Origin of the sequence: Paenarthrobacter sp. NPDC090522, from assembly GCF_044769225.1 — a bacterium.
Lineage (GTDB): Bacteria > Actinomycetota > Actinomycetes > Actinomycetales > Micrococcaceae > Arthrobacter.
The window spans coordinates 343,883-399,961 of record NZ_JBIVXL010000001.1; the positions used below are offsets into that span (position 1 = coordinate 343,883).

55 protein-coding genes, 2 tRNA genes and 1 riboswitch (2 of these 58 only partly in view) are annotated in these 56,079 nt (G+C 63.7%); of the genes, 15 read left to right on the forward strand and 42 right to left on the reverse strand.

Translation table 11 applies throughout. The features are described 5' to 3' along the window. On the reverse strand, positions 1 to 569 hold the 5' portion of the coding sequence (locus ACIQT2_RS01555) for an SOS response-associated peptidase (RefSeq protein ID WP_402943125.1). 178 nt of this gene lie to the left of the window's left edge; the window shows 569 of its 747 coding nt (coding positions 1-569); it begins with the start codon at positions 567 to 569; its stop codon lies beyond the left edge, outside the window. Positions 570 to 739: 170 nt separating this feature from the next. Here ACIQT2_RS01555 and ACIQT2_RS01560 point away from each other — a divergent pair, with 170 nt between their 5' ends. The 3 genes from ACIQT2_RS01560 (at position 740) to ACIQT2_RS01570 (ending at position 2,894) form a co-directional block, all read left to right on the forward strand. Beyond that, positions 740 to 997, forward strand: a complete 258-nt coding sequence (locus ACIQT2_RS01560) for a mycoredoxin (protein ID WP_397321604.1) — start codon at positions 740 to 742, stop codon at positions 995 to 997. 143 nt (positions 998 to 1,140) lie between these two features. After that, complete coding sequence (locus tag ACIQT2_RS01565) at positions 1,141 to 2,226, forward strand: S-(hydroxymethyl)mycothiol dehydrogenase (RefSeq protein WP_400331879.1); 1,086 nt, start codon at positions 1,141 to 1,143, stop codon at positions 2,224 to 2,226. Continuing rightward, positions 2,223 to 2,894: an MBL fold metallo-hydrolase gene (locus tag ACIQT2_RS01570; RefSeq protein WP_402942944.1), complete on the forward strand. Its 672-nt coding sequence runs from the start codon at positions 2,223 to 2,225 to the stop codon at positions 2,892 to 2,894. Before ACIQT2_RS01565 ends, ACIQT2_RS01570 begins: the two co-directional genes overlap by 4 nt. Before the next feature lie 99 nt (positions 2,895 to 2,993). On the opposite strand, the gene ACIQT2_RS01575 is transcribed toward ACIQT2_RS01570, so the two are convergent. The 3 genes from ACIQT2_RS01575 to ACIQT2_RS01585 are packed head-to-tail and all read right to left on the reverse strand — an operon-like array spanning position 2,994 to position 5,045. Beyond that, entirely contained in the window at positions 2,994 to 3,722 is a 729-nt protein-coding gene (locus ACIQT2_RS01575; RefSeq protein WP_402942947.1) for a biotin/lipoate A/B protein ligase family protein, read from the reverse strand. Further along, positions 3,722 to 4,525 (reverse strand): thioesterase family protein, encoded by an 804-nt coding sequence (locus ACIQT2_RS01580; protein ID WP_402942950.1) that lies wholly within the window; start codon positions 4,523 to 4,525, stop codon positions 3,722 to 3,724. The genes ACIQT2_RS01575 and ACIQT2_RS01580 overlap by 1 nt, the downstream gene beginning before the upstream one ends. Before the next feature lie 31 nt (positions 4,526 to 4,556). Next, positions 4,557 to 5,045 (reverse strand): DedA family protein, encoded by a 489-nt coding sequence (locus ACIQT2_RS01585; RefSeq protein ID WP_400331867.1) that lies wholly within the window; start codon positions 5,043 to 5,045, stop codon positions 4,557 to 4,559. Between the two features lie 98 nt (positions 5,046 to 5,143). Between ACIQT2_RS01585 and ACIQT2_RS01590 the strand changes: the two genes are divergently transcribed. Beyond that, positions 5,144 to 6,094 carry a hypothetical protein gene (locus tag ACIQT2_RS01590; protein ID WP_402942952.1) on the forward strand — a complete coding sequence of 317 codons (951 nt, stop codon included), beginning with the start codon at positions 5,144 to 5,146 and terminating at the stop codon, positions 6,092 to 6,094. Here the strand turns inward: ACIQT2_RS01590 and ACIQT2_RS01595 are convergent. Both ACIQT2_RS01595 and ACIQT2_RS01600 read right to left on the reverse strand, forming a co-directional pair. Next, positions 6,091 to 7,599 carry an FAD-dependent oxidoreductase gene (locus ACIQT2_RS01595; protein ID WP_402942955.1) on the reverse strand — a complete coding sequence of 503 codons (1,509 nt, stop codon included), beginning with the start codon at positions 7,597 to 7,599 and terminating at the stop codon, positions 6,091 to 6,093. The two genes, ACIQT2_RS01590 and ACIQT2_RS01595, sit on opposite strands and share 4 nt — an antisense overlap. 76 nt (positions 7,600 to 7,675) lie before the next feature. Further along, positions 7,676 to 8,173, reverse strand: a complete 498-nt coding sequence (locus tag ACIQT2_RS01600) for a DNA alkylation repair protein (protein ID WP_402942958.1) — start codon at positions 8,171 to 8,173, stop codon at positions 7,676 to 7,678. A gap of 63 nt (positions 8,174 to 8,236) precedes the next feature. Between ACIQT2_RS01600 and ACIQT2_RS01605 the strand changes: the two genes are divergently transcribed. Continuing rightward, complete coding sequence (locus ACIQT2_RS01605) at positions 8,237 to 9,328, forward strand: YhcG family protein (RefSeq protein WP_402942961.1); 1,092 nt, start codon at positions 8,237 to 8,239, stop codon at positions 9,326 to 9,328. Between the two features lie 2 nt (positions 9,329 to 9,330). Here the strand turns inward: ACIQT2_RS01605 and ACIQT2_RS01610 are convergent, their stop codons facing one another. Beyond that, positions 9,331 to 10,296 (reverse strand): dienelactone hydrolase family protein, encoded by a 966-nt coding sequence (locus tag ACIQT2_RS01610; RefSeq protein WP_402942964.1) that lies wholly within the window; start codon positions 10,294 to 10,296, stop codon positions 9,331 to 9,333. Positions 10,297 to 10,577: 281 nt separating this feature from the next. Between ACIQT2_RS01610 and ACIQT2_RS01615 the strand changes: the two genes are divergently transcribed. Then, positions 10,578 to 11,897, forward strand: a complete 1,320-nt coding sequence (locus tag ACIQT2_RS01615) for an HNH endonuclease (protein ID WP_402943128.1) — start codon at positions 10,578 to 10,580, stop codon at positions 11,895 to 11,897. A gap of 30 nt (positions 11,898 to 11,927) precedes the next feature. On the opposite strand, the gene ACIQT2_RS01620 is transcribed toward ACIQT2_RS01615, so the two are convergent. The 5 genes from ACIQT2_RS01620 to nrdH all read right to left on the reverse strand — a co-directional run bounded on the left by ACIQT2_RS01620 (position 11,928) and on the right by nrdH (position 16,347). Next, complete coding sequence (locus ACIQT2_RS01620; protein ID WP_402942966.1) at positions 11,928 to 12,269, reverse strand: YciI family protein; 342 nt, start codon at positions 12,267 to 12,269, stop codon at positions 11,928 to 11,930. 79 nt (positions 12,270 to 12,348) lie between these two features. Then, positions 12,349 to 13,323 (reverse strand): class 1b ribonucleoside-diphosphate reductase subunit beta, encoded by a 975-nt coding sequence (gene nrdF, locus ACIQT2_RS01625; protein ID WP_397321585.1) that lies wholly within the window; start codon positions 13,321 to 13,323, stop codon positions 12,349 to 12,351. 94 nt (positions 13,324 to 13,417) lie between these two features. Continuing rightward, positions 13,418 to 15,559, reverse strand: a complete 2,142-nt coding sequence (gene nrdE / locus ACIQT2_RS01630; protein WP_400269509.1) for a class 1b ribonucleoside-diphosphate reductase subunit alpha — start codon at positions 15,557 to 15,559, stop codon at positions 13,418 to 13,420. Positions 15,560 to 15,570: 11 nt separating this feature from the next. Next, complete coding sequence (nrdI, locus tag ACIQT2_RS01635) at positions 15,571 to 16,041, reverse strand: class Ib ribonucleoside-diphosphate reductase assembly flavoprotein NrdI (RefSeq protein WP_402942971.1); 471 nt, start codon at positions 16,039 to 16,041, stop codon at positions 15,571 to 15,573. Positions 16,042 to 16,101: 60 nt separating this feature from the next. After that, positions 16,102 to 16,347 carry a glutaredoxin-like protein NrdH gene (gene nrdH / locus ACIQT2_RS01640; protein WP_387437143.1) on the reverse strand — a complete coding sequence of 82 codons (246 nt, stop codon included), beginning with the start codon at positions 16,345 to 16,347 and terminating at the stop codon, positions 16,102 to 16,104. A 396-nt stretch (positions 16,348 to 16,743) separates the two neighbouring features. On the opposite strand from nrdH, the gene ACIQT2_RS01645 reads away from it, so the two are divergent. Both ACIQT2_RS01645 and ACIQT2_RS01650 read left to right on the forward strand, forming a co-directional pair. Beyond that, positions 16,744 to 17,709 carry a LysR family transcriptional regulator gene (locus ACIQT2_RS01645; RefSeq protein ID WP_400331842.1) on the forward strand — a complete coding sequence of 322 codons (966 nt, stop codon included), beginning with the start codon at positions 16,744 to 16,746 and terminating at the stop codon, positions 17,707 to 17,709. 50 nt (positions 17,710 to 17,759) lie between these two features. Beyond that, complete coding sequence (locus ACIQT2_RS01650; RefSeq protein WP_400331840.1) at positions 17,760 to 18,263, forward strand: DUF2004 domain-containing protein; 504 nt, start codon at positions 17,760 to 17,762, stop codon at positions 18,261 to 18,263. Between the two features lie 56 nt (positions 18,264 to 18,319). Here ACIQT2_RS01650 and ACIQT2_RS01655 read toward each other — a convergent pair whose 3' ends face one another. The 6 genes from ACIQT2_RS01655 to ACIQT2_RS01680 are packed head-to-tail and all read right to left on the reverse strand — an operon-like array spanning position 18,320 to position 23,371. Then, a complete protein-coding gene (locus ACIQT2_RS01655) occupies positions 18,320 to 19,042 on the reverse strand; it encodes a hypothetical protein (RefSeq protein ID WP_402942975.1) in 723 nt (240 codons plus the stop codon). Next, positions 19,039 to 20,037 carry a VWA domain-containing protein gene (locus ACIQT2_RS01660; protein WP_400331834.1) on the reverse strand — a complete coding sequence of 333 codons (999 nt, stop codon included), beginning with the start codon at positions 20,035 to 20,037 and terminating at the stop codon, positions 19,039 to 19,041. Before ACIQT2_RS01660 ends, ACIQT2_RS01655 begins: the two co-directional genes overlap by 4 nt. Continuing rightward, entirely contained in the window at positions 20,034 to 21,017 is a 984-nt protein-coding gene (locus ACIQT2_RS01665; RefSeq protein WP_402942978.1) for a VWA domain-containing protein, read from the reverse strand. The genes ACIQT2_RS01660 and ACIQT2_RS01665 overlap by 4 nt, the downstream gene beginning before the upstream one ends. Next, the gene (locus tag ACIQT2_RS01670) at positions 21,008 to 21,469 is read right to left on the reverse strand and encodes a hypothetical protein (RefSeq protein WP_402942981.1); all 462 of its coding nucleotides are present in this window, start codon (positions 21,467 to 21,469) and stop codon (positions 21,008 to 21,010) included. The genes ACIQT2_RS01665 and ACIQT2_RS01670 overlap by 10 nt, the downstream gene beginning before the upstream one ends. After that, positions 21,459 to 22,355, reverse strand: coding sequence for a DUF58 domain-containing protein (locus tag ACIQT2_RS01675; RefSeq protein WP_402942984.1), 897 nt, complete (start codon positions 22,353 to 22,355; stop codon positions 21,459 to 21,461). The genes ACIQT2_RS01670 and ACIQT2_RS01675 overlap by 11 nt, the downstream gene beginning before the upstream one ends. A gap of 8 nt (positions 22,356 to 22,363) precedes the next feature. Further along, positions 22,364 to 23,371 (reverse strand): AAA family ATPase, encoded by a 1,008-nt coding sequence (locus ACIQT2_RS01680; RefSeq protein ID WP_402942987.1) that lies wholly within the window; start codon positions 23,369 to 23,371, stop codon positions 22,364 to 22,366. 121 nt (positions 23,372 to 23,492) lie between these two features. On the opposite strand from ACIQT2_RS01680, the gene ACIQT2_RS01685 reads away from it, so the two are divergent. Next, positions 23,493 to 23,726: a hypothetical protein gene (locus ACIQT2_RS01685; protein ID WP_400331820.1), complete on the forward strand. Its 234-nt coding sequence runs from the start codon at positions 23,493 to 23,495 to the stop codon at positions 23,724 to 23,726. Positions 23,727 to 23,742: 16 nt separating this feature from the next. Here the strand turns inward: ACIQT2_RS01685 and ACIQT2_RS01690 are convergent, their stop codons facing one another. Continuing rightward, positions 23,743 to 24,939 carry an ROK family transcriptional regulator gene (locus ACIQT2_RS01690; protein ID WP_400331817.1) on the reverse strand — a complete coding sequence of 399 codons (1,197 nt, stop codon included), beginning with the start codon at positions 24,937 to 24,939 and terminating at the stop codon, positions 23,743 to 23,745. 234 nt (positions 24,940 to 25,173) lie between these two features. Then, a complete protein-coding gene (locus tag ACIQT2_RS01695) occupies positions 25,174 to 26,301 on the reverse strand; it encodes a class I SAM-dependent methyltransferase (protein WP_402943131.1) in 1,128 nt (375 codons plus the stop codon). Between the two features lie 191 nt (positions 26,302 to 26,492). Between ACIQT2_RS01695 and ACIQT2_RS01700 the strand changes: the two genes are divergently transcribed. Continuing rightward, positions 26,493 to 26,870 carry a cupin domain-containing protein gene (locus ACIQT2_RS01700; RefSeq protein ID WP_402942991.1) on the forward strand — a complete coding sequence of 126 codons (378 nt, stop codon included), beginning with the start codon at positions 26,493 to 26,495 and terminating at the stop codon, positions 26,868 to 26,870. A 53-nt stretch (positions 26,871 to 26,923) separates the two neighbouring features. Here ACIQT2_RS01700 and ACIQT2_RS01705 read toward each other — a convergent pair. From ACIQT2_RS01705 to ACIQT2_RS01765, 13 genes are all read right to left on the reverse strand, one after another. After that, a tRNA-Ala gene (locus ACIQT2_RS01705) sits at positions 26,924 to 26,996 on the reverse strand. Positions 26,997 to 27,170: 174 nt separating this feature from the next. Further along, positions 27,171 to 27,243, reverse strand: a tRNA-Ala gene (locus ACIQT2_RS01710). A gap of 114 nt (positions 27,244 to 27,357) precedes the next feature. Beyond that, positions 27,358 to 27,765, reverse strand: coding sequence for a ribosome silencing factor (gene rsfS, locus ACIQT2_RS01715; protein ID WP_400331814.1), 408 nt, complete (start codon positions 27,763 to 27,765; stop codon positions 27,358 to 27,360). A gap of 60 nt (positions 27,766 to 27,825) precedes the next feature. Continuing rightward, entirely contained in the window at positions 27,826 to 29,028 is a 1,203-nt protein-coding gene (locus ACIQT2_RS01720) for a hypothetical protein (RefSeq protein WP_402942998.1), read from the reverse strand. Between the two features lie 7 nt (positions 29,029 to 29,035). After that, positions 29,036 to 29,665 carry a nicotinate-nucleotide adenylyltransferase gene (nadD, locus tag ACIQT2_RS01725; RefSeq protein ID WP_400332596.1) on the reverse strand — a complete coding sequence of 210 codons (630 nt, stop codon included), beginning with the start codon at positions 29,663 to 29,665 and terminating at the stop codon, positions 29,036 to 29,038. A 46-nt stretch (positions 29,666 to 29,711) separates the two neighbouring features. After that, on the reverse strand, positions 29,712 to 29,951 hold the full coding sequence (locus tag ACIQT2_RS01730) for a hypothetical protein (protein ID WP_397321568.1): 240 nt from the start codon (positions 29,949 to 29,951) through the stop codon (positions 29,712 to 29,714). Positions 29,952 to 30,033: 82 nt separating this feature from the next. After that, entirely contained in the window at positions 30,034 to 31,398 is a 1,365-nt protein-coding gene (locus ACIQT2_RS01735; protein WP_402943001.1) for a glutamate-5-semialdehyde dehydrogenase, read from the reverse strand. Next, entirely contained in the window at positions 31,395 to 32,573 is a 1,179-nt protein-coding gene (proB, locus tag ACIQT2_RS01740; protein ID WP_400331804.1) for a glutamate 5-kinase, read from the reverse strand. The genes ACIQT2_RS01735 and proB overlap by 4 nt, the downstream gene beginning before the upstream one ends. Then, positions 32,563 to 34,149, reverse strand: coding sequence for a GTPase ObgE (gene obgE, locus ACIQT2_RS01745; protein ID WP_400331801.1), 1,587 nt, complete (start codon positions 34,147 to 34,149; stop codon positions 32,563 to 32,565). Before obgE ends, proB begins: the two co-directional genes overlap by 11 nt. 136 nt (positions 34,150 to 34,285) lie before the next feature. Beyond that, positions 34,286 to 34,549, reverse strand: coding sequence for a 50S ribosomal protein L27 (rpmA, locus tag ACIQT2_RS01750; RefSeq protein ID WP_070347479.1), 264 nt, complete (start codon positions 34,547 to 34,549; stop codon positions 34,286 to 34,288). A 59-nt stretch (positions 34,550 to 34,608) separates the two neighbouring features. After that, positions 34,609 to 34,917: a 50S ribosomal protein L21 gene (gene rplU / locus ACIQT2_RS01755; protein ID WP_021470684.1), complete on the reverse strand. Its 309-nt coding sequence runs from the start codon at positions 34,915 to 34,917 to the stop codon at positions 34,609 to 34,611. Positions 34,918 to 35,259: 342 nt separating this feature from the next. After that, positions 35,260 to 36,780, reverse strand: a complete 1,521-nt coding sequence (gene thiD / locus ACIQT2_RS01760; RefSeq protein ID WP_402943005.1) for a bifunctional hydroxymethylpyrimidine kinase/phosphomethylpyrimidine kinase — start codon at positions 36,778 to 36,780, stop codon at positions 35,260 to 35,262. Continuing rightward, a riboswitch (TPP riboswitch) is annotated at positions 36,772 to 36,870 on the reverse strand. (Overlaps the previous gene by 9 nt.) A 73-nt stretch (positions 36,871 to 36,943) precedes the next feature. Next, entirely contained in the window at positions 36,944 to 40,312 is a 3,369-nt protein-coding gene (locus ACIQT2_RS01765; RefSeq protein WP_402943008.1) for an Rne/Rng family ribonuclease, read from the reverse strand. Between the two features lie 479 nt (positions 40,313 to 40,791). Between ACIQT2_RS01765 and ACIQT2_RS01770 the strand changes: the two genes are divergently transcribed. Next, a complete protein-coding gene (locus tag ACIQT2_RS01770; protein ID WP_402943010.1) occupies positions 40,792 to 41,463 on the forward strand; it encodes a vitamin K epoxide reductase family protein in 672 nt (223 codons plus the stop codon). Between the two features lie 73 nt (positions 41,464 to 41,536). On the opposite strand, the gene ndk is transcribed toward ACIQT2_RS01770, so the two are convergent. The 4 genes from ndk to ileS are packed head-to-tail and all read right to left on the reverse strand — an operon-like array spanning position 41,537 to position 47,115. Next, positions 41,537 to 41,953 carry a nucleoside-diphosphate kinase gene (gene ndk / locus ACIQT2_RS01775; RefSeq protein WP_400269163.1) on the reverse strand — a complete coding sequence of 139 codons (417 nt, stop codon included), beginning with the start codon at positions 41,951 to 41,953 and terminating at the stop codon, positions 41,537 to 41,539. 41 nt (positions 41,954 to 41,994) lie between these two features. Next, complete coding sequence (locus ACIQT2_RS01780) at positions 41,995 to 42,447, reverse strand: DUF4233 domain-containing protein (protein ID WP_400269162.1); 453 nt, start codon at positions 42,445 to 42,447, stop codon at positions 41,995 to 41,997. 2 nt (positions 42,448 to 42,449) lie between these two features. Next, positions 42,450 to 43,811, reverse strand: a complete 1,362-nt coding sequence (locus ACIQT2_RS01785; protein WP_402943012.1) for a bifunctional folylpolyglutamate synthase/dihydrofolate synthase — start codon at positions 43,809 to 43,811, stop codon at positions 42,450 to 42,452. 4 nt (positions 43,812 to 43,815) lie between these two features. Beyond that, positions 43,816 to 47,115, reverse strand: coding sequence for an isoleucine--tRNA ligase (gene ileS / locus ACIQT2_RS01790; RefSeq protein WP_402943014.1), 3,300 nt, complete (start codon positions 47,113 to 47,115; stop codon positions 43,816 to 43,818). A gap of 327 nt (positions 47,116 to 47,442) precedes the next feature. Between ileS and ACIQT2_RS01795 the strand changes: the two genes are divergently transcribed. Continuing rightward, entirely contained in the window at positions 47,443 to 47,817 is a 375-nt protein-coding gene (locus tag ACIQT2_RS01795) for a hypothetical protein (protein WP_402943016.1), read from the forward strand. Between the two features lie 51 nt (positions 47,818 to 47,868). After that, the gene (locus ACIQT2_RS01800) at positions 47,869 to 48,471 is read left to right on the forward strand and encodes an endonuclease/exonuclease/phosphatase family protein (RefSeq protein ID WP_402943018.1); all 603 of its coding nucleotides are present in this window, start codon (positions 47,869 to 47,871) and stop codon (positions 48,469 to 48,471) included. A 4-nt stretch (positions 48,472 to 48,475) separates the two neighbouring features. Here ACIQT2_RS01800 and ACIQT2_RS01805 read toward each other — a convergent pair whose 3' ends face one another. Continuing rightward, positions 48,476 to 49,243, reverse strand: a complete 768-nt coding sequence (locus ACIQT2_RS01805) for an SDR family oxidoreductase (RefSeq protein ID WP_402943020.1) — start codon at positions 49,241 to 49,243, stop codon at positions 48,476 to 48,478. Positions 49,244 to 49,316: 73 nt separating this feature from the next. Between ACIQT2_RS01805 and valS the strand changes: the two genes are divergently transcribed. After that, the gene (valS, locus tag ACIQT2_RS01810) at positions 49,317 to 51,938 is read left to right on the forward strand and encodes a valine--tRNA ligase (RefSeq protein WP_402943022.1); all 2,622 of its coding nucleotides are present in this window, start codon (positions 49,317 to 49,319) and stop codon (positions 51,936 to 51,938) included. A 338-nt stretch (positions 51,939 to 52,276) separates the two neighbouring features. Beyond that, positions 52,277 to 53,152: a DNA-formamidopyrimidine glycosylase family protein gene (locus ACIQT2_RS01815; RefSeq protein WP_402943024.1), complete on the forward strand. Its 876-nt coding sequence runs from the start codon at positions 52,277 to 52,279 to the stop codon at positions 53,150 to 53,152. A 17-nt stretch (positions 53,153 to 53,169) separates the two neighbouring features. Here the strand turns inward: ACIQT2_RS01815 and ACIQT2_RS01820 are convergent, their stop codons facing one another. From ACIQT2_RS01820 to ACIQT2_RS01835, 4 genes are all read right to left on the reverse strand, one after another. Further along, the gene (locus tag ACIQT2_RS01820) at positions 53,170 to 53,793 is read right to left on the reverse strand and encodes a DsbA family protein (protein ID WP_400331772.1); all 624 of its coding nucleotides are present in this window, start codon (positions 53,791 to 53,793) and stop codon (positions 53,170 to 53,172) included. 80 nt (positions 53,794 to 53,873) lie between these two features. Next, positions 53,874 to 55,163 (reverse strand): ATP-dependent Clp protease ATP-binding subunit ClpX, encoded by a 1,290-nt coding sequence (gene clpX, locus ACIQT2_RS01825; protein WP_397321551.1) that lies wholly within the window; start codon positions 55,161 to 55,163, stop codon positions 53,874 to 53,876. 182 nt (positions 55,164 to 55,345) lie between these two features. Next, complete coding sequence (locus tag ACIQT2_RS01830) at positions 55,346 to 56,005, reverse strand: ATP-dependent Clp protease proteolytic subunit (protein ID WP_387437112.1); 660 nt, start codon at positions 56,003 to 56,005, stop codon at positions 55,346 to 55,348. 37 nt (positions 56,006 to 56,042) lie between these two features. Beyond that, positions 56,043 to 56,079: the end of an ATP-dependent Clp protease proteolytic subunit gene (locus ACIQT2_RS01835; protein WP_397321550.1), read on the reverse strand. It continues 587 nt past the right edge of the window; the window shows 37 of its 624 coding nt (coding positions 588-624); its start codon lies off the right edge, out of view; its stop codon occupies positions 56,043 to 56,045.

Consider the following 56,079-nt stretch of genomic DNA (forward strand, 5'->3'; position numbering starts at 1 on the left):
TCGGGGTCCATTGGCAGCGGAACACGGTCATGCAGCGCCGTCAGTTCATCGAACACGGACGCACTGCGCCTGGTCCGGGCAGATTCGGCCGTCGGTGTGTCGGCGGTGATGATGGACATCGACAACAGCCACCGCGCGGGATCGTCATCCGGCAGGCTCTGGTCCTTCCACCACTCATACAGTCCCGCGAACACCAAGCCGTGACCGCCACCCGGGTGGACGTAATAGGGCTGCTTGTTCTTTCCTTCGCCCTTCTTCCACTCGTAGTAGCCATCCGCGGGGACAGCACAACGCCTGGCAACCGCGGCTTTCCTGAAGGACGGCTTCTCAAGCAGGGTCTCGCTGCGGGCATTGATCAGCCGGGCACCACCCTTGGAGTCTTTGGCCCACGACGGGACCAAACCCCATTTTGCGATATGGAGCTGCCGCCTTGGAGCCTCGTCAACGAGCCGCTCCAGGACGATCGGCACGGCGTCGGTCGGGGCTACGTTCCACGACTTCTCCAGCGCAATCTCCTCCTCAAGTTCGGCGTCGAACTGCGCCAGGAGGTCTCCCACCGCACGGGCCATCACATAACGTCCACACATGCGAACAGTCTGCCCTGTCCTCGGCCAACCCACCAGCAAGGGGTATGTGACGTAATCCTGCTTCGCTGCCGGACGGGAATTTTTGGTCCCCGCGTTACCGTTGATAGCAACGAAAGCAACCCGTCGAAAGACCCCATACTCAGGAGAGCTCTGTGGATTTCACCCCCGACTCCGGCACCATCACCATGTTCTCGACCACCTGGTGCGGCTACTGCAACCGCTTGAAGAAGCAGCTCGACGCCAAGGGCATCGGATACCAGGAGATCAACATCGAGGAAGTCGAAGGCACAGCCGAGCTCGTCGAGAAGCTCAACGGCGGCAACCGCACGGTGCCCACCGTCCTGTTCCCGGACGGCACCGCGGCCACCAACCCCTCGGCCTCCGAGGTGGAGAGCCGGCTGGCGGCCTAGGCAAGCCCAACAGCTCCGCCCGGAGGTACTCCCTTCATCCCCGGCGGACCGTCTGCCTCGTGTGATAGACAGAGTGGGAATCCGTTGCAGGCCTGGTGCCTGCAACGGAACCCGCTGTCAGCGAGCCCGAAGGGAACACCTCCATGGTCCATGCAGTCAAGGGCGTCGTCGTACGCTCCAAAGGCGCCCCCGCAACACTCGAAACCGTCCTGGTCCCCGAACCAGGCCCCGGCGAAGCCCTGGTGGACATCCTCACCAGCGGCGTCTGCCACACAGACCTCCACTACAAACTCGGCGGAATCAGCGACGATTTCCCGTTCCTCCTTGGCCACGAGGCCACCGGTGTGGTTAACGCCGTGGGACCCGACGTCACGGACATCGCTCCGGGCGACCGCGTGGTCCTGAACTGGCGTGCAGTATGCGGGAACTGCCGCGCATGCAACCGCGGCCAGGCGCAGTACTGCTTCAACACCCATAACGCCACCCAGAAAATGACCCTCGAAGACGGCACGGAACTCTCCCCCGCCTTGGGCATCGGCGCGTTCATCGAGAAGACGCTCGTGGCCGCCGGACAGTGCACCAAGGTGGATCCCGAAGCCGATCCCGCCGCCGTAGGCCTGCTGGGCTGCGGCGTCATGGCAGGTTTGGGTGCCGCACTGAACACGGGCGGCGTCAAGCGTGGCGACTCGGTGGCCGTCATTGGCTGCGGCGGAGTGGGCGTGGCCGCCATCGCCGGTGCCGCTTTGGCCGGAGCCACCACCATCATTGCCGTCGACATTGACGCCAAGAAGCTCGAACGGGCCAAGGAACTGGGTGCAACGCACACGGTGGACTCCTCCGCCGGCGATCCTGTCGAAGAGATCCGTGCCCTGACCGGCGGCTTCGGCGCTGACGTGGTGATTGACGCCGTCGGACGCCCGGAAACCTACAAGCAAGCCTTCTACGCGCGCGACCTTGCCGGAACGGTTGTCCTGGTTGGCGTCCCCACCCCTGAGATGACGCTCGATCTTCCGCTGCTGGACGTCTTCGGGCGCGGCGGATCCCTCAAGTCCTCGTGGTACGGCGACTGCTTGCCCTCCAGGGACTTCCCCATGCTCGTGGACCTCTACAAGCAGGGCAAGCTGGACCTCGATGCCTTCGTCACTGAACGCATCACCATCAACCAGGTGGAAGAAGCCTTCGACAAAATGCACCAAGGTGCCGTCCTCCGATCGGTGGTGGAACTGTGAGCCAGTCCAACAACGCACGCATTGACCGCGTCGTCACCTCAGGGACTTTCTCCCTGGACGGCGGAACCTGGGACGTGGACAACAACGTCTGGATCATCGGCGATGACACAGAGTGCATCGTCATCGACCCTGCCCATGACCCCCAGGCGATCGCCGACGCCGTCAGTGGCCGGACCGTCACGGCGATCCTTCTGACCCACGGGCACGACGATCACATCCGGTACGCGGGCGAGTTCCGCGACCTCGTCAAGGCCCCCGTCCACCTGCACAAGGAAGACTGGATGCTGTGGCACGCAGTGTTCCCGGACGCGGACCCGGACCAGGGAATCGAGGATGGCGACGAGTTCACCGTGGGTGGTGCCACGCTGAAGGCGCTCCACACCCCCGGCCACTCCCCCGGATCGGTGTCCTTCCTGCTGCCTGCCGGATCCACCGAAGCGGCGGGCGAAGGCAGTGTGGACACTGTGTTCAGCGGAGACACCCTGTTCCAAGGCGGCCCGGGGGCAACGGGCCGGTCCTACAGCGATTTCCCCACCATCATCGAATCCATCCGGACACGCCTTTTGACGCTCCCGGAAGACACTGTGGTCCTGACCGGCCACGGTGAGTCCACCAGCATCGGCGCGGAATCACCGCACCTGGACGAGTGGATCGCGCGCGGGCACTGACCCGTCATTAGCCCTGGGGATCACCCTCCGGGACCGGCCGCCTGCCCGAATGCCGGGCGGCGGCCGGTTCCAGGCGGCATATCGTGCCCGGAGCCCGTTTCAGGCGATAAGTGCCCCGAAGTCCCCTTCGACGACGTCAGCATAGGTGCCGTACGCCTGCACCACCGCATCCTCCACGGTGGCTACATCGAGGTGCGGAAGGAGGTCATTGGCGGCCCCGGCCGTGGCCGGATCCCATTCCAGGCCCAGGGCCTCGTAGCTTGCCGTGAGGACTTCACGGATGGGGACGGAATTTTCCACCACAATGACCGAACTGAACAACCATCCCCCGGAGACGACACGCTGCGCCGTGCCAATCAGCTTGATGCGGTGCGCCGGGAATACCGGATCTTCGCCGTGCACGCTGAACTCGCCCGGGCAGTACTCGCCGGGGATTTCGCCGACGGCGGCATGGACGCCCACGCTGCGCAGCGCACCGGCCAGCAACTCGCCGAATTCCGAGAAGCGGGCTTTGGCTTTGACGATCGCATCAGGGTGCGGCTCAACATGGTCCACCACGAGTGTTCCTTGGTGGTAGGCGGCGGCGCGTCCGCCGGCCTTGCGGACAAGCGGCTCAAAACCCAGGCTCCGGCACGCTTCCTCCGCAGCCTTGAAACCGGGAAGATTCGCGTCCCGTTGCCCAAAGGCCACCGTGGGCTCCGGGCGGTAAAGACGCAAGGAAGGTGTGAGTTCACCCCTTCGTGCGCGTTGCAGCAATTCCAGCGCAAAGTCCAGGTCCTTGGCCGCGCCCAAGGTTTGGGGTTGCCGGTAGACAGTGAGGGCGGCCATCAGCTCTTCCTCAGGGTCAGGATCTGTTCGGCCCTGCCGAACGGACCGTCCAGATCATGGAGCACGGTGGAGGTCAGGCCGATGCCGTCGGCGCCGAAGGACACTTTGTTGTCCAGGCCAAGCCACTCGCCGGCCGGTTCCCTGTACATATGGACCTGCAGGTCGACGTTGGGAAAGATGTAGCTGTTCTCCCCTGGCGGCACCCTGGCTGCGATGCCGTTGGCCGTGTCCACCAGGCCCATCAGGCGTGCCAGGTCGCTGCTGTCTTCCTGGTCAGTCAACGGATGCATGGTGCGGATCCAGACCCTTCCCGAGCCCGGCCGGTGCCCCTCGGCCATGCGCATCTCCAAGGAGCGGATATACCCGCCTGGCCAAACGCTGGCACCGTCCCACGGCTTGCATTCGTCCGGGGAGGGCATGCCCTCATCCTCGACAGCCGCGACGGCACTGGTATCACTGGTCACCATGCGCCAGGCCGTTGCACGGATGGCCGGGCGGCCGGCGGCCACCAGTTCGGCCTGGATCAGTTCGATGGTGCGGCCCGGCCGCAGGGTGGAGGTAATCACCTGGAACTCACCGCCGGGGATCAGGCCAAGGATTTCGTAGCTGATCCGGGCCATCCGGACGTCGCTTCGGGGCTCGTGGCGGACCAGGGCATCGGCGATGATGCCCGAGGCCGGGGCCATGTGCTGCTCGTGCGGGTTCCAGGCGCCCTGGGCATGGATGGTTGAGCGGTACCGGCCATCACCCAACGATTCGTAGTAGAAATCGCCTTCCGCCAGTTCCGGTAATGCAGTAGTCAAGCCGAACCTTTCGCCGATGCAGCAGTAGAACTCAGACCACTGTATCCGCAGATTTGGCCGCTGCCCGACGCCGCCGGGCCATGACGATGACTACCACGAGGATTGCGACGACGGCGATGGCCACTGCCGCTCCCACCGGCGACGCAGCGGCTACCGCCAACCACGCTTCCAAGGCGGCCAGCCCGATGGTCGCGTAGAGCACCGCCCACAGCACCGAACCAACAATGGCCGCCGGCACGTATCGCCGAAGCGGCATCCGCGCGGCACCTGCTGCGAGGTTCACGGCCGTTTGGAGGCCGATGGTGAGGAATGAAACCACGACGGCGTAGGGTCCCCAGCGCCGGATCAGCGCCTGGGCACGGGCAGCTTTGGGGTTTTCCAACGAGGCCCCGAAGCGGGTGTGGGCAAACCCTGCCACGGCTCCCCGGCCCAGCCAGTAGGTGGCATTGACACGGATCATGACAATGGCGAAGAGCGCCGCGAGCGCGACGCCGAAGGGCAAGCTCATGATCTGGTCCACGTGACTTAGGCTACCCTAAGCCGAGGTGGGCCGCCGACCCGACGCCGCGTAGCTGGTATCCAGCCGGCTACCCAGGACAAGGACCCTAGGATAAGGGCATGGACCTCAGCGATGCCGCCCAGGAGTTGTATGCCGTGCTGCCGCGCGACTTCACCGCCCGGCGAACGGCCTTGGCCCGGGAAGCCAAGGACTCAGGAAACAAGGACCTGGCCAAAGAGATCACTGCCTTGCCAAAGCCGGCCGCCGGTGCCTGGGCCATCAACATACTGGCCGTCAACAAGCCCGAGGTGATTGACGGCGTCGTACGCTTTGGTGTTGCGCTGCGCCATGCGCAGGAGGAGGGCGACGCCGAAGCTTTCCGTGAACTGGGACAGCGGCGCCAGGCCGAACTGGCCACGGCGGTGAAAGCCGCGAAAGACCTGGCCGGTGAGTTGGGAGCCGGGCTGAGCGCGGCGGCCGCTGCCGACGTCGAGCAGACCATCCGCGCGGCGATGTCCGACGCCGGGGCTGCCGCCGCCGTTGTTACTGGACGGCTGGTTCGCGGGCTCAGCAGCAGCGGTTTCGAAGCGGTGGACCTCAGCGGCGCGATCGCCGCGGGCAGTCCCGAAGATACGGTTCCCCGCCAACCGGAACCGGACCCGCGTCCGCAGCCCGCAAGGAAGCCCGCGCCGCAAACCCCGGCGAAGGCTAAGGCCAAGGCTCCCGGGGAAGACGCGACGTCGCTGGCCGAGCGCCGTGCCGCCAAACGGCAAGCCGCCCTCACCGAAGCAACAGCCGACTACGAAACCGCCGACAAAGAAGCGCGCGGAGCCGAAGAAACGGCCAACGGGACCTGGGAGGCAGTCAAGGCGCTGGAGCGCCGACGCAAGGAAGTTCGGTCAAACCTTGAGGATGCCAAGAAGCGCCTGGCATCGCTTGAAGCCGAACTGATCGGCATCACCCGGGATGCCGAAGCCGCGGAATCAACCAACAAACAGGCCGTCCGAACCGCAACGCAAAAGCGGCGCGCAGCCGATCAGGCAAAGCGCCGGCTTGAACGGCTGGGTTAGTCCTTCTCTTTGGCCGGAGGTTTTTGCAGGTTGTGCGTGGCGGGTCCTTCCAAGTACTTTCCCTCGGGAGTGAACCGGGAGCCGTGCAGCGGGCAATCCCACGATTTCTCGGCATCGTTCCAGGTCAACAGCCCACCCAGGTGGGCGCAACTGGCAGACACCATGCACACGTTGCCATCCACCGTGGATACTGCCGCGGGTTCGCCCTTGTACAGCCCCACCACTCCCTTGCCTTCCGGCGGCCTGGTCTCCCCGGTGATTTCAGGGTTCCTTTTCACCCGCGCCCGGTCATCGATCATCCGCTTTGCCGTTGAGGCGTTCAGGCGGATGGCCTCCGCGGCGCCCTGCGGATGGGTGACCCTGTGGTGGATGGTGGTTGCCCAGTCCGAATGACCGCCCAGGATGTCTGCGGTAACGGACAGCGCCGCGGCCACACCATTGCTCATGCCCCACTTGTTGTATCCCGTGGCGAACAGGATCCGGCCGTGCCCCCGGGGCAGCTTGCCGAAGAACGGCATCAGGTTGGTAGCCCGGTAGTCCTGGGCAGACCACGTGTGCGTGACTTCACCGCCGGGATAGTGCTGATGCGCCCACGCCAGCAAGGCCTCCACATGGGACTTGGGGGACTTTGCCCGGCCTCCCGGGTGGCCATAGCCACCCACCAGGAGCAACTCCCCCTGGTCTGTGGGAAAAGTCCGCTGCGAGCGCGTGGGCGGGTCAATGGACAAGTACATTGCGTCGGGAATTTTGCTGTCAGCGGGAAACCTCAGGGCCGCCGCGTAGGACCTGTTCGGCTCAAGCTTGGCGAAGTAGAGGCCGCGGTCCAGTATGGGAGTTCCTGTGGCCAGCACGACGGTGTCAGCTGTGAAGGAGCCCTTCCGCGTGGTGACCTCCAGGGGCTGGCCGGACCCGACGTTCTGCACCTGGACACCCTCGACCACCAGGCCGCCGTGATCCCGGATGTCTCGGACCAGGACCTCCAGCACGTCCATCGGGTTGACCTGGACCTGGTTCTCCAGTTCCAGGGCTTCCACCACATGGAACGGCAGGCCCGCATCCCTGCTGAAGTGGACATCCAAACCCGCGTCTCGCGATACCGCAGCTTCCTTCCGAAGCCGCTGGCCGCCGTCGTCGCTGGTTGCGAAAGTAACGGCGGTGCGCTGTTGGTACGCAATACCCTGCTGGTCCATGTACTGGGTAAGCCAAGCTTGTCCGCTCTTGTTGGCTTCGACGTACGCCTGCACCATCTTCAGCGAGTACTGGGCACGCAGGCTGGACAGGACTCCCCCTTGCAGGAGGCTCAGTTTGCCGGTGGTGTTTCCCGTGGTCACGGCACCCACCGTCCGGGCTTCGAAGACCGCCACCCGCTGCCCGGAACGGGAAAGCAACAGCGCAGCCACCAGGCCCGTCAATCCTGCACCGGCAACTATCGTGTCAAAGTGCTTCCCGTCGGGGAGCGGATCGGAGGTCATGCCGGCTTCGCGGTCCAGCCACAGCGATTTCATCAAACAACCTGCCTCTCAATCCATGAAAATTGACACCTGGCATGTGTTGGGGAAAACGCTAGGCCGGTCATGGGGGCTAATCAAGGGGCGGCTGCCGGCCTGAGGCAAGCGCCGACGCCCGGCGCAGCGCCGGATCCGGGTCCTGCGCCCACCGTTCCAATACCTTCCCGGCCCTCACCTTGGCTTGGCCCTGGAGCCGCTCCACCAAAGGACGGACGACATCAAGGGCGAGGGGATCGGCCAGATTCCCGGTTCCGGCCTGCCTGAGGAAGCCTTCAATACGGGTGAGGTCAGTGTTGACCAGTACGCCCACCTTGGTTTGCAGGAGGACCACCGCCGCCAGCCTCCGTTCGAAGACGGGCGTGGACCACAACTCTGAGCTGAGGGCCGTGATGTCGTCATGGCCCAGGTCCTTGTAGCGCTTGAGCGCGTCCCGGACCGTCCCGCGGACCGCCCCCACCGAGGCGCCGTACACTTCCACGCCGTCCCCGGCGCGCTCACGGTTTTCGTAGGCCTTCTCCCACGAGGACTCCCGTTGCAGGGTGTAGTCCACGAATTCGCCGGCATCGCTCACGCCCCTATTCTGTCAGCGCCTCCTCCTAGCGTGGTTCCCGCCAGCCCATCGACAGGAGACACCATGCCGTCGCAAGACCTCGTTACCGATGCCGCCTCCTTCCCGGGGGTGCCTGCTGCTTCCTCCATGCCCGACTGGTACCCGGCGCTGTTGAACACCGTTGCCAAGGAGGTCCGCGCCGGGCGGACGCGGGCCCAGGCTGCGGCCAACGGTGAGTTGCTGGCTTCCTACTGGAGCATCGGGAAGCACCTTGCCGAGCGCGAATCCGAACAAGGGTGGGGCGCCAAGGTGGTCACGCGCTTGTCGGCGGACATCCGCACCCGGTTCCCGGAAGCCAAGGGCTTCTCCCCCAGGAACCTCCGCTACATGAAGAGCTTCGCCCAGGCCTGGCCGGACTACCCAATGTTGCAAGCGCCGCTTGCAACATTGCCGTGGTACCACCAGATCGCCCTCTTGGAGAAGCTCGACGACGGCGCCACGCGGCTTTGGTACGCCGCGGCAGCTGCTGCCCATGGCTGGTCACGCAACGTGATGGTGCACCAGATCGCCACACGCCTGCACGAGCGCTCCGGCCAAGCCATCACCAACTTCGCCTCAACCATGGTTCCGGCCGATTCGGACCTCGCGCAGCAGGCCACCAAGGATCCCTACGTCTTCGATTTCCTCTCCATGACCGAACGGCACACCGAACGGGACCTCGAGCTGCAATTGGTGAAGCACGTGGAAAAGTTCCTGCTGGAACTGGGGCAGGGATTCGCGTTCGTGGGCGAGCAGGTGCGGCTGGAGATCAGCGGGGACGAATTCTTTGCCGACCTGCTCTTCTACCATCTGAAACTGCGCTGCTACATGGTGATCGAGCTGAAAGCCGTGAAGTTCGAGCCCGGTTTCCTCGGCCAGCTGGGCATGTACATGGCAGCCGTGGACGACCTCATGGCGCACCCGGACGACAAGCCCACCATCGGCCTGCTGCTGTGCAAGGAGAAAAACAGCGTGGTGGCCGAGTACGCGCTGCGCGGCTTCAACACTCCCATCGGCATCGCCGAGTGGCGGACCTCCTTGGCCGATTCCCTGCCCGATGACCTGGTTTCCAGCCTGCCGAGCATCGAGACGTTGGAAGCGGAGTTGGCCAGCGAGGCTGAACGGCTTGGTGGCTAGGATCAGACGTTGTCCTTGAACCACTGCAAGGTATCGTTCCAGGCCGCGGTGGCCTGTGCCTCTACATAGCGGTCGCTGGTGTCGTTGTGGAAGGCATGGTCCACTCCCGGGTAGACCTTGAGCTGGTGCTTGACGGTGGACTTGTCCAACGCTTCCTTGAGTTGCGGCATGGGGCCGGTGATCCGTGCGTCCTTCTCCGCGTACACTCCGTACACCGCAGGCTTGATGCCCGGAACCTTCGCAAGGTCCGGGGCGGGTCCGTAGAACGCGCTGGTCGCCTTCAGTCCTTGGATCTCGGTACTTGACTGCCACGTAATGCCTCCGCCGAAGCAGAAGCCCACCATGGCGATACGCCCCTGATCCACGAAGTCCTGGCCGTTGAGGTAATCGAACGCGGCTTTGAAGTCGTTCACGTGCCGCTGAGCGCCGGCATTCGTCAAAGCCCCGGGAACCGCGTCCGGATCCATGTTCGCCGTACCGCCCTCCCGGCTCAGCAAGTCCAAGGCCAGGGCAGCGTAACCCTCCTTGGCGAAGCGGCGCGCAACGTCCTGGATGTGCGGGGTCAGCCCGCGGTTCTCGTGGCAGATCAGCACTGCCGGGCCTGGCTTGCCACCCTCTGGACGGGCCAGGTAGCCGCTGATGTCCGTCCCCTGGGCCGGGAACTTCACCGTTTCAGTGGTCAGTCCAGCTGCTCCTTCAGGTACGGAGAGCGGGCTCTTGGCGTTCGGCACGGCAGTAGTACTCGTTCCGGACACCGTAGACGCGTTGGGGGTTGGCATGGGAGTTCCGTTCCGGGGCACCTCCTCCGACGTGCAGCCAACCAGGGTCATGGCAGCGGCGGCAGCTGTCATGCTGCCCATGATGAATGCGACCCGCCTGGTAAAGGTGTGGTGCGACATCTCGCCGGCACGGTAGTCGTCGTAGAACTCTTCGATCAGGTACTTTTCGAACTTCTCTAGCTGGGTCATGGCGTTTGTCCTCCCCTGAATGCCACAAATCCTCCCCTGATGTAAAGACGCGGACAAGGGGTGGGTGGTTCAACTCGAGGTTCGAGGGAGCAACCGACCCGTTGACCTGGCGGGCCGAAGGCTTGTGTTTCAGCTGGTTGGATTCCGTGCTGACCGGCCGGGCCTATTTTGTCAGTGCCTCCTGGCAGAGTGTGACTATGGAAGAGGTTCAGGGCACACATGCGACGGGCAACGCCGTCTCATTGTCTGCGCGCCTCGATGCTTCAGACTTCGCTCCCTTGATGCGACCGGCAGACAAAGTCTGCAACACGCCGCAGGCCTCAGCCATCAGCAAGGATCTGGTCGATCAGTTGCGGGTTCTTGAGGACATGAAGTCGGCGATCTCAGCCTTGCAAGCCAAGATCGCCGTGGCGTTCGACCTGGCCCAGCGGCAAGAACAAGCCGACGCCGGGGTCCCCGCCAGCGAGCAGGGCCGCGGCGTGGCCACCCAAGTGGCCCTGGCCCGCCGCGAATCACCCAACAAAGGCTCCCGCCTCCTGGGCCTGGCCAAAGCACTCGTCACCGAAATGCCCCACACCCTCACAGCCCTCGAAACAGGACAACTCAACGAATGGCGCGCCACCCTCCTCGTGAAGGAAACCGCCTGCCTCTCCGCCGAAGACCGCTGCGCCGTCGACGACGAACTCGCCCCGGACACCGGCACCTTCGACGGCGCCGGGGACAAAACCATCATCGCCGCCGCCAAAGCCGCCGCCTACCGCCGCGACCCACGCTCAATCACCCAACGCGCAGCCCACGCCGCCACCGAACGGCACGTCAGCCTCCGCCCCGCCCCGGACACCATGACCTACCTCACCGCGCTCCTGCCCGTAGCCCAAGGAGTCGCCGTCTACAAAGCACTCACCAACGCAGCCAGCACCGCACGCTCCGACGGCGACACCCGCACACGCGGCCAAATCATGGCCGACACCCTCACCGAATGCATCACCGGCAGGCGCCAAGGATTCTCCGGCATCGACCTGCAACTGGTCATCACCGACCGCACCCTCCTCCAAAGCGACTCCGAACCAGCACGCCTGGACGGATACGGCACCGTCCCCGCCGAATGGGCCAGAAACCTCCTCGTCCCAGACCAACCAGACACCGACCACAGCCCCAGCAAAGACACCAGCACCAGCAACCCCAACAGCAACGCCGAGCTCAACATCTGGCTCCGCCGCCTCTACACCGCACCAACCACCGGCGAACTCCTCGCCATGGACTCACGAGCCCGCTTCTTCCCAGCAGGCCTGCGCCGCTTCATCCAAACCCGCGACAACCTCTGCCGCACCCCCTACTGCGACGCCCCCATCCGCCACCACGACCACATCATCCCCTGGTCACAAGGCGGCAAAACCACCCTCACCAACGCAGCCGGACTCTGCGAACACTGCAACCACACCAAAGAAAACCCCGGCTGGAGCGCCAAGCCCGAACCAGGCAACAGACACCAACTGACAGTCACCACCCCCACCGGCCACCACTACTCCTCAACCGCTCCCCCACTGCCTGGTCATGAGCGGGCCAAACAACTGGTCCCAAACCTCGAACGGGGACCTTAGGAGTACGACAACTGGCTCAGGCCAGATCTTTTAGCCCGCGGGGTCGTACTGGAACTCCCGGAGTTCCTGCGGGCATCGGCACGCCACGGCGATCTTCGCTGCCCACTCAACGGCTGCCTCACGGCTTGGCAGCTCAAGGACGGTGTAGCCACCGTTGGGTACTGTGTGGTCCGGATAGGTGCCAGGTTGGATTGAACCATCTCCTGAAACACGGACCGGCAAGACTTCCTCATTGATGCCGCCACCGAAAACGTAGACCCCAGCTTGTTTGGCCTCCTCAATCACTGCATGCGCGGCATCGGCCACCGCCTGGAACTGCCCCTCTGGGATGTCCATGGCCTCGCCGGGAAATGAGATCAGGTACTTGGTCATGCGGATCGCCTTCCTAACGTCAAAGCCCCTTACGCCTGTCAGCGCAAGGGGCTTTGAAACTACCAAATGAAGTCGGAGCTTAGAACTCCCAGTCTTCGTCCTCCGTGTTCACGGCCTTGCCGATGACGTAGGAGGAGCCCGAGCCGGAGAAGAAGTCGTGGTTCTCGTCGGCGTTCGGGGACAGGGCGGAGAGGATGGCCGGGTTCACGTCGGTGACGGATGCCGGGAACATGGCCTCGTAGCCCAGGTTCATGAGGGCCTTGTTGGCGTTGTAGTGCAGGAACTTCTTGACGTCCTCGGCCAAGCCAACACCGTCGTAGAGATCGTGGGTGTACTGGACTTCGTTTTCGTACAGTTCGAAGAGGAGCTCGAACGTGTAGTCCTTGATTTCCTGCTTGCGGGCCTCGGAAACCTTCTCCAGGCCCTTCTGGAACTTGTAGCCGATGTAGTAACCGTGCACGGCCTCGTCACGGATGATGAGGCGGATGAGGTCGGCCGTGTTCGTGAGCTTGGCGCGCGAGGACCAGTACATGGGCAGGTAGAAGCCCGAGTAGAAGAGGAAGCTCTCAAGCAGGGTCGAGGCAACCTTGCGCTTGAGGGGATCGTCGCCCTGGTAGTAGTCCATGACGATCTGCGCCTTCTTCTGCAGGTTCTCGTTCTCGAGCGACCAGCGGAAGGCGTCGTCAATCTCCTTGGTGGAGCACAGGGTGGAGAAGATGGACGAGTACGACTTAGCGTGCACCGACTCCATGAAGGCGATGTTGGTGTACACAGCTTCTTCGTGCGGGGTCAGCGCATCCGGGATCAGCGAGACCGCGCCCACCGTGCCCTGGATGGTGTCCAGCAGGGTCAGGCCGGTGAAGACACGCATGGTGAGCTGCTGCTCTTGCGGCGTCAGCGTGTGCCACGACTGGACGTCGTTGGACAGCGGCACTTTCTCCGGCAGCCAGAAGTTGTTGACCAGGCGGTTCCAGACTTCCACGTCCTTGTCATCCTGGATCTTGTTCCAGTTGATGGCTTCGACGTGGCTCAGCAGCTTGACCTTCTCGGTCATGTCATCCCCTTTAGCGATGGGTGGTTCTTTAAGGTAAGCGTACGACGGCGGGTGGTAACCCGCCGTCGTACTCTTCAGTTATGTGCGTGGTTGACTACAGCATGCAGCTGACGCAACCCTCAACTTCGGTCCCTTCCAGCGCGAGCTGGCGGAGACGGATGTAGTAGAGCGTCTTGATGCCCTTGCGCCATGCGTAGATCTGGGCCTTGTTGATGTCCCGCGTGGTGGCGGTGTCCTTGAAGAACAGCGTCAGGGACAAGCCCTGGTCCACGTGCTGCGTGGCAGCGGCGTAGGTGTCGATGATCTTCTCGTAGCCGATCTCGTACGCGTCCTGGTAGTACTCCAGGTTGTCGTTGGTCAGGTACGGAGCCGGGTAGTAGACGCGGCCGATCTTGCCTTCCTTGCGGATTTCGATCTTGGCGGCCACCGGGTGGATCGACGAGGTGGAGTTGTTGATGTAGCTGATGGAACCGGTAGGCGGAACGGCCTGGAGGTTCTGGTTGTAGATACCGTGCTCCATGACAGAGGCCTTGAGTTCGCGCCAGTCATCCTGGGTAGGAATCTGGTGGCCGGCGAACAGTTCACGGACCCGTTCGGTCTCCGGCGCCCATTCCTGCTCGGTGTACTTGTCGAAGAACTCGCCGGAGGCGTACTTGGAGTTCTCGAAGCCGCCGAAGGTCTGGCCCGTTTCGATGGCCAGCTTGTTGGAGGCACGCAGGGCGTGGAACAGCACGGTGTAGAAGTAGATGTTGGTGAAGTCCAACCCCTCTTCGGAACCGTAGTGGACGTGCTCACGGGCAAGGTAGCCGTGCAGGTTCATCTGGCCAAGGCCGATTGCGTGGCTCTGGGCGTTGCCCTGGGCAATCGAGGGCACCGAGTTGATGTAAGACATGTCCGAGACCGCACTGAGCGCACGGATGGACGTCTCGATCGACAGGCCGAAGTCCGGCGAGTCCATGGTCTTGGCGATGTTCATGGAACCGAGGTTGCAGGAGATGTCCTTGCCCACGGTTTCGTAGTTCAGGTCCTCGCTGTAAATGGACGGCGTGGAAACCTGCAGGATCTCCGAGCACAGGTTGCTCATGGTGATCTTGCCGTCGATCGGGTTGGCCCGGTTCACCGTGTCCTCGAACATAATGTACGGGTAGCCGGACTCGAACTGGATCTCGGCGAGGGTCTGGAAGAACTCGCGGGCGTTGATCTTGGACTTCTTGATCCGGGAATCGTCCACCATCTCGTAGTACTTCTCCGTCACGGAGATGTCGGAGAAGGGCACACCATAAACGCGCTCAACGTCGTACGGCGAGAAGAGGTACATGTCCTCGTTCTTCTTGGCGAGCTCGAAGGTGATGTCCGGAATCACCACGCCCAAGGAGAGGGTCTTGATGCGGATCTTCTCGTCGGCGTTCTCGCGCTTGGTGTCCAGGAAGCGGTAGATGTCCGGGTGGTGGGCGTGCAGGTACACGGCACCTGCACCCTGGCGGGCACCGAGCTGGTTGGCGTAGGAGAAGCTGTCTTCGAGGAGCTTCATCACGGGGATCACGCCGGAGGACTGGTTTTCGATCTGCTTGATCGGGGCACCGTGCTCGCGGATGTTGGTCAGCGAGAGGGCAACGCCGCCACCGCGCTTGGAAAGCTGCAGAGCCGAGTTGATGCCACGGGCGATCGACTCCATGTTGTCCTCGATACGGAGGAGGAAGCAGGACACGAGCTCGCCGCGCTGCGCCTTGCCGGCATTAAGGAACGTGGGGGTAGCCGGCTGGAAGCGTCCGTCGATGATCTCGTCCACCAGGCGGGTGGCGAGTTCTTCGTTGCCGCGGCCAAGGTGGAGGGCCACCATGCAGACGCGGTCTTCGTAGCGCTCAAGGAAGCGCTTGCCGTCGAAAGTCTTCAAGGTGTAGGAGGTGTAGAACTTGAAGGCGCCGAGGAAGGTCTCAAAGCGGAACTTCTTCTTGTACGCCCGGTTGAAGAGGTCGCGGATGAAGTTCATGGTGTACTGGTCCAGCGTTTCGCGCTCGTAGTACTGGTTCTTCACCAGGTAGTCGAGCTTCTCTTCCAGGTCATGGAAGAACACCGTGTTGTTGTTCACGTGCTGCAGGAAGTACTGGTGAGCAGCTTCGCGGTCTGCCTCGAACTGGATCTCGCCATTGGCGCCATACAGGTTCAGCATCGCGTTGAGCTCGTGATAGCCAAGGCCTTTATAGGCCTCCGGCAGTGGCTTCTTGGCCGTGTCCACAGTGCCCCCGGTTACTTCTGTTTCTGCGACAGTCGTGTCCAAAACTTTTCCAATCCTTGATTGACCCGGTCGACGTCTTCGGGCGTCCCCATGAGTTCAAACCTGTAGAGATGCGGCACCTTGCACTTGGCGGCGATGATGTCCCCGGCTGCGCAATAGTTGTCCGCGAAGTTGGTGTTCCCCGCCCCGATAACACCGCGGATCAGTTCCCTGTTCCGCGGATTGTTCAGAAACTTGATGACCTGCTTGGGCACGGAGCCTTCGCCGTTGGTGCCGCCATAGGTGGGCAGGACGAGGACGAAGGGTTCAAGGGCCTGAAGCGGCGCATCCTGGGCATAAAGCGGAATGCGCGCGGCATCCCGGCCCAGTTTCTGAACAAAGCGCTTGGTGTTTTCGGAGGTGGAGGAAAAGTAGATGAGGTGACTCCTGGTGGTGACAGCTTCCGCGGTGTTGCGTACGGTGGCCGCTGCCAGCGGTGCCATGGGAGTCACCTCGACTACATAGGAATTCTTTGTCTGTTGTGGCGTCGTAGTTGACGAACCTTAGGCCACGGAGGAGGAAACGGTCTGCGCCAGCTCCTCGATCTTGTCCGGGCGGAATCCGGACCAGTGGTCCTGCTCGGTTACCACGACCGGTGCCTGCATGTAACCCAGTGCCTTCAGACGCTCAAGGGCCTCGGCATCCTGGGAGATGTCGACACTCTGGTAGGCAATGCCCTTCTTGTCGAGCGCCCGGTAGGTTGCGTTGCACTGAACACAGGCCGGCTTCGTGTAAACCGTTACGGTCATGATCCCTGTCCCCTTAGTTGAAGTCTGTTGCTCTTCGTATCTGGCGGGCTCAACCGGAACCATGTACTGCATCCGATGACGACCCGCGGGCTGCCGTGACAGCCAACACGCTCTGTTTGGTCTTGTGCTGGTTTCCCGCTCAATCCGTAAATCGATACTACATGTAGTGCAAGCGCCTCGCCGGAACCCCAAGATGATGTATTACAAGTATGTCATTCAATCCACCGGTCGTCCACAGGCAGGCGGCCTCAAAATGTCCGTAATTCCGCCAAAGTGAGAGATGAAATCCACACCCTGTGGACTACTTAGCCACATTAAATCTCCCGCGTGTCGCCGGCCCCCGGCGTGTCGTGACAGTTTGAAAAATGTGGCGTGGCGAACAGCTAAAATCCTCTGATGGTCAATCTTCTCCACCTCCGGACCCTGCTGGAGGTCACCCGGCTGGGATCCTTCGCGGCCGCCGCCACCCAGCTTGGCTACACGGCTTCTGCCGTCTCCCAGCAAATGGCCGCGTTGGAACGGGACACGGGCGTGGAACTGTTCCAACGCTCAGCCCGGAGCGTGGTGCCGACCGAGGCGGCAGTCACCATGACCCGCCATGCTTCCAAGGTCCTCACGGATGTGGAAGCGCTCATGGCTGCTGCGTCAAGGACCAACGATGCGCCGGCACAGGAGCTCCGGCTTGGCATCTTCCCCAGCCTGGCAACCTATGTCCTGCCGGACATCCTGCGGAACGATCGCTGGAACGGCCTGGGGATCGAGCTCAAAGTCTCCGTCGCCGAGCCTGCCCAGACCATCCAGGGACTGCGGACCGGAGGTGAACTCGACGTTGCCCTCGTCTACCAGGTGGGCCAGTCCGGCCTGGCCTGGCCGCATTCCCTGGAACGCCAATGGATCGGCGATGACAATTTCCGCGTGGTGCTCCCTGCTTCCTGGAAGATCCGCGAAGACGCGGAGATCGAAGCGGCGCACCTTTCGGACATGCCGTGGATCGTGCACCACCCAGGCACCAGCGACGCCCTGGTGATCGAGCGTCTCTTCGCCAGTTGCAATCTGCACCCCCGGGTAGTGGCCTACAGTGACGACTTCCACGCGAGCCTCGAGATGACGGCAGCCGGACTGGGTGCCTCGCTGGTTCCGGAACTTGCGCTGCGGAACCGGCCATCCGGCGTCGTGGTCCTTGACGTGCCGGACATCCGGCTGGCGCGCAACGTGTTCGCACTGCTCATCAACGAGAAGCGCACAGCGCAGGTTCAGCTCTTTACCCAGCTCCTTGCGGACACCTTGAAGGGAACGTCCGGAAAGGCGGGACTGCCGCCGCTTAAACCAGCACCGTCGAAGGCTCCGCAGCGGCGGCGGTGAAATATCCGCAAGTGCTGGAACCCTCTGGTTGATGGGGTTAGATTGATCACATGGGCAAGGTAGCGAGCAAGCATTTCGGGGAAATCGAGCTCAATCACGGGCGTGAACACTGCTTCGTGGCCAAACACGAAATAGCCGGGAACGCCTTGGAGCTGGACCTTAATGTCACGGCGCACGACCATTTCGACGAGGCAGCACTGCACAAGGTGGACTACCGCCTCAGGTTCCTCCCGGAGCTGGTGGACCAGGTCCGGGAGATGATTGCCGACGAACTGGACCAGGACGGTACCAACCCCCAACAGTTCCTGCACTTCCACAGCACCCAGCTCAAGGAGGAGCAGCTGGAATCGGTCTTCGGAGTCAGGGACAAGACCCAACTCACCAACGACGTCTTCCTCAAAGCCCTCAGGCTCGGCCACGTAGCGATCTATCCGGGCCAGCCTGAACGCTACTTTGTGCTCGACTTCACGTTGGGCTCGCATTTCACGGACGAAACCTTGGTGGTCTCCGCCGATGAAGACGGCGTGGTGGACGACGAGATCGTCTGGGAGTAGGCCTTAACGCCCGACGGCGGCCGGTTACCTTTTTCACCAGGGTTTTACGAGGGTTTTTACCAGGGCCGATCCACGCCTGGGTCGTCGGGGCCACGGAGGTACCGATCACGGTCCTGGCCTTCGGTCCGCTCACTCTGTGCCTTCCGGGCGCTCTCCTGCAACTGCTGGAGTTGGTCCTGTTGCTGGACAGAAGGCTGCCCGGATCCTTGGTCTTTCGATGGCGATTCGCCGGAGTGGGACGTTTTCTTGGCTTCGAGGCGCTCCCCCGCCGCATCCAGCCGCTGGCCTTCACCCTCCCTGTTGCCCGGCCCGTCCTCGTGGCAGGACCCCGGAGCTTCCTGCACCACCTCCAAGGCCTCCGCATACAGGGCGGCTGCTTGGGGATCCCGGGAAGACGCGGCGGAGTCTCCCAGCTTCTCGATGCTCAGGGCAAGGTTGACCCGGATCCTGCATTCGTCGTCCCCCGGCCCGGCCTGGAGCGCTTTCGTGAAATCGCTGCGGGCCGAGATGAAGTCACCGGCCAGTACGTGCGCATCTCCGGAGGCAACCAAGGCTTTATGCGGCTCCAGGACATTGGCGAACAAGAGCCCGCCTACAGCATCCGAAAGCCCGTGTTGGTTTCCCGCTGCGAATGCTTCCGCCGCTGCGCCACCCAAGGCTCCGACGCTCAGCAGCTTCGCAGCGACGGCGAGCGCAGCGAGGGCAGCCGGGGCCGACCACCACGCCAGGCGACGCTTCCGGCGTCGAGCGCTGCTTGCTTCCGTACCTTGACGAGTCACCGGACGAGCCCCCTTTCCCGCGTTCCGGACGCCCGCAGGGCCCTCAGGGCTGTCGCGTGCCGGAACGGCTCCTGCACCAGGATCAGGAAAGCCGCCAGTGCCAACAGCCAGTACAGTTCCAAGCGGCCGGATCCGTCGTCGGAAACCGCGACAAGCACGCCGGGTTTGGCTTTGCCGAGCATCTCTTCGGTTCCCCCGCTTCCCGTACGGTGCACGTACGGGACGCCGAGTTGGGTGGCGATGGTCCTCAAGGCGTCCTCGTCGATCTTCGAGACGGCTACCTCAGCGTTCTTGTCCTTGACGTATCCGCCCTTCGGGTCCGAGGGGTCCTTCATCCTGCCACCGTCAGTGGTGCCATAGCCTAGCACCGCTCCCCCGCTGACTGCCGAGGGTTCAAGCGGCAGGCGTTCAGGCGAGGATGCTGCCGTGTTCTCACCGTCCCCGGCATAGAACACCACCGCAGGACGCCCGGGGTGCTTTTCCTTCGCCGCAGCGAGCTGTTTCTTCAGCAGCGCACCGGCTTCGGTGATACTGCTGCCTGCGGCGTAGCGGGGGTTCTGCGGTTGCAGGGTGGCCACAGCCGTCTGGAGCGCTGTGGCGTCCTGGCTCAACGGCATGCGAACGGTCGCCCCGCTGTCAAAGGTGATCAGGGAGAACTTGGCGCCGGCGAGTTCCTTGGCCACGCCCAGCACATCCTCTTGTACGCCTGCAAGGCGCATCCCGCTTCCGCGATAGTCCTCCGCTGCCATGCTGGTGCTGGTATCCACCACGAAGAAAACATCCAGGTCGGTCACTGCGGTCCGGCCGCCGTCACCGGGCCAGCCCGGGCGGAGGGCGGCGACAAGCAAAAGCACGACGGCGGCCGCCCGGAGCGCTGTCCGGCGCACCAGAGGTTGGGGCTGCTTCCGGGTAAACACGGTCCAGGCGACGAACGCAACCACGGCAACTCCGGCAAGCGCGATGAACGGCCAGGGAATGATAGGGGCCAGCGTCATGGGCGCGACCGCCAACCAAGCAGCAACAGACCCGCGCCGGACACCAGGGCAAGGCTCAAAGGCCACGCGGGCGCGTCGGCAATCACGGCCTGCGGCGCCTTGAGGTAACTCGCGGCCTCAGTCTCCTCCACCGTTGCAACGATCCCTGGGACGGCGTCCGGGCTGTCCAGCGTGTAATAGCTCCCACCGGTTGCTTCGGCGGCCGCCCGCAACTGTGCCCCCGGCTGGTCTTCGGCCCCGCCGTAATCCAGGTCCCCCGGATTCAGGGCATACACTTTCACGTCCTTGCCTTTGGCCAGCTCACTGGCCTGCTCCAGCGTGAAAATCGGGTCCCCGGACAGGAAATTGTCCGTGGCAAAGATCACCGACCGCGAGCGCCGGGCGTCTCCTGTGCCTGGCGAGGTATCAGGAAAGGCCTGTACGCAGGATGCCAGGCCGTCACCGATCAGCGACGATCCTCCCCGGCTCCAGGTGCCATCGAAGAAGGACCCGGCACCGCTGTCCAAGGCTTTCCTGGCCTCGGCAAGTTGCCCGGCCACGTAGTCGTAGTCATCCGTCAGCGGGAACAGGTGAACGCTGCTGCTGTCGAAAATCACCATGCCGATGCGCTCGCCGTCGAATTCCCGCGCAAGCTGCTCGAAGACTGCAGCCAGGGCAGCGTCGGTACTGGTCATGGAACCGGAGACGTCTAGGCAAAGGACGATGTCGCGGTTCCTCGCTTCGGGTTGCTCCGTGGCGCGTTGGGCGGGCCGGGCCGCTGCCGTCACCGTGGCGCCGAGGAAGACCGAGGCAAGCACCAGCGCCACGATCAAGGATGTGCGGTGCCTGCCGAGGGCCCGTTGGTACTCCGGCAAGGCCGTCAGACGGTCTCCATGGGCCACCAGGCGGGAAACCTCTTGCCGGTGCCTGCGGTAGAGGAACCAAACGACAACGACGACAGCCGCCGCTGCCGGGACAATCCACCAGGAAATCAATTCCATGCGCGCACCGCCTGCCGTGCGGCTGCGGCGGAGTCCTGGACCGTGCGGCCACTGACGGGCTCAAACTCTGCAGGATAGATGCCTGCTATCCCGTCGACGAACGGTTCCAGGCCGTGCCTGCGCAACTCCTCCAGCGTCATGGACGTGGCAGGCTTTCCCGTCACGTGCCCGGCGAATTCCCGCACCAGGAAGCTCAACCGTTGGTGTGCGGCGCGCTCGGGCAACCGTCCGGCGTCGGCATCGGCCACGACCGAATCGATCGCCTGCAGGCAGGAGAGCCGCAAGCCCGCCAGGTCCCGTGGAACCACCGGATGGGTCCGGCGTGCCCTCTTGCGGCGGGGCCACAAGAGAAAGGCATACCAGGCGGCCACCACCAGCAAGACCAGCACCCCCAGCCAGAACCACGCTTGGCTGTACGCAAGAGGACCATGGAATCCGGAGTTATCCTGCACGTTTGGCCTTCCCGGACTTGTGCCTCTCGAGCAAGGCGAACACCGAGGACACCATCTCGCCGCTGCTGCCAACGTGCTCCTCAGCGATCCCCAGCCGCCGGAAGACGTCCCGGCGTTGTGCGTCACGCCTGGCCATGGCCTCCGTATAGGCCTGCCGGACTTCGCTGCTGTCCACCAGCGCCTTAGGAATGGCGAATCCTTGCCCAACATCCCGGCTTGACCGGCCCCGTTCTTCCCCTGCAAGGTCGGCGTCCTTGATGGTGATCCAGAGAACCTCATGCCGCACCCTCAACCGGCGGAGCAACTCCTCAGTCCGTGCGTCCGGCAGGAACTCATCGGCCACCCCCACCACAAGGAGCCGCCCCTTCAGATACCTCAACGCGTAGTCGAGCTGCCCTGCCAGTGCGCTCGCAGGCCCTTCGGGGCGCACGGCTTCCTGCACCTCGCGCAACAGCCGTTCGAGATGGTGTTCGCCGGAACGCGGCGGGAGGTACCGGGTGGCTTCGACCGAACCATGGAGGAGGCCGACGTCGTCACCGTGGCGGCAGGCGAGGTAGCCCACAACTCCTGCGGCCTGGATGGCGAGGTCCACTTTGGCTTCCCCGGAAGCCGCTTCGGCGGCCATGGTCCGCCCGGTGTCCACCAGCAAGAGGACGGAGTGGCGCCGGACTGCCGTGTAACGCTTCACCAGGGGTGAACCGTGCCGGGCGGTGGCTTTCCAGTCGATGTCGCGAACCTCATCCCCGGGAACATAGGAACGGAGGTCGTCGAAGTCAAGGCTGCGTCCCTTGAAGACCGAACCGTATTCCCCGTCAAGCAATGCGGTTGTTTTCCGATGGGCAAAGATGAACATCTTCGCCTTGACGCGTTGAAGCAGGCTGGGCACTGACGCCCCTAGGGTATCTGCACCGACGCCAGGACTGCGTCAATGACTGTCTCCACGGCAACGCCTTCCACTACCGCATCAAAGCCAAGCACGATCCTGTGCCGAAGGACCCTGTGCGCCAGGCCCTTGACGTCTTCCGGTATGACGTGGTCGCGTCCGCTGAGCAGCGCGAGTGCCCGGGCAGCCTGGCTAAAGGCGATACTCGCCCGTGGACTTGCGCCGAACTCGATCAGCGAGGCCAGCTGCGGCTCAAGGTACTGCGCGGCATTCCGGGTGACGTAAGCCAGGCCCACGATGTACCGGACAATCGCCGGATCAATGTAGACGCGCCGCACCAGTTCCTGGACCTGGAGCACCGCGTCCAGCGACGCTGCAGCGGGAGGTTTCTGCCCGGAGTCGAACACGCCGGCGTCAATCCTGCGGATGACTTCGGCTTCCTCCGCCGGGCTCGGGTAATCAAGCACATCCTTGAGCATGAAGCGGTCCATCTGCGCCTCGGGCAACCTGTAGGTGCCCTCCTGCTCTATGGGGTTCTGCGTGGCCAGCACCAGGAAGGGCTGTGGCAGCGGATAGGACTCGCCCCCGATCGAAGTCTGCCGTTCCTGCATGGCTTCCAGCATGGCGCTCTGGGTCTTGGCGCTGGACCGGTTGATTTCGTCGAGCAGCACGATGTTGGCGTGGACTGGGCCCAGCTGCGTGACGAAGGTGCCCTTGGCGGCATCGAAGATCTGGGTTCCAGCGATGTCGCTGGGAAGCAGGTCGGGCGTACATTGGATCCGGCGGAAATCGGCGCTGACAGCCTCGGCCAAGGCATGCGCAGCAGTGGTCTTGGCCAATCCCGGAACGCTTTCCAAAAGGACGTGGCCGCTCGTCAGGAGACCGATCACCAGGGTTTCCCGCAACCGTTCCTGGCCCACTACCTTGGCTTCGAAACTACGGACGATACCGCCAACGAGTTGCTGCGCACGGGCCATATCCGGTGCATCGATCCCGGCTGTGGCGGTGTTTTGAAGCACTCGTTTTCCCCTCGGTGGCGTTCGGTTTTCACTTTGCCGCACCAGGTGTACGGCGCGGTCCTGCTTCCGGCCACTCTATCCAAGCCGCAACCGCCTTGGCCCGCAATGGGTACCCCTCCCCATGCGGACTTCGGAGGTCTATCCTTTTGCCATGCATCAGCTACCAGCCGCCTACCAGCAGTACCTCGACAGCCAGACCCAACACGTCAATGACGCCGTCCGGCCCGTATTACTCCAGTCTGCCGCGGACCAGCGGCACGGGGTACGGATCACCTACAACCACGGACCTACCGGTCATCAGGCCCACGTGGATGAGTCCATTCCGTACGGGGAGATCGTCGAAGACATCGACTGATCCCCGAGACAGAGCCTCAGCCTTCCAGCAGGAGCCTTTGCGCCCGGGGAGCCAGGGTGTGTTCCAGAACGAGGCATGCTGCCCCAATGGCGCCCACGTCCTCGCCTACGCCCGAGCCAACCACATCGATGCCGTGGATCATCCGGGCTGCACTGTTCTGCGCAATCAACTGGGGTACGCTGCCCAGGAAGTACTTGGACATCCGGCCCCAGAACGGACCGCCGAACACCACGCGTTCAACGTCGAGGGTGTTCGTTACCACGGAAACCGCTCGGGCAACCAGGACGGCGGACTTCTCCAGGATGGCGATCGCCTTTTCGTCCCCGGCGTCCGCCTTATCACACAGCATGGCATAGCGCTCCTGCACGGCCGGGCCATCCTCCTGGCCATGACCATCCAGGACACCGGCAGCCTCTGCTTCGGCCACCAGAACCTGCGGGATGCAGGAAGACTTCACGCAACCCCGTAGCCCGCAATCGCAGGGAGGGCCATCCGGATCCACAATGATGTGCCCAATCTCGCCCGCGTTGCCCGACGTACCCCGGACCACCTCGTCGTTGAGGACAAGGCCGCAGCCGATGCCGGTTCCCATGTACATGAAGACAAAACTGCCGGCCCCGCTCGCTCCACCAGCCCACGTCTCCGCAACGGCGGCGCTGGTGACATCCTTGTCCACCAGCGTCTCAAGGCCCGTGGCTTCGGTGAGGGCTTCACGGATGCGCACCCGGTTCCACCGGGTCAGCAACGGCGGCTCAACAACAGAACCTTCGTCAAGGTCGATCGGACCCGGCACGGCGACGCCCAGCCCGGCAATCTTTGACTGGTCCACGCCCGATTCCTCGATGAGCACCTGGATCTGCCCCGCGATGCTCGTAATGACTGCTGCCGGGTCGCCACCCGGGGTGGCCATACGCGAATGCCTGACCACATCCCCCAGCAGGTCCAGGACCACGAAGGTAATGACTGCCGGGTCCAGGTGGACACCCACGGCGTACATGCCGGATGGATTCAAGCGAAGGATGGTGCGGGGCTTGCCTGGACCGGTGCCTTCCTTACCTGCCTCGACAATGAGTTCCTGGTCCAGGAGGCGGCGGGAGATGTTGGAAATGGTCTGCGGCGACAACCCCACGATGTGTGCGAGTTCAACACGGCTGAGCCCTCCGGAAGACCGCCGGATAGCTTCCAGGATCACCGTCAGATTGAAGTCGCCCATACGGGGTAGGTTCGTTCCGCGCCTTGGTGCCGGCGTCCGGATCTCAGTCACGGATTCCCCTTGTCTTGAGAAACAAATTCCTTGAACTTCATCTGTGTCAGAATCGTACGTCACCCCCGCTCAGACGGGTATGTGCACACAACAACCGGAGCCAGGGGCAGATACCGACGACACTGAATTCTATGTGACGCCTGCGGCACTGACGTGTTTCATGACACGCCGGGCGTGCCGGGGTCAGGCCTTCCGGCTCCGCGTCACCGTGAACTTCGGGTTGCGGCCCTCCACCGTTGTTGGTCCGACGAGGCGTCCCAAAACCGGACGATACTGCAGGTGGCTGTTGTAAACCGTCCAGAGTTCCCCGCCCGGGGCAAGCACGCGGGCTGCTGCGTCGAACATCTTGAGGGCGGCGCCGGCGTGGACGCTGGCACCCAGATGGAAGGGAGGGTTCAGCAGGATAAGTTCCGCACTGCCGGAGTCGAACGAGGACATCGCATCGTCGTGAACCACCGTCACCCGTCCGTCCAGGCCATTGGCAGCAGCTGTTCCGCGGGCCGAGGCAACGGCAGCGGCGGACTGGTCTGTCGCCAGCACCCTGGACGCTGGAAAGCGGCGCGCATACATCGTGGCCAGGATCCCGGTACCACACCCAAGGTCCACCACTATGCCGGCGGCCGGCATGCGGTCCAGGAAAGTCAGGAGGAAACGCGTGCCGATATCCAGCCGGGCCCCGGAGAACGCAGCTCCGTGGGCGCAGACATCCAGATCCAGTTCGGCCAGGTGATCCAGGACCGGGTAAGGCGCCTTGCCGGCTGTGGCTATGGGTCCGCTGGCCTTCAGCACCCTGGATTTTTGGCGGGCATGTTGGGGTTGCACCGTCGAAAACGACTTCTCCAGCACAGTATTCATGCCAAGGCTCATGTGCTTCACGCGGCCACCGGCCAGCAGCACCGCGCCGGGCGCAGCGAAGCGGGCCACGGCGTCGGCAATTTCCTCCAGTTCCGCCAGCGACTTGGGCAACTGAAGAAGTACCAGGTTCGCGCCTGACAGCAGCTCCGCGCCGAGTTCGTGGGCAGCGTACTGGTCCTCAAGGCCCGCTCCGCGGGCGTTGTGCCGCAGGGCCATGCGGCCGGTGAAGAGGTCCTGGTGGACACTGACATGGTCGACGCCCAAGCCCACCAGGGAACCGAGGGTGAGGGCTCCGTAGCGGTCGCCGATCACCACTACGCGGGTATCCGCTGCCAGCAGTTCGGCAGCGGTGTCCAGCAGGAGCCTGTCCGTCGCATCGTAGGCGTGCAGGTTGTCCGCCTCAACATCGGGAAAGCGCCCCAAGGTGCCGAACAGAGCATCCAACCCAGATAACATCACGGTGCTTTTCCTCTTTGCAGATGTAAGAAATTCGTACGCCAAAGTGTCTCGACTTCACGGTCGCTTGGGAGGAACGTGGTTGGTGCACACAGCACAAACACCCGTTCAGGGCACTGATCCCGGCTTCCCCGTGAGCCCGGCGCCGGGACCATCAGCGATCCGGCTCCCCCTCCCCTGCGAGCAAAACCATGACTGTCAATGTTGTCACGCAACTGCAAGTGAAGTCACATAACTCTCCGGACGAAACCCGCCGACCGGACAAGACCGTGGTGGACATCGTCACCGTGGGCGACTACACCATTGGGCGAAATACCTTCCAACCCGGTTGGACGTGGGCAGACTGCATCAAGCCGGTGGTGGGCACCGATACGTGCCAGCTGAACCACGTCGGCTTCTGCGTCTCCGGAGCCCTGGAAGCGGAAACCGACGACGGCAACCGCATCAATATTTCCGCCGGAGACTCCTACACCATCCCGCCGGGCCACAACGCCCGGGTAGTAGGCGACGAGCCGTTCCAAGGCGTCGAGTTCCTGAGCGCCGCGGAATTTGACCGGCCACAGGAGTAGCCCGGTTCCACGAAAAAGGCCCCGCTCTGACGAGCGGGGCCTTTTGTCCGAAGTGGAGCTGAGGGGACTCGAACCCCTGACCCCCTGCATGCCATGCAGGTGCGCTACCAGCTGCGCCACAGCCCCGGACGTGTTGTTTTCAGCGGAAGTCTTCCCTTCCTGCCGAAGCAACTCGTCAATACTACCCACAAAGTATCGAGATGCGAAATCGAGCCGGAATGATGTAGATCACATGATGTGGCCGCTTCCGGGAAACAAAAATCTCCCCCTTCGCCTTTGCGAAGAGGGAGATCGTTAGGGTGGAGCTGAGGGGACTCGAACCCCTGACCCCCTGCATGCCATGCAGGTGCGCTACCAGCTGCGCCACAGCCCCATATTCTTGTTGTTTCGCTTCCAGGCTTTCCAGCCCTTCCTGCCGAAGCAACTCAAATATCTTAGAACAGCATTTCCGATAATTCCAAATCGGGCATATTCCGAGGTGAAAAGCCTACTGGCCGTCGGAATCCTCGCCGGCCACAGCCTTCGCCGAAGCATCGTCGCCGAGCTCGAGGTCCACCACAGGGCAGTCCTTCCACAGACGCTCAAGCGCGTAGAACACGCGATCCTCAGCGTGCTGGACGTGGATAACGATGTCGGCGTAGTCCAGGAGTACCCAGCGGCCTTCAGACCGGCCTTCGCGGCGTACGGGACGCAGGTCTTGCTTCAGGAGCTCTTCCTCGATGCCGTCCACGATCGCGTTGACCTGGCGTTCGGTGGGAGCCGAAGCGATCAGGAAGACGTCGGTCAGCGCCAGGCGCTCACTGACGTCCAGGGCGACAATGTCCTCGGCAAGTTTCTCTGCCGCGGCACGCGCTGCGTGGCGGGCGAGGGTAATGGATTGTTCGTGTGCAGACACAGGGACTCCTTGTAGTGGCCGGAGGGCCTTTGGGTGGCGAAAGCCGTATTTCCAGCGGAACTAACCGCTCGTGATCATGATGATGCCGACAATAAGTGCAACGAGGCCCAACGCGAGGACCCCGTATTGCAGCAGGCGGCTGCGCTGTGCCCTGGCCAGGCCCGCGGTATTGGCGTCGAGGGGATCCAGCCCGTAAGCGGTACGTGCCGAAACCGGCGGATGCTCGGCTTCCTGCCCCGGATCAACGACGGCGGCATTGCGCTTCCGCGCGTTCCTCGCCACCGCTTCGGCACGGGCAAGGACCCCGGCACGCCCCCGGGAGGGCCGTCCGTTACCTGCGGCGGGCGCGGCCTTGGCGTTGGCCGACGTTACAACGGGGACAAAGGTGGTGCTGGGCCGCTTCATGACCGGACGCTCAACGCCGGGCACCTTGACGAATTCAAGCGGGGTGACCATGGCAAGGTTGTTTGCAGTGGACGGTCCCGAGGCCGTGCCGGGCGCCTTCGACTCGGTCTTTTCTCCAGGGGCTTTCTCGGGCGCGGCCTTCTCAGGCGCAGCCTGCTCGGCCAGCTTCTGCTTGGCCGCTGCCCTCTTGTTCAGGACGGCCGCACGCTCAGCCAACGCAATCTGCTGGGCAAGGACCTCCGGATCCACCGCGAGGGGATCCTGCTCGGCGATATGTTCCAGCTTGGCAGTCTGGTTTTGCACCTGGGCCGCAATCAGCTCTCGGACCGCAAGGGCCTGCTCCACTGACATTTCGGAACCGTCCGCTGCGGACTGAGCGTCTGTCGGTCCGGCGGCCTTCGCTCCGGGCACGGCAGAGATGGGGGCGTCCTTTGCCTCGTCAGGGGACGCCGCTGGCTCCGGAGCCTTGGCACCGGGCGCCGGCACAATCGGATTGGCGGAGGTAGCCACCTCTGCCTGGAGCTGCTGCAGGCGGAGCTGGCGCCGGGTGGGCGGGCCACCACCGGAAAGCTGCTCTTCCTTGTCCGCGAGCTCTTTGATGGTCCGGAGGGCGGCACGGTCGCGGGCGCGGATCTGTGATGAGCGCTCTGTCGCAGGCGCCACCGCGTCCAGGGGGGCGTCAGCGGCGCGACGGTTCCGGCCGTTGTCCTCGGCCTGCGCCGGCTGGGGTGCTTCCGGTGGGGATGCGGGCTGTGCTGCATCCGGTGTGGTCGCGGTGGCCTGGGCTTGCTCCTGCTCTTCGCGGGCGCGGCGAAGCTCACGCCTGCTGCGGATGGGTCGCTGTTCCTGGCTGCTCATTGAAAACTCATTCAGTACGTGCTTGGTCGTCTGATCCGGCAAGCGCTGGTGCCAACTCCCCTGCGCTGCTTCCTGGCGCGTACAGTCCATACTTTGCGATGTACTGCACCACACCATCCGGCACGAGGTACCAGACAGGATTTCCTTCATTCACCCGGTTGCGGCAGTCCGTTGACGAGATGGCCATGGCTGGAACCTCAAGCAGGCTGACGTCGTCCCGGCCAAGGTTGTGGAGTTCGTGTCCGGGCCGGGTCACACCCACAAAATGGGCCAGCGACCACAGCTCGTCAACGTCCTTCCAGGACAGGATCTGCGCCAAGGCATCGGCGCCCGTAATGAAGAACAGATCGGCATCCGGACGCTGATGGCGGAGATCGCGCAGGGTGTCGATGGTGTACGTGGGGCCCGGACGGTCCACATCCACCCTGCTCACAGTGAAGCGGGGATTCGAAGCGGTGGCAATGACCGTCATCAAATAGCGGTGCTCGGGCTTGCTGACTTTCTTGCTGGACTTTTGCCATGGTTGTCCCGTGGGCACGAAGACAACTTCATCCAGGTCGAACTTGGCAGCAACTTCGCTCGCAGCCACAAGGTGGCCGTGATGGATGGGATCAAACGTTCCACCCATCACGCCCAAACGGAGCCTGCGCCCCGAATCCCCACGCGGTGTTGCAGCGATGATGTCAGTGGCCCGGCTTGTGCGTGTGCTTGTTCGGGTGCTGGCGGTGCGGGTCACTGTGCTCTTCCACGGCCTCGTGGCGGTTGCCGAGGTTGGTGTAGGAGAGGGTCACGAACATGAGGACCAGGAGGAGGGCGAACATGACGATGCCAAAGACCCACGGTTCTGCCCACAGCGGCGCAGCTTCCTCGTGACCGCCCTCGGTTTGCGCGGCAATGGATATGGCGATCTGCTGAAACAGCATCTTCTCCCCTAGTTGGTTCTCAAAGGATGACGACGGCGGGCCTTCCCGCCGCTTCGGACTTCTGTTCTATGTTACAGCGTTGCTAGCCGCGGACTTGGCCTTCGCCCTGGACGATCCACTTGGTGGTGGTCAGTTCCGTCAGGCCCATGGGGCCGCGGGCATGGAGCTTCTGCGTGGAGATGCCTACCTCGGCACCCAAGCCAAGCTCGCCGCCGTCGGTAAAGCGCGTAGAGGCGTTGACGATGACGGCAGCGGAATCCACCTCGGCAATGAACCTTTCCGCATTGGCCAGGTTGTTGGTCAGGATCGCTTCGGTGTGGCCGGTGGTCCAGGTACGGATGTGCTTGACCGCATCATCGAGGGTATCCACCATGGCGACGGCGAGGTCCAGGTCCATGTACTCGGTGGCCCAATCGTCGTCGTCAGCCGGTACCGTTTCGACGTCCGCGCCCAAGGCGGCGGCGACCCTGTCATCCACGTGGAGGGTGACTCCAGCGGAACGAAGGGCCTTGGCCACAGCTGGAAGCACCGTGGAACCGGAATGCACCAGCAGCGTTTCCACGGTGTTGCAGACACTGGGCCGTTGCGTCTTGGCGTTGAGGAGGATGTCCACGGCCATCTCTTCGCCCGCGGACTCGTCGATGAAGATATGGACGTTGCCCTCGCCCGTCTCAATGACGGGAACGGAAGAGTTGGTGACTACGGTCTGGATCAGGTCCCGCCCGCCGCGGGGAATGAGCACATCCACCTTGCCGCGGGCACGCATGAGCACATTGGCGCCCTCCCGGCCGAACTGGTCGACGGTCTGCACTGCGTCGGCAGGCAGGCCCACGGAATCCAGGGCTTCGCGGAGGATACGGACCAACGCCTCATTGGTGTTGGCCGCTGCAGAGCCGCCACGCAGGATCACGGCATTGCCGCTCTTGAGGGCAAGCCCTGCGATGTCCACGGTGACGTTGGGGCGGGCCTCGTAAATAGCGGCCACCACGCCCATCGGGACGTTGACCTGGCGCAGGCGCAGGCCGTTGGGCAGGGTTTGTCCGCGGACCACGTTGCCCACGGGATCGGGCAGCCCGGCAAGGTTCTCCAGAGCGGCAACCAGGCCGTCAATCCGGGCCGGGGTCAGGGTCAGCCGGTCCAAAAGGGCGGCAGATGTACCGTTCGCCCGCCCCGCCGCCACGTCCTTGGCGTTGGCTTCGAGTACCTGCTTCTGCTGGTCCAGCAGGGCGGCGCCGATGGCCCGCAGTGCGCTGTCCTTCCAGGAACGGTTGGCCTGGCCCATGCGCCGGGCAGCCTTGCGGGAACGGTCTGCTATACCGTAAACGGCAGACTGGACATCTCCGGCAGTGACTGGAACGGCGCCCGCCGCAGGGTTCCCCGGCGTTTGGCCGGCGGCACCGGAAACGTCGGAAATCACGGGGGCGTCAGGGGTCAGCGCTTCAGTCATGCTCCAAGTTTAGATGAGCGGGGCGCCCGGAGGAGCACCAGGTCATCAACATGAACAACTTCACGGTCATAGCCGCGGCCCATGGCCTGGCCAAGTTCCTGGGTGGACCGCCCCAACATCTTCGGCAGCTCGTCCGAGGAGTAGTTCACCAGCCCACGCGCCACCACGGCGCCGTCCAGTCCAACCATCTCCACCGGGTCGCCGGCTTCGAATTCCCCCGAAACCTCGGAAATTCCTGCGGGCAGGAGTGACCTGTGCCGTTCGCGCACGGCCTTCACTGCTCCGTCGTCGAGCACCAACCGGCCACGGACCGTGGCCAGGTGCGCCAGCCACAGAAGGCGGACAGGCTTGCGGTTGCCGTTGACGGCGAACCAGGTTCCCACGTTCCCGCCGTTCAGCGCCGCGGCGGCGTTGGCGGTGGAGGTGACCAAGGCATGGATACCCGAGCCTGCCGCAATCGAAGCCGCCTCAACCTTGGTCATCATGCCGCCGGTACCGACGCCGGCCTTTCCGGCCTTTCCAATGGTGACGCCTTCGAGGTCCTGCGGTCCCCGGACCAACGGGATGCGTTGCGCACCTTGGGATGGAGGACCGTCGTAGAGGGCGTCGACGTCGGAAAGCAGCACCAGCGCGTCCGCGCGGACCAGGTGGGCCACGAGGGCTGCCAGGCGGTCATTGTCGCCGAAACGGATTTCGTGGGTGGCCACGGTGTCGTTCTCGTTGACCACAGGCACCACCCCAAGGTTCAGCAAACGGTCCAAGGCCCTGAACGCATTGGTGTGCTGGGTGCGGCGCATGAGGTCGTCCGCTGTGAGCAGGACCTGGCTGACGGTGACGCCGTGGGCGTTGAAGGCCTGGGTGTAGCGGGCCATGAGCAGGCCCTGTCCCACGCTGGCCGCTGCCTGCTGGGTGGCGAGGTCCTTGGGACGCTTTGCCAGGCCCAAGGGGGCAAGGCCGGCAGCGATGGCACCGGAGGAAACCAGGATGATCTCGGCACCTGCGTTCCGTTTCTCCGCCAGCGCGTTGACCAGGCCGGTCAGCGACTTTTCGGAAATACCGCCCTTGATGCTGGTCAGGGACGACGAACCGACCTTCACCACGATCCGCTTGGCGGAGGCCAGTGCGTGGCGTTCGTGGATGTCCGGTTGGGGGGTTTCGACGGTCTTAGTCGTCATCACCGTTGTCCAGGTTGCTTTCCTTGATGGGCTGCGCACGACGGCGGCTGGCCGACTCCGTCCAGATGCCCGCCTTGCGCTCGGCTTCCAGTTCGGCGCGCGCGGCGGCCTTCGCTTCGCGGCGCTCCACCTGTTCTTCGCGCTTCTGGGCTCGCGTAGGACGATCGCCGATGTCGGCCACCCGGATATCCGTGCCACGGGGCGTGGCGAGGAGTTCCGCGCCAGCCATCATGGTTGGCTCCCAGTCGAAGACCACGCCGTCGTCTTCGCCGATCACCACGGTATCGCCGGGCTTGGCACCGACCTTGAAGAGTTCGGTCTCCACGCCCAATTTGGCAAGGCGGTCGGCAAGGAAGCCGATCGCTTCCTCGTTGGTGAAGTCGGTCTGCTTGACCCAGCGCACCGGCTTTTCGCCCAGCACGCGGAAGAGGGGCTCGAGGTTCTTTTCCTCGCGGCGGATCCGGAAGCCGGATTCGTTGACCGCGCGGGGCCGCAGCACCGGTGCGGCTACCTTCGGTGGCGCGATCTCCACGGCATCGCGGGCAGCCTTGACGATTTCAGCCATGGCAAAGCTGAGCGGGCGCAGGCCTTCGTGGCTGGTGGCTGAAACTTCGAAGACACGGTAGCCGCGGGCTTCCAGGTCCGGGCGGACGAACTCGGCCATGTCCTTGCCGTCCGGCAGGTCCACCTTGTTCAGGACTACCAGCTTGGGACGCTCATTAAGGGGAACGACTTCCCCGTCGACTCCGGCGTAGCTCATGTCCACGGCATACTTGTCGAGTTCGGCCTCGATGATGGCCAGGTCGGACAGCGGATCGCGGTCGGACTCCAGGGTGCCGCAGTCGAGGACATGCACCAGGGCAGCGCAGCGCTCAACGTGGCGCAGGAAGTTATGGCCGAGGCCCTTGCCCTCGCTCGCCCCTTCAATCAGCCCGGGAACATCTGCAATGGTGAACCGGACCTCACCGGCCTGGACCACTCCCAGGTTGGGGATCAGGGTGGTGAACGGGTAGTCGGCAATCTTGGGGCGCGCTGCGGACATGGCCGCGATCAGGCTGGACTTGCCGGCAGACGGGAATCCAACCAGGGCAATATCGGCAATGGACTTCAGTTCCAGGACGATGTCGCTGGAATCGCCTTCGATGCCCAGCAAGGCAAAACCGGGGGCACGCCGCTTCTGCGACGAAAGGGCGGCGTTGCCCAGGCCACCCTGTCCACCCGCGGCTGCGATGTACTCCGTGCCCTCCCCCACGAGGTCAGCCAGTACGTCGCCATCCTTGGTCTTCACCACCGTACCGTCGGGTACGGGAAGGACCAGGGTTTCGCCGTTCTTGCCGCCGCGCCAGTCCCCCATGCCGGGGCCACCGTTGGTAGCGTGGCGGTGCGGAGCGTGGTGGTAGTCCAGCAGCGTGGTGGTTTGCGACGACACACGGAGGATGACGTCGCCACCATTGCCGCCATTGCCGCCGTCGGGTCCGCCGAGTGGCTTGAATTTTTCACGCTTGACGGAAACACAGCCGTGGCCGCCGGTACCGCCTGAAACGTGCAGGACTACCCGGTCTACAAAGCTCGCCACGTCTATCTCCTCTGTCGCTGTAAACAGCGCGAATGCCATGTCCGGCGCACACCGGGCGCCCCGAACGATTGTAATGCGGTTAAAAGAACGGTGGAGCGGGCCTTTTGGGCCCGCTCCACCGGTTCAGAACGTGTTGTTACTCTGCAGCTGCAGCAGCAACGATGTTCACTACGCGACGGCCGCGGCGAGTACCGAACTCAACCGCACCAGCCTGGAGTGCGAACAGGGTGTCGTCGCCACCGCGACCCACGCCTGCACCGGGGTGGAAGTGGGTTCCACGCTGGCGAACGATGATTTCGCCTGCGGAAACTACCTGGCCACCGAAACGCTTGACGCCGAGGCGCTGTGCGTTGGAGTCACGACCGTTGCGAGTGGAGCTCGCGCCTTTTTTGTGTGCCATGTGAAATGCCTGCCTCTAAATATGTGGGGAAACTGAAAATCTGAACTGCGTAAGGAAAGTTACGCGATGCTCGTGATCTTGATCTTGGTCAGTTCCTGACGGTGACCCTGGCGCTTCTTGTAGCCGGTCTTGTTCTTGAACTTCTGGATGACGATCTTGGGACCACGGAGGTCCTCCAGGATCTCGGCCGTGACCTTCACCTTGGCCAGGTCCGCAGCAGCGGAGGTGACCTTGTCGCCGTCAACCAGGAGCAAGGCGGGCAGCTCAAGCGTGCTGCCGGCTCCACCGGGGACGCGGTTCAGCGTTACGTAGTCTCCAACGGAAACCTTTTCTTGGCGGCCGCCTGCGCGGACAATCGCGTACACCACTGGGGTACTCACTTCTCTCGACGTTTCTTACTAAATTTGCGTGCGGAACTCGAACCGGAATCAGGCCTGGTTCACGCTGTGCCTCAACGCCGTGGACTCCAGATCGAAGCCCGCGAGTCATCCCGTGAATAATTCCAGGGGGCATAACCCAAGTGTTGGCGTAAGCACCGAAGATCAAGATTACGCTAGTTCGACCCTCGGCTGCAAATGAGGCCGGGTCCGGAAGCCACCGCGTGACGCTAGTCACCAGTAGGAACGGACTTTCCCGGCACCGTGCCCATACAGCCTACAGGCTCCGGGACACTTTGCCGGGAATTCACCACTTCGACGCGCGGGCGGCCTTCACGCGTGCAACCGCGGGGCGTCAAAGAAGGCCGTCTCGTAGCGGCACGAATGGGCGAAAGCCTCCACCATGGCGGCCCGGTCGTGGCTGGAGGCGACGACCGCGGCCGCGTCCGTAAAGCCGATGGCCTTGCGGGTGGCCTCGGCAAAGTCTTCATCGGCGTAGGTCTTCAACCAGTCCGCATACGCGTGCTCCGACGGGGAACCTGCTGTGACGTAACTTGCGTGGAGCCGGTGTCCCACCTCGGCGTAGAGCCAGTAACAGGGCAGGATGGCCGCGAGCAGCACACCGTAACTTCCAGAGGCCGACGCCGCCAGCAGGTGGTCCACGTAGGCCTTGGTGACAGGTCCGGTGTGGGTTGCGGCCTCCCGCGTGCTCAGCCAATTGCGGTGCAGTTCGGATTCGACTTCGAGGCAGAGCTGCGAGGACCTGGCCCAGAACAGCTGCTCTTCCTCGGTGGGAGCGAGGGCACCTGCCCGTGCCAGCACCCGCGAGTAGCCGTTCAGGTAAAGGGCATCCTGCGCGAGGTAATAGTTGAACTGTGGCTCGGGAAGGCTGCCCGACTCCAGCCCCTGGATGAATTCGAGGCCATGGATGGCGTCCAGCTCAGGTGCCGCTTCCTCCCACAGGCGGGCGGCGAAAGCCCCCGGGCCTTCGGCCTGCTGTGCATGGTGGAAGTGGTTGATGGGGCCGCTGCCATGGCCCACCTCCAGCACATCCGCGGTGGCCAGGGCCTGCAGGAGCCAGGGTTTGACCTCCCGCAGCGACGCTTCCCAGTCTCCCGTCCGCGCCTGGACCGTAGCCAGGGCCGAGGACAACGAGCAGCCCGTTCCATGACTGTTCTTCGTCTCCACCCGTGGCCCCGCCACCGAGACAAGGTCCTGCCGCAGCAAGCCACTGGTATTGACGAGCGCATCGGGACACTCGGCTCCCGCCAAGTGTCCGCCCTTCACCAGCACGGTGTTTCCACATTCGGCCGCGAGCCGCTTGCCTTGTTCGAGGGCAGTGGACCAATCCGTCGCTTCCGGCTCGCCCAGCAGCATGGCGAGTTCAGGAATGTTGGGGGTGATGAGGTCCGCCACCGGCAAAAGGCCGCGCAGGGCGGCTTCGGCGGATTCCCGGAGGAGGCGGTCACCACTGGTAGCTGCCATCACCGGGTCAAGGACCACGACGGCGGGACGCACGTCCTCCAGCCAGCGACGCACCTCGCCAATCACCTCGGCGTCGCCCAGCATCCCGATCTTGACGGCGTCGATGGTTACATCGCTGCTGATCGCCTCAAGCTGCTGCCGCAGGAAGTCCACGGGCGGAACATGGACGGCGGTGACGCCCAAGGTGTTTTGCGCCGTGAGTGCCGTGACTACGCCCATTCCGTAGCCGCCGTGGGCGGCAATGCTCTTCAGGTCTGCCTGGATTCCAGCGCCGCCGGAGGGGTCGGAGCCCGCGATGCTAAGGACGCGCGGGGTCCGCCGGCCGGTGTTTGCCACGGCGTAGACGGCTGATTTCAACGATGAAGTCATGAGGGACATCCCTTCGCCGGTGCTAACCGGACAGGTTCAACGGGTCTGGATCTCAGCCCGGCCCAACGCCTGGCACCCCGTGTCAGTGACCAAGCCTAACGGACGAAGGGTCCGGCAGTAGTTACTGCCGGACCCTTCGTCGGTTACATGACGTTGGCAATGCCTAGAGTTCCGAGGCCGGAACCCCCACGCCGAGGATAATCGGCTCAGAAGCAGCGGACTCCCTCTTGGCCTGCTCCTGCGGCGCCTTGGCTTCATGGGCCGCTCCCCCACCGGTGGACGCGGACACCTCATGGTGCTCTACCGTGGTCTCGTTGGCGGCACCCTGCGCCCGGCTGGCGCTGCGGTTCCGGCGCCCACGCCGGCCGCGGGCACGGCTGGACAGATCACTTTCCTCCGCAGGATCCTGCCGGGTGGGGACGGTTTCCGCGGGAGCAGCAACAGTGGCAGCAGGCCCAGCCTGGCTTTCGACAGCCACGGGACCCCCACCCAGGTGGGAGAAAGCCTCAGCCAACAGGTCCAGAGTCATGGCAGGCTTCTCCGAAGCCGGCTCCTCGTGGTGTTCCACGAAGGGCAGGGCAACCTCTTCACCGCCAAACCGGAGCACCGGCGTGGCACGTGGGGCGCCCTCGACGGCGCCCGAATCGGGCACCTCGTCAGAATGCTCTGCGCCAGCCCCTGTTGCGGCGGCCGCGGCACGTGCTTCTTCCTCGGCCCGGTGAACCTCGTCGTCGTGCAGGTGGGCAGCGTGCGCTGCAGCGGCGATCGTGGCCAGGGCAGCCCTGGTGGCCTGGGCCTTGGCCTGCCGTGCCGGATCCACCGGCTCCGGAGCCGGCGTCGAAGGCGCAGGCGAAGCTGCGGTGTGGACCGGCGTCGAGCTCTCTGCCGGCTGTCCCCCGCCCTTGCCGCGGCGGCGCTTCCGCTCAGTCCGGCTGGAAGGCTGCTGCTGGGTTTCCGTGTGCGGCCGGTGCTGCTCGGCGGCAACAGCGTTTGCACGACGGTGCTCAACAGGTTCGTCGTGAGTCACCACGCCGCGTCCGGCACAGTGCTCGCACTGCTCGCCAAAGACCTCGAGCAGGCCCGTGCCCATGCGCTTGCGCGTCATCTGCACCAAGCCAAGGGAGGTCACTTCCGCCACTTGGTGCTTGGTACGGTCCCGGCCCAGGCATTCCACCAGGCGGCGCAGCACCAGGTCCCGGTTGGATTCAAGCACCATGTCGATGAAGTCGATGACGATGATGCCACCGATATCGCGCAGGCGAAGCTGGCGGACTACTTCCTCGGCGGCCTCAAGGTTGTTCTTGGTGACGGTCTCCTCCAGGTTTCCACCGCTGCCGGTGAACTTGCCGGTGTTGACGTCCACCACAGTCATGGCCTCGGTACGGTCGATCACCAGGGATCCACCCGACGGCAGGAAGACCTTGCGTTCCAGGGCCTTGTGGATCTGCTCGTCGATGCGCCATGCCGAGAAAATGTCCTGGTCCTTGGTCCACTTCTCGAGCCGGCCCACCAGGTCCGGCGCAACATAGGTGACGTAAGCCTCAATGGTGTCCCAGGCATCGTCGCCGGAAACGATGAGCTTGGAGAAGTCCTCGTTGAAGACGTCACGGACCACCTTGATGGTCAAATCGGGCTCGCCGTAAAGCAGCTCGGGTGCCAGGACCTTCGTGGAGGAGGCCTGGCCCTCAATACCCTCCCACTGGGCGCGGAGGCGGTTGATGTCGTGGGTCAGTTCCTCTTCCGAGGCCCCTTCGGCTGCCGTACGGACAATGACCCCGGCGTTCTCCGGCAAACGGTCCTTGAGGATCCGCTTAAGGCGGTTGCGCTCGACGTCGGGCAACTTGCGTGAGATGCCCGTCATGGAACCGCCGGGAACGTACACCAGGTAGCGGCCCGGAAGGGAAATCTGGCTGGTCAGGCGTGCACCCTTATGCCCGACGGGATCCTTGGTTACCTGCACAAGGACGGAATCACCCGATTTCAGGGCGTTTTCGATCCGGCGCGGCTGGCCCTCAAGGTTGACGGCATCCCAGTTCACCTCGCCGGCATAGAGGACCGCGTTGCGGCCACGTCCGATGTCAACGAACGCTGCCTCCATGGAAGGCAGCACGTTCTGTACCTTGCCCAGGTACACGTTGCCGATCAGCGAATCCTGCTGGGTCTTGGAAACGAAGTGCTCGGCAAGGACGCCGTCCTCCAGGACACCGATCTGGATCCTGTCGTCGCGCTGGCGCACGATCATCTGCCGGTCCACTGATTCGCGGCGGGCAAGGAACTCGGCCTCGGTGATGACCTGGCGACGGCGGCCCGTCTCGCGGGACTCGCGGCGGCGCTGCTTCTTGGCCTCAAGCCGCGTGGAACCCTTGACGCTGGCCACGCGGTTGGAACTTGTGGATTCCGAGATGGGCCGCGGTGCGCGGACACGGGTCACCGTGTTGGGCGGATCATCGTCCGAGCCGCCGGTCAGTTCAAGGTCCTGGTCGCCACGGCGGCGGCGACGGCGACGACGCGAGGTGACGCCGTCTTCAAGGGGCTCGGCGGCCGGCGACTCGTCATCGTCCGCCTCCTCGCCGGACTCCTCGGCCCCGTTATCCTCACGGTCCGATGCGCGGCGGCCACGGCGGCCACGGCTCCGGCGCCGGCGGCGGCTTCCCGCCTCCTCCAGCTCGCCGTCACCGGTGTCCTCAGACTCCTCAGCGGTCTCTTCAGTCTTTTCCTCGACTGCCGGACGGACCACTGTGCTGAGGTCGGGCGCCTGGAAGATCATGGACGTGATGGAAACGGGCTCCAGGAAGAGCGCCGAAGAACCGGGGGCGGCGTCTGCCTCGGATTCTGAGGACTCTGTGGGGGCTTCTGCGCTGGCTTCCGGTTCGGCGGCTGCGCCGCCTGCCGGGGTGGTGGGGGGTTCCGTCGCGGCTTTCGGTTCCGTGGCCGGTTCGGCGGCTGCGCCGCCTTCCGGAGTGGTGGTCGGCGTTGCTTCCGCGCCGCCTGCCGGGATGGTGGTCGGCGTTGCTTCTGCGCCGTCTTCCGGGGTGGTGGTCGGCGTTGCTTCTGCGCCGTCTTCCGGGGTGGTGGTCGGCGTTGCTTCCGCGCTGGCTTCCTCGGTGGTGGCTTCGGCTTCCGCCTTGGGTTTCGCAGTCCGACGACGGCGGACCGGCTTTTCCGGTGCGGGTTCGGCTTTTACCTCGGGCGCTGATGCTTCGGAGCCGGCTACTGATGCCGGCTGGTCCTCGGGTTCGGCGGCGTCGCCGAGGCCGGGGAGGGTTTCGGCCGGATCGGCCTTCTTGCGTGCGCGGCTGCGTCGGGCCGGGGCTTTGGGGGCTTCTTCAGGGGCGGCGGCGCTTCCGGCCTCAGGGGCGGCGGCTGGTTCGGCGGCGGCGTGCGGGGCTTCCTCCGCTACCGCTGCTACGGGCTTTGCCGTGGCTTTGCGCGGCGCGCGCGTGGTCCTGGCGCGGGTGGCCTTCTTGGGCACCTCCGCTGCTTCCGTAGAAGCTGCCTGATCATTAACGGCTACAACCTGGTCATTATCCATATGTGGCAACACTCCTGCCCCAGCGACGCCGCCACATCCAGCGCCCAGTGGGGCAAATATTGTCAAAACCCGCAGGCGTTGACAGAAGTCGGTAGTATTCCTTCCGGTTCGCACCATCATTGGGGTGCGGCAGCCCTGGAAGGCCAGTGTCTCAGTTCTGGAACCCGTTGTTCTGCTGCCACAACCAGGTGCCGTCCATTGTCATGGCGGGCCTACCAAGGATCGGCTGATCCAGGCATGCCCTGCTCACGCTGGCGGTCTTGGGAACAAGTCACCGGACCGGAGGACGAATGTGGATCGACTCCCGGCCATGTTCATTCTCTCATACCCCTACACATTCGAGTGGTAGGAAGGTGTGTCGATCTCCCCTTCGCCGCCGCCCGGAAGCTGGGCGCCACCTTCAGCATGCGGGGTTAGAATCCTCCCAACAGCCCTTCCCGGCCACGCCGGGCCATCTGCCGAAAAGGATCACATCCGCGATGCCAAGCACCGCCAAGGGAAACCTGGACCACAAGTCTTCCGTCCCCGTCGAGGCGCGGGACCCCCAACCGGACACGCTGCCGGCGATGGTTCGCAACCGGCCCTTTGGCTGGCTGCTGCTGGTCACCGGCGTCATTGGATGGCTGGCCTCCGGGGCACTGGTCCTGGAAAAGCTCCAGGTGCTTCAGGACCCCAACCACATCACCGCGTGCGACGTGAACCCGTGGATCTCCTGCGGCACCGTCATGAAGACCTGGCAGAGTTCCCTGTTTGGTTTCCCCAACATGTTCATTGGCATCGTTGCCTTTGCCATCATCATCACCACGGCCATGGGGCTCCTCTCCGGAGCCAGGTTCGCCCGTGGTTACTGGATCGGACTGCAGGCCGGCGTAACGCTGGGCTTCGTCTTCGTCATCTGGCTGTGGTCGCAGGCCTTGTACGCAATCAACGTCCTTTGCCCGTTCTGCATGGTGGTGTGGGCTGTCATGATTCCCATGTTCGTCTGGGTGACCATCCGCAACCTGAGCACCGGAGTCATCAAGGCTCCTGCAGGGCTGGTCAAGCTCGTGGCCGATTCGGGCTGGATCATCGTCGCTTTGCTCTACGTTGCCGTCATTGCAACGATCTTCTTCGCTTTCCTCCACGTCTTCGCCGGGACCTCCGGCTACTAGGATTCAGCTGTAGAAACGCAGAAGGTCCCGTGTTCCTTTGGACACGGGACCTTCTGCGTCGTACTTCCTGGCTTTACTCGAACCAGATCTTGATTTCGCGTTCGGCAGACTCAACGGAGTCAGAGCCGTGAACGAGGTTCTGCTGGACAGCCAGGCCCCAGTCGCGGCCAAAGTCGCCGCGGATGGTGCCCGGGGCGGCCGTCGTGGGATCGGTGGTGCCGGCCAGCGAACGGAAGCCTTCGATCACACGGTGGCCTTCGAAGACTGCCGCCACTACGGGGCCGCTGAGCATGAACTCAACCAGCGGCTCATAGAACGGCTTGCCCACGTGCTCTTCGTAGTGCAGTTCGAGGAGTTCGCGGGTGGCGTTGACCTTCTTAAGCTCAGCCAGCGTGTAGCCCTTGGCTTCGATGCGGGCCAGGATGCTGCCGCTGAGGTTGCGGGCGACGCCGTCGGGCTTGACCAGGACGAGTGTCCGTTCAATGCTCACAGTTGCTCCAATGTGGTTGCTTGGTGGGTTTCCCAGCCAGTTTACGGGGTTTCCGGCTCTGTCCCGTCACGGTGTGCTGCGTCCCATTCCGCTTGCTCGCGGTCGCGTTGCACCAGTTCACGGTCGATCCGCATGCCTGTGCGGATCCCGTACCACCAGCAGACCGCGAACAGGATGCCGACAATGAACATGGTGGGCTCGGCCAGGCCGGTAAGGATCAGGACGATCTGCAGTGCCCAGCCGAGGCCCACGCCCCACGGCTTTGACAGCACGGCGCACGTCAGCACCAGGATGACGCTCAGGGCGATGCCAACGCCGAGGATGACTCCGGGAGCCACCTCGCCGCGCTTCAACCCGAAGACCACCAGCGTGCCGAAGAAGGCCACGAATGCCTCGAGGAGCAAGACCGTGGAGCCGAACATCACCTTGGTGGAGCGGCGCTTCTTGGGCATCCCGGGACGCCATTCCCGTTGTGCTTTGGTCAGCTTCGCCATGCTTAGGCACCTGCCTTTCCGAGGAGGATGCGTGCCTCCGCCACCAGGGTGATGGACCCCGTGACCAACACGCCACCGGCAAAGTCGTCGTTGGATTCGGAGCGCTCAACGGCCCATTCGAGGGCGTCGTCCAGTTTCTCCGCAATGTGCACGTTCTCTTCGCCGAACCCCAGGTCCACGGCGATTTCGGCCAGTTCTGCCGCGGGGATGGCCCGGGGAGAGTTGGACTGGGTAAAGCAGAATTCCTCGGCCAGGTCGCCCAACTGCTCCTTGAGTGTCTTGAGGATCTCCTCTGCGTCCTTCTCCTGCAGGATTCCCACTACCACAACCAGCTTGCTGAAGCTGAAGGCCTCATGGATGGCCTCAGCCGAGACCCGGATGCCATCGGGGTTGTGGGCTGCGTCCACCACGATGGTGGGAGCGGTCCGGACCACTTCCAAACGGCCAGGCGAGCTCACGTTGCCGAAGGCCTCCCGCAGCACGTCGGCGTCGAGTTCCTTCTCTCCCCCGCCAAAGAACGCTTCGAGCGCGGCAACAGCCACGGCCGCGTTCTCCGCCTGGTGGGCGCCATGCAACGGCAGCAGCAAGTCCTCGTAGCGCCCGGCCAGGCCCTGGATGGTGAGCACTTGGCCTCCAACGGCGACGCTGCGGGACTCCACGCCGAATTCGACGCCCTCGAAACGGAACGGAACATCCACTTCACGTGCCTTGTCCAACAGGACCTGGGCGGCGTCAACCGGCTGCGCCGCGCTCACGAGGAAACCGCCAGGCTTGATGATGCCTGCCTTCTCGTAGGCGATGTCCTCGGTGGTGTCGCCCAAGAGATCCGTGTGGTCGAGGGAAATGGGAGTAATGACCGATACCTGGCCGTCGCCGACGTTGGTGGCATCGGTGATACCGCCCAAACCAACCTCGAAGACGGCAACATCAACCGGCTGATCCGCGAAGATTGCGAAGCCGAGGATGGTGACGCACTCGAAATACGTGAGCCGAGGCTGGCCTTCGGCAATCAGTTCGTTGTCCACGATCTCCAGGTACGGCCGGATCTCGTCCCAGATCCGGACGAAGGTCTCATCCGGAACAGGTTCGCCGTTGATGCTGATGCGCTCGGTGACCTTGGACAGGTGCGGGCTCGTGTAACGGCCAGTGCTGAGGCCGTGGGCGCGCAGTCCGGCCTCGATCATCCGCGCCGTGGACGTCTTGCCGTTGGTGCCGGTGATGTGGATGATCGGGTAGGCCTTGTTGGGCTCGCCCAGCACATCCATGGCGCGGAACAACGGCGCCAGGCGCGGCTCCATCTTGTTCTCCGGCGCCCTGCCAAGGAGCTCGGCGTAGACGCTCTCAACTGAGAATTCGTCGGTCATCGGATCAGGCCCCTGCTTTCGCTACGGTGATCTGCGGTTCGTCGGCGCTGGAAAGGAGAACCTCCAGTTCCAACGTCAGCGTTTCGGTCTTGACCAGTTCAGCGTTGGCATGCAGGGCCTCCACGACGTCCTGCTGCGCTTCCACGGAGGTGCGGATGCGGTCGCTCACGTTCAGTCCTGCATCCTTGCGTGCCTGCTGGATGGCACGGACCATGTCACGGGCAAGCCCTTCGGCAGCCAACTCCGGCGTCACCTCAGTATTCAGGACAACGAACCCGCCGCCGGGCAATACGGCAGCTGCGGCAGCACCGCCGTCGGCCGTTGCCGCCACCACGGTTTCCAGGGTGTATTCCTGCGGCTCGAGCTCGAGTCCACCGGCAACCACCACTCCAGCGTCGTTCACGGACCAGTCGCCGGACTTGGAACCCTTGATGGCCTGCTGGACGTTCTTGCCCAAGCGGGGGCCGGCGGCGCGGGCATTGACCACGAGTTTTTGCTCGATGCCGAATTCCTCGGGCGAGGCGGAGGCTGCGTCCAGCAGCCGCACGGACCGCAGGTTCAGTTCATCGGCGACGACGGCGGCAAAACCTTCCAGCGCGTCCGCACCGGGTGCCACGACAGTCAGTTCCTGCAGCGGAAGGCGGACACGGAGGTTGGCTGCCTTACGCAGGCTGGAGCCGGTGGAGCAGATCTGCTGGATGCGGTCCATGGCCTCCACGAGTTCCGGATTTGCCGGGAACAGCGAAGCCTCGGGCCAGTCCGCAAGGTGTACGGAACGGCCACCGGTCAGGCCACGCCAGATCTCCTCGCTGACAAGCGGCAACAGGGATGCCGAAACCCGGCACACAGCTTCCAACGCCGTGTACAGGGCGTCGAACGCATCCACGTTCTCGTCGAAGAAGCGCTGGCGGCTGCGGCGTACGTACCAGTTGGTGAGCATGTCCAGGTAACTGCGCAGCTCGTCACAGGCACCGGAGATGTCGTAGGTGTCCAGGCTTTCTGTCACCTTGCGGACCAAGTCGCCGGTGTTTGCCAAGAGGTACTGGTCAAGGGTGTCCGCGTAGCCGTCGTACCGCAGTTTGGCTTCGTAGCCCGCGCCCCCGTTCGCGGCGTTCGTGTACAGCGTGAAGAAGCTGTACACATTCCACAGCGGAAGGATGACCTGCCGGACACCGTCACGGATGCCCTGCTCCGTGACGATCAGGTTGCCACCGCGCAGGATCGGGCTGGACATCAGGAACCAGCGCATGGCGTCGGAACCGTCGCGATCCAGCACCTCGGACACATCCGGGTAGTTGCGCAGGCTCTTGGACATCTTCTGGCCGTCGGAGCCCAGCACGATGCCGTGGCTGATGACGTTGCGGAACGCCGGGCGGTCAAACAGCGCCGTGGACAGGATGTGGAGCATGTAGAACCAGCCACGTGTCTGGCCGATGTACTCCACAATGAAGTCCGCGGGATTGTGGGTGTCGAACCACTCCTCGTTCTGGAACGGGTAGTGGACCTGTCCGTACGGCATCGAGCCGGAATCGAACCAAACATCCAGTACGTCCTCGACGCGGCGCATGGTGGACTTGCCCGTGGGGTCGTCCGGGTTGGGGCGCGTCAGTTCGTCGATGAAGGGACGGTGCAGGTCCACCTGGCCCTCGTTGTTGACAGGCAGGCGGCCGAAGTCCGCTTCGAGGTCGGCGAGGGATCCGTACACATCCGTCCGCGGGTACTCGGGATCATCGGACTGCCACACCGGGATGGGCGAACCCCAGTACCGGTTGCGGCTGATGGACCAGTCACGGGCGTTCTCAAGCCATTTGCCGAATTGGCCGTCCTTGACGTTGCCCGGGATCCAGTTGATCTCCTGGTTCAGCTCGGACATGCGGTCCTTGAACTTGGTGACCTCCACGTACCAGGAGGAAACCGCGCGGTAGATCAGGGGGTTGCGGCAGCGCCAGCAGTGCGGGTAGCTGTGCTCGTAGCTGGCTTGGCGGACCAGGCGGCCGTCGGCTCGCAGCACCTGGGTGATGGGCTTGTTGGCCTCGAAAACCTGCAAGCCCACGATGTCGGCAAGCCGGCCATGGCCGAACAGCGGCAGGAATTTCGCACCCTCGTCCACGGAGAGGACCACGGGGATGCCTGCGTCTTCACAGACCTTCTGGTCGTCTTCACCATAGGCCGGGGCCTGGTGGACGATGCCCGTACCGTCGGTGGTGGTGACGTAGTCGGCCACGAGGATCCGCCACGCGTTCTGCGTCCGGTACTTTTCGGTATCGGCGAAGTCGTTCCACAGCGGCTCGTAGTCGAGCCCTTCCAACTGGGAGCCTGCGTAGGTGGCCGTGACGGCGGCAGTTGCGGCAGCCGCGCCGTCGGCACCATCACCGTACCCCAGGTCCTTGGCGTAGGAACCCAAAAGGTCAGCCGCGAGAAGGAAGCTGCCCGTCACCGGAGCCTCGGGTGAAGCGGCCTTCACGCCATTGGGGCCGGCAGGGACCACAACATAGGAGATATCAGGCCCGACGGCGAGCGCAAGGTTGGTGGGCAGCGTCCAGGGCGTGGTGGTCCAGGCGAGCGCCTGCACGCCTGCGAGCGCCTGCGAAACCTCGGACTCGCCGCCCTTGATGGGGAACGTCACGGTGACGGTCTGGTCCTGGCGGTTCTTGTAGACATCGTCGTCCATGCGCAGCTCGTGGTTGGAGAGCGGGGTCTCATCCTTCCAGCAGTACGGCAGAACCCTGTAGCCGTTGTAGGTGAGGCCCTTCTCGTGCAGTTGCTTGAAGGCCCAGAGCACGGACTCCATGTATTCGACGTTGAGCGTCTTGTAGTCGTTGTCGAAGTCCACCCAGCGGGCCTGGCGGGTGACGTAGGCCTTCCACTCATTGGCGTACTTCATCACCGAGGCACGGCAGGCGTCGTTGAATTTATCGATGCCCATGGCTTCGATCTGGGTCTTGTCAGTCATGCCCAGTTGCTTCATGGCTTCGAGCTCGGCGGGGAGGCCGTGGGTGTCCCAGCCGAAGCGGCGCTCCACGCGCCTGCCGCGCTGGGTCTGGTACCGGCCCACCAGGTCCTTGGCGTAGCCGGTGAGGAGGTGGCCGTAGTGGGGCAGGCCGTTGGCAAAAGGCGGGCCATCGTAGAAGACGAACTCGTTGCTGCCGTCTTGTCCCGCGTCGCGCTGGTCGATGCTCGCCTGGAAGGTGCCGTCCTGGTCCCAGTACTTGAGGATGCGCTCTTCGATCTCCGGGAACTTCACGGAGGCGGATACGCCTTGGGCGCCGGAAGGCGATGCTGAGGCCTTGGGGTAGTGGGTCATCTCGAATCCTGGTGATAGCTGGTTGACTGTCAGGATGCGAGGACGGCTCCAGGCCTGTTTCGCAACAGTCCAGGCACCGCGGTACCACCTCACTTACCGGAACACGGCGTCCCGGCCTCTCATTACTGCTGTGACGGGCTTACCCGTCCGGTTCTACTGGGAACTGTCCGCAACTGCGGGCCAGTACTGTTCTTCCGGAAGCTCACCGGTGATGGCCGGGTCAACGCTGGTTATCAAAGTCTAGCGGCAGCGGGGCACCATCGACTACTTCCAAGTCATCCCCTGGGTGGACGGGTCCAGGGGACATGGCTGCATAGACTCGGCCACATGACTGAACCTGCCGCCGCCCTCCCGGCTGTCCGCCGCCGGCGCCGCACGACCTCGATTGCCTGGTCTGTTGCCGCCGCCCTTGTTGCCCTTCCGGTGGCCAGCTTGTCCTTGTTCCGGGCTGTCGAGGTTGAGTGGCCGTTGCTGGTGGTACAGGCACTGGCCTTCACGCCGTGGCTGGTGGTTCCGGCCGCTGTTGCGCTGGTGCTGGCCCTCCTGGGTCGGCGTCGCTGGACGACGATCACGACGGCGGCCCTGCTGGCTGCGCAGCTCTTCTGGCTGTTCCCGCTGGACTACGGCCGCCCGGTGGTATTGAAAGAGGGGACGGCCACCGTCCCGCTGAAGGTGATGAGCCTCAATACCGAATTTGGTTAAGCCGAAGCGGCCACAATCGTGCAACTGGTCCGTGACCACGGTGTCCAACTGATGGCACTCCAGGAGTTTTCCCCGGCGTTGCAGGACCGGCTCAGCGCCGAGGGCCTCGATACCGTGCTGTCCAACAGGATCAGCACCCCCAATGACGACGGATCCGGTGCCGCTGTGTATTCGGTCTTCCCCTTGGCGTCGGAGGGCCTTCTGCCCGACACTCCCTTCCGCATGGCGGCGACCCGGGTTGTGGCGGAAGGTTCCGGGGCCAAGGCGGCCCTGACCCTGACCAACGTCCACACCCTCCCGCCCGTGGATGAGCGCATCGGGCAGTGGAGGAGCGACCTTCTCAAGGTTTCCCGCCAGGCCGGGAGCCAAGGCAACCAGGTGCTGATGGGCGACTACAACGCCACGTATGACCACGCCGAGTTCAGAGCCCTGTTGGACGGGGGCAGGGACGGCAACAAACTGGTGGACGTCGGCACGGCCACGTGGGGAAGGTTGTCCCCCACGTGGCCCATGGAAGGCCCGCCGTTGCCGGGCGTGGTCATCGACCATGTGGTCACCTCTCCCCGGATCGGCAGCAGCGCCTACTCAGTGCACACCGTTCCGGGCACGGACCATGCCGCCCTCATTGCCCAGCTCAGTATTCCTGCCGGCTAGGCCATCAGTCCTGCTTGCGGATGAGCTTGTGGTTGGCTGCCTGCGCCACGGGGCGGATCACGATCTCGTCCAGGTTGATGTGGTGCGGCAGGGAGACGGCGTACCGGACCACGTCCGCAACGTCGTCTGCCGTCAACGGCTTCTCCACCCCGGCATATACCTTGGCCGCTGCGTCCTTGTCACCCAAGCGGTTCAGCGCGAACTCCTCGGTGTGGACGAGGCCAGGGGCAACCTCGATCACCCGGATGTTGTTCCCCACTTCCTCCAAACGGAGTGCGTTGGTCAGTGCATGCTGGGCGAACTTGGCTGCGTTGTAACCTGCCCCGCCTTCGTAGGCTGCCAGACCTGCAGTGGAGGTCAGGTTCAGGACCGTGCCTTCGCCGTTCTCCCGAAGCATGGGCAGGAAGGCGCGGGTGATTTTCATGGTGCCCACCACGTTGACCTGATACATCCAGTCCCAGTCCTCGGTGTCCGCATTGCCGATCGTGTCAGCGCCGCGGGCGCCACCGGCAATGTTGATGAGGGTATCGGCTCCCCCGCCTTTGGTGACGGCGGCAAGCAGCGCCGCGACGTCGTCGTCGTTGGTCACATCGGCGGGGAAGGGAACGGCGCCGGTCGCGGCACCCAGGGCTTCCAGACGGTCTGCCCGCCGCGCCACGGCGTAGACCTTCCATCCTTCGCCACTCAGCGCCCGGACCGTGGCCTCGCCGATGCCCGTGCTGGCGCCGGTAACGACTGCCGTCTTGTTCTGTGTCTGTGCTCCCAAAGTCATGGCACCACCCTATCGAGGGCAGGGCCAGCCGCTGAAGGCGCCCTGTAACTCCGGGCCATGAAACAATTGGTCCATGGCTGAATCAACGCAGGGTACAGACACGCCCGCCACCGCCCCCATTAACGTTCCCGACAAGCCGGCCCTTGAAGGCCTCGAAGCTGCCTTGACGCAGCGCTGGCTCGCGGAAGGAACCTACAAGTTCAACCCGGACACCACCCGGGAACAGGTCTACTCGATCGACACTCCCCCGCCGACCGCCTCGGGTTCGCTCCATGTCGGCCACATGTTCTCCTTCACCCAGACAGACGTCCAGGCGCGCTACATGCGCATGACCGGCAAGAACGTCTTCTATCCCATGGGCTGGGATGACAATGGCCTGCCCACCGAGCGCCGCGTCCAGAACTACTACGGCGTGCGCTGCGATCCTGCCATTCCGTACAACGCCGACTACCGTCCGCCTGCGCAGCCGGCCAAGAACCAGCGCGATTTCGACGTCGTTTCGCGCCAGAACTTCATCGAACTGTGCGAAGAACTCGCCGTGGAAGACGAGAAAGTCTTCGAAAACCTTTTCCAGACCCTTGGCCTGTCTGTGGACTGGAACCTGACGTACCGCACCATCGACGACACCTCCCGTGCGGTGTCCCAGCGTGCCTTCCTCGCAAACCTCGCTGCGGGTGACGCCTACATGGCCGAAGCCCCCACCCTCTGGGATGTTACTTTCCGCACCGCCGTGGCGCAGGCTGAGCTTGAGGACCGCGAGGTCCCGGGCGCCTACTACCGCTACCCCTTCTTCACCGAAGACGGCCAGAAGATCTTCATCGAGACCACCCGTCCCGAACTGCTTGCCGCGTGTGCCGCCCTGGTGGCAAACCCCGACGACGAGCGGTACCAGCCGTTCTTCGGCAAGACTGTGAAGTCTCCGCTGTTCGACGTCGAACTCGAAGTCAAAGCCCATCCCCTGGCCAAGGCGGACAAGGGTTCGGGCATTGCCATGGTGTGTACCTTCGGTGACCTCACCGACGTCACCTGGTGGCGCGAACTGCAGCTGCCGACGCGCGCCATCATGGGCCGCGACGGACGCATCATTGCCGAGACTCCCGAATGGATCACCACGGAGGCAGGCAAGGAAGCCTACGCGGCGATCGCGGGGAAGACGGCTTTCTCGGCCAAGGAAGCCGTGGTTGAGCTCCTCACCGCAGCGGATCTGCTGGACGGCGAACCGAAGAAGATCACCCACCCCGTGAACTTCTTCGAGAAGGGCGACAAGCCCCTCGAAGTGGTCACCTCCCGCCAGTGGTACATCCGCAACGGCGGACGGGACGAGGACCGCCGCGAACGGCTGATCGGTCGCGGCCAGGACATCGACTTCCACCCGTCCTTCATGCGGTCCCGATACGAAAACTGGATCGCCGGCCTGAACGGCGACTGGCTCGTTTCGCGCCAGCGCTTCTTCGGCGTGCCGATCCCCGTCTGGTACCCGCTCGATGCCCAGGGCAACCCGGACTACGACAACCCGATCCTGCCGTCCGACGGAATGCTTCCCGTGGACCCTGCAGCCGCTGCTGCTCCGGGCTACGAGGAATCCCAGCGTGACCAGGCCAACGGGTTCACCGGCGACGCCGATGTCCTGGACACCTGGGCCACGTCTTCCCTCACTCCGCAGATCGTGGGCGGTTGGAGCCGTGACGAAGAGCTGTTCGCCAACGTCTACCCGTTCGACCTCCGCCCGCAGGGCCACGACATCATCCGCACCTGGCTGTTCTCCTCGGCCGTCCGCGCCGATGCCTTGCAGAACAGCGCTCCGTGGAAGCACGCTGCGATCTCCGGCTGGATCCTGGACCCGGACCGGAAGAAGATGTCCAAGTCCAAGGGCAACGTGGTGGTTCCCACCGATGTCCTGAACGAATACGGCTCCGACGCCGTCCGTTACTGGGCAGCATCGGCCAAGCTTGGCGCGGACACCGCGTACGAGATCGCACAGATGAAGATCGGCCGGCGTTTGGCCATCAAGCTGCTCAACGCCTCCAAGTTCGTCCTGAACCTCGGCGCCACTGAGAATTCCGTGGTCACCAACCAGCTCTCTGTCCTGAGCAACCCGCTGGACCGTGCCTTGCTCGCCCAGCTCTCGGACGTCGTAGCCCAGGCCACCAAGGCCTTCGACAACTACGACTACGCCCGGGCCCTGCAGATCACCGAATCGTTCTTCTGGCAGTTCACGGACGACTACGTCGAACTGATCAAGGACCGTGCATATGGTGCAGCCGGCGAAGCCGAACAGGCCTCCGTGCTTGCGGCCCTCGCCACCACGCTGGACTCGCTCCTGCGTCTGTTCGCCCCCTTCCTGCCTTTCGCCACCGAAGAGGTGTGGAGCTGGTGGCGGACGGGTTCGGTGCACCGCGCCGCATGGCCTTCCGCCCTGGAAATCGCCGACGGCGACACCACCATGCTGGGCACGGTGGGCCTGGCCCTCAGCGGCATCCGCAAGGCCAAGTCCGAGGCCAAGGTCAAGCAGCGGACCGAAGTGCTTTCTGCCAATATTTCGGCAACGGAAGTGCTTGTGGCGCAGCTCAAGGCCGGTTTGGGTGACTTGAAGGCCGCCGCAAACGCCCAGGAGATCACCCTGCAGTCCGCTGAAGGCGATCTGACGGTCAGCGACGTCGTCCTTGCGCAGCCGGAAGAGACACCCGCCTCGTAGCAGCCATCGCCCGGGAGTTTTTGGGCAAAGGGGAAGCCCCATCAGCGTTTTGCCGTTGGTGGGGCTTCGACTTTTCGGCTGTCCGGTGACGACTTGACAGTCTGGCGGAATCCTTGGAATTTCAGGTCTTCCTACCACGTCACTGGTAGCTTGCGTCCGACTTTGCCAACGGCTGCGTCGGTTGCATATCACTGAATCTTCGGTTTCCGTGTCCCTCTTCTTTCGAAGTGGGTAAGAACCATTGTTGTCCTGCCAAGGCCGATCCACAAGGCTTCCGAAAGAACTACAATCCTGTAGTTTCCGGGACCTTTTGCCGTCGCGTGTGGCAGAGTATTCCCATGCCGGAACTGCCCGAAGTGCACGGCCTGTGCACCTACCTGGACACGCAACTGAACGGAGCGGTGCTGACGAGTGTCCGCATCAACTCCATTGCCGCGCTGAAGACGGCAGATCCCCCCTACACGGCCCTGGAGGGTCGGACCATCCGCGGGGTGCGGCGCTTTGGCAAGTTCATCTGCGTCGATGCCGACGAACTGTTCTTCGTCTTCCACCTGGCGAAGGCCGGCTGGGTCCGGTACACCGAGCACCCGTCCACGGCAACGCTGCGCATGGGTAAGAGCAACATCGCTGCCCGCCTGCTCCTGCACCGCGGAATCGACGACACCCACATCGGACTGGACCTCACCGAAGCTGGAACAAAGAAGAGCCTGGCCATCTACGTGGTCCGCGATCCCCTGGATGTCCACGGCATCGCTACGCTGGGCCCCGAACCACTGAGTCCCGACTTCGACGTCGAAGCGTTCGCTGGAATAGTCCGTTCAAGCTCCCAGCAGATCAAAGGACTGTTGCGGAGCCAGGCCGTGATCGCCGGAATCGGCAACACCTATAGCGACGAGATCCTGCACGCTGCCAGGATCTCCCCCTTCGCGATTGCCAAGTCCCTGGATGAGGAGACGGTTGGCCGACTCTATGGGGCCATGCAGGAAGTGCTGGTGGGCGCCGTCGCGGCGGCGGCCGGCAAACCGTCCAGTGAACTCAAGGACACCAAACGGAGCAATTTCAGGGTCCATGCCAGGACGGGACAGCCGTGCCCGGTGTGTGGAGACACAGTGAGGGAGGTGTCCTTCGCGGACACCTCCCTCCAGTACTGCGCTACGTGCCAAACAAACGGCAAGATCCTGGCCGACCGCAGGACTTCGCGTTTCCTCAAATAGCGGCCGAACGGGTCACCCTAGTTGAACTCGGGCCGTTCGGTGCGGCTGCGCTTGAGCTCGAAGAAATGCGGGTAGCCGGCAAGTGCCACGGTTGCGTCCCAGATCTTACCGGCGTCTTCGCCACGGGGAATGCGGGTCAAGACGGGGCCGAAGAAAGCCGTACCGTTGAAGGCAACCACGGGCGTTCCTACGTCCTGCCCCACCAGTGAGATTCCTTCCTCGTGGCTGGCACGCAGCTGGGCGTCGAATTCGTCCGAGTCGGCGTAGCGCGCCAGTTCTGCGGGAAGGCCCACTTCGGCCAGGGCTTTCCGGATCACCGACGGACGATCCTTGTTGCCCTCGTGGTGGATTTCCTCGCCCATGGCGTCATAGAGGGGCTTGACGTACTCGCTGCCGTGCAACTCCTGCGCCGCGATGATCACCCTGACCGGACCCCAGCTCTTGTCCATGAGTTCGCGGTAGTCATCAGGCAAGTCGCGGCCTTCATTCAAGACGGACAGGCTCATGACATGCCACTGGGTCTCAATCCCACGGACTTGCTCCACTTCTCCGATCCAGCGGGACGTGATCCATGCAAACGGGCACGCGGGGTCGAACCAGAAATCGGCCTTGTTGACGGGTTGCTCGGTCTGTTCAGGCACAGGAAATCTCCTCAGGAAGGTGGCAACGGCCACGCTAAACGTGAAAAGCGGACAGGGCCGCTGTTTGGTGCAACGGGTGGTCAGGCGGACTTATTCCGCCGCTTCGCCACCACGTCATGGGCAATCATGGTTGGCTGGGCCTTCTTGGCCACCACGTCCTCGGTGATGACCACGGTGGCGATGTCGTCGCGGCTGGGGAGGTCGAACATGACCGGCAACAGGACTTCTTCCATGATGGCGCGCAAGCCGCGGGCTCCTGTTCCACGTTCGAGGGCCTGGTCGGCGATGGCGTTCAAGGCGTCGTCGTCGAACTGGAGTTCCACGCCGTCGAGCTGGAACATCTTCTGGTACTGCTTCACCAGGGCGTTCTTGGGCGTCGAGAGAATCTGGATCAAGGCGGGACGGTCCAGGTTGGACACCGTGGTGATCACCGGGAGCCGCCCGATGAACTCCGGGATCAGACCGAATTTGAGCAGGTCCTCCGGCATGACCTCACCGTAGGTATCCACGTTGTCCTTGACCTCGTTAAGCGGGGCGCCGAAGCCGATGCCCTTCCGGCCCGAACGGGAACCAATGATGTCTTCCAGGCCTGCGAACGCGCCAGCCACGATGAACAACACGTTGGTGGTGTCGATCTGGATGAATTCCTGGTGCGGGTGCTTGCGGCCGCCCTGCGGAGGCACTGAGGCCACTGTGCCTTCGAGGATCTTCAGCAAGGCCTGCTGAACCCCCTCGCCCGAAACATCACGGGTAATGGAGGGGTTCTCGCTCTTGCGTGAAATCTTGTCGATCTCGTCGATGTAGATGATGCCTTGCTCGGCCTTCTTGACGTCGTAGTCAGCGGCCTGGATGAGCTTGAGCAGGATGTTTTCGACGTCTTCGCCAACGTAGCCGGCCTCGGTGAGGGCCGTGGCATCGGCTACCGCGAAGGGTACGTTGAGCCGGCGGGCCAGGGTTTGCGCGAGGTAGGTCTTGCCGCAGCCGGTGGGGCCGATCAGCAGGATGTTGGACTTGGCGATCTCCACGTCCTCGTGGTGCGGTCCCTCGCCCAGGCTGCCGGTCTTCGGTGCATGGCCTGCCTGGATGCGCTTGTAGTGGTTGTAGACAGCTACAGCCAGCGACCGCTTGGCCGGCTCCTGGCCGATCACGTATTCCTGCAGGAAGTCGAAAATTTCGCGCGGCTTGGGAAGTTCGAAGCTGCCCAGGTCCGAGACCTCGGCGAGTTCCTCTTCAATGATCTCGTTGCAGAGTTCAATGCACTCGTCGCAGATGTACACGCCGGGCCCGGCAATCAGCTTGCGAACCTGCTTCTGGCTCTTTCCGCAAAAAGAACACTTCAGCAGATCCGTGCTCTCGCCAATCCGAGCCATGTGTGAATCCCTTCGTTGCGTGCGGGTGATGGGGCTCCGCGCCTTGCTCCATTGTGCGGCCAGACCGCGGTTGGCATCACCGTGACTTCTTCCACTCTAGGTCACAATGAGCCGCTTGGGTGGAAACAGAACGCCGGTGCGGTCCATATTTCGCGAACCGCACCGGCGTCGTTTTCCGGATGCTACCGGGCGATTGCCTGGGGCTTGATCTTCCGGGAGTCCAGTACCTGGTCAATAAGGCCGTAGTTCCGGGCTTCCTCGGCCGTGAGGATTTTGTCGCGCTCGATGTCGTTGTTGACCTGCTCGGCCGTGCGGCCGGAGTGGTGGGCGAGCGTCTCCTCAAGCCACGTACGCATGCGCATGACCTCCGCGGCCTGGATTTCCAGGTCCGAGGCCTGGCCTCCCTGGCCGCCTGACAGTGCTGGCTGGTGGATCAGCACGCGGGCGTTCGGGAGGGCAAGGCGCTTGCCAGGGGTGCCGGCTGCCAAAAGGACGGCCGCAGCACTGGCTGCCTGGCCCAGGCAGACCGTCTGGATCTCTGGACGGATGTACTGCATGGTGTCGTAAATGGCGGTCATTGCCGTGAACGAACCGCCCGGCGAGTTGATGTAGAGGGTGATGTCGCGGTCCGGGTCCGTTGATTCAAGGACCAGCAACTGGGCCATGATGTCATCAGCAGAGGCGTCGTCCACCTGTACGCCGAGGAAGATGATGCGGTCCTCGAACAGCTTGGTGTAAGGGTCCTGGCGCTTGAAGCCGTAGGGGGTACGCTCCTCGAACTGGGGCAGGACGTAGCGGCTGGAGGGGAGGTTGCCGGCAGACCATCCGAAGTTGTAGTTCATTGTTTACTCCTGGGTTTTCAGTGGTTCGTGGTGCCGGCTAGTTTTCGGTGGAGGACGCCGCGTCGGACTGATTG

Coding starts and splice junctions, on each gene's coding strand:
- ACIQT2_RS01765 (WP_402943008.1), bottom strand. CDS start 40,312: ATGGATAATGACCAGGTTGTAGCCGTTAATGATCAGGCAGCTTCTACG.
- clpX (WP_397321551.1), bottom strand. CDS start 55,163: ATGGCTCGGATTGGCGAGAGCACGGATCTGCTGAAGTGTTCTTTTTGC.
- ACIQT2_RS01665 (WP_402942978.1), bottom strand. CDS start 21,017: ATGGAATTGATTTCCTGGTGGATTGTCCCGGCAGCGGCGGCTGTCGTC.
- ACIQT2_RS01830 (WP_387437112.1), bottom strand. CDS start 56,005: ATGAACTACAACTTCGGATGGTCTGCCGGCAACCTCCCCTCCAGCCGC.
- ACIQT2_RS01800 (WP_402943018.1), top strand. CDS start 47,869: ATGGCACTCCAGGAGTTTTCCCCGGCGTTGCAGGACCGGCTCAGCGCC.
- ACIQT2_RS01690 (WP_400331817.1), bottom strand. CDS start 24,939: ATGGGCGACTTCAATCTGACGGTGATCCTGGAAGCTATCCGGCGGTCT.
- ACIQT2_RS01805 (WP_402943020.1), bottom strand. CDS start 49,243: ATGACTTTGGGAGCACAGACACAGAACAAGACGGCAGTCGTTACCGGC.
- rpmA (WP_070347479.1), bottom strand. CDS start 34,549: ATGGCACACAAAAAAGGCGCGAGCTCCACTCGCAACGGTCGTGACTCC.
- ACIQT2_RS01660 (WP_400331834.1), bottom strand. CDS start 20,037: ATGACGCTGGCCCCTATCATTCCCTGGCCGTTCATCGCGCTTGCCGGA.
- ACIQT2_RS01575 (WP_402942947.1), bottom strand. CDS start 3,722: ATGGCCGCCCTCACTGTCTACCGGCAACCCCAAACCTTGGGCGCGGCC.
- ACIQT2_RS01795 (WP_402943016.1), top strand. CDS start 47,443: ATGACTGAACCTGCCGCCGCCCTCCCGGCTGTCCGCCGCCGGCGCCGC.
- ACIQT2_RS01815 (WP_402943024.1), top strand. CDS start 52,277: ATGCCGGAACTGCCCGAAGTGCACGGCCTGTGCACCTACCTGGACACG.
- ACIQT2_RS01605 (WP_402942961.1), top strand. CDS start 8,237: ATGCCGTCGCAAGACCTCGTTACCGATGCCGCCTCCTTCCCGGGGGTG.
- ACIQT2_RS01595 (WP_402942955.1), bottom strand. CDS start 7,599: ATGAAATCGCTGTGGCTGGACCGCGAAGCCGGCATGACCTCCGATCCG.
- thiD (WP_402943005.1), bottom strand. CDS start 36,780: ATGACTTCATCGTTGAAATCAGCCGTCTACGCCGTGGCAAACACCGGC.
- ACIQT2_RS01695 (WP_402943131.1), bottom strand. CDS start 26,301: ATGTTATCTGGGTTGGATGCTCTGTTCGGCACCTTGGGGCGCTTTCCC.
- nrdH (WP_387437143.1), bottom strand. CDS start 16,347: ATGACCGTAACGGTTTACACGAAGCCGGCCTGTGTTCAGTGCAACGCA.
- ACIQT2_RS01610 (WP_402942964.1), bottom strand. CDS start 10,296: ATGACCCAGCTAGAGAAGTTCGAAAAGTACCTGATCGAAGAGTTCTAC.
- valS (WP_402943022.1), top strand. CDS start 49,317: ATGGCTGAATCAACGCAGGGTACAGACACGCCCGCCACCGCCCCCATT.
- nrdI (WP_402942971.1), bottom strand. CDS start 16,041: ATGGCACCGCTGGCAGCGGCCACCGTACGCAACACCGCGGAAGCTGTC.
- ACIQT2_RS01650 (WP_400331840.1), top strand. CDS start 17,760: ATGGGCAAGGTAGCGAGCAAGCATTTCGGGGAAATCGAGCTCAATCAC.
- ACIQT2_RS01685 (WP_400331820.1), top strand. CDS start 23,493: ATGCGGACTTCGGAGGTCTATCCTTTTGCCATGCATCAGCTACCAGCC.
- ACIQT2_RS01730 (WP_397321568.1), bottom strand. CDS start 29,951: ATGCTGTTTCAGCAGATCGCCATATCCATTGCCGCGCAAACCGAGGGC.
- ACIQT2_RS01700 (WP_402942991.1), top strand. CDS start 26,493: ATGACTGTCAATGTTGTCACGCAACTGCAAGTGAAGTCACATAACTCT.
- ACIQT2_RS01735 (WP_402943001.1), bottom strand. CDS start 31,398: ATGACTGAAGCGCTGACCCCTGACGCCCCCGTGATTTCCGACGTTTCC.
- nrdF (WP_397321585.1), bottom strand. CDS start 13,323: ATGACCGAGAAGGTCAAGCTGCTGAGCCACGTCGAAGCCATCAACTGG.
- ACIQT2_RS01565 (WP_400331879.1), top strand. CDS start 1,141: ATGGTCCATGCAGTCAAGGGCGTCGTCGTACGCTCCAAAGGCGCCCCC.
- ACIQT2_RS01620 (WP_402942966.1), bottom strand. CDS start 12,269: ATGACCAAGTACCTGATCTCATTTCCCGGCGAGGCCATGGACATCCCA.
- ACIQT2_RS01645 (WP_400331842.1), top strand. CDS start 16,744: ATGGTCAATCTTCTCCACCTCCGGACCCTGCTGGAGGTCACCCGGCTG.
- ACIQT2_RS01615 (WP_402943128.1), top strand. CDS start 10,578: ATGCGACCGGCAGACAAAGTCTGCAACACGCCGCAGGCCTCAGCCATC.
- ileS (WP_402943014.1), bottom strand. CDS start 47,115: ATGACCCACTACCCCAAGGCCTCAGCATCGCCTTCCGGCGCCCAAGGC.
- ACIQT2_RS01780 (WP_400269162.1), bottom strand. CDS start 42,447: ATGGCGAAGCTGACCAAAGCACAACGGGAATGGCGTCCCGGGATGCCC.
- ACIQT2_RS01590 (WP_402942952.1), top strand. CDS start 5,144: ATGGACCTCAGCGATGCCGCCCAGGAGTTGTATGCCGTGCTGCCGCGC.
- proB (WP_400331804.1), bottom strand. CDS start 32,573: ATGACGACTAAGACCGTCGAAACCCCCCAACCGGACATCCACGAACGC.
- ACIQT2_RS01785 (WP_402943012.1), bottom strand. CDS start 43,811: ATGACCGACGAATTCTCAGTTGAGAGCGTCTACGCCGAGCTCCTTGGC.
- ACIQT2_RS01770 (WP_402943010.1), top strand. CDS start 40,792: ATGCCAAGCACCGCCAAGGGAAACCTGGACCACAAGTCTTCCGTCCCC.
- ACIQT2_RS01720 (WP_402942998.1), bottom strand. CDS start 29,028: ATGAGCAGCCAGGAACAGCGACCCATCCGCAGCAGGCGTGAGCTTCGC.